This is a genomic window from Streptomyces sp. NPDC042364 (genome assembly GCF_056437585.1).
This window is the reverse complement of the sequence record NZ_JBWKAJ010000011.1, coordinates 127,710-184,525: the sequence shown is the minus strand read 5'-3', so window position 1 is coordinate 184,525 and position 56,816 is coordinate 127,710. Positions and strand designations below refer to the sequence as shown.

Annotated in this window: 52 protein-coding genes and 1 tRNA gene (1 of these 53 only partly in view); 27 read left to right on the top strand and 26 right to left on the bottom strand. The window is 72.1% G+C overall.

Features of this window, described 5'->3' with window-relative positions:
* Both AC067N_RS23215 and AC067N_RS23210 read right to left on the bottom strand, forming a co-directional pair.
* A protein-coding gene (locus AC067N_RS23215; RefSeq protein ID WP_478680780.1) for an ABC transporter permease crosses the window boundary here: on the bottom strand, positions 1–292 show its start. Its footprint begins 491 nt before the window's first position; 292 of the gene's 783 nt are visible here — the first part of the coding sequence; its start codon is at positions 290–292; its stop codon lies beyond the left edge, outside the window.
* Positions 289–1,257 (bottom strand): ATP-binding cassette domain-containing protein, encoded by a 969-nt coding sequence (locus AC067N_RS23210; RefSeq protein ID WP_478680779.1) that lies wholly within the window; start codon positions 1,255–1,257, stop codon positions 289–291. Before AC067N_RS23210 ends, AC067N_RS23215 begins: the two co-directional genes overlap by 4 nt.
* A gap of 63 nt (positions 1,258–1,320) precedes the next feature.
* On the opposite strand from AC067N_RS23210, the gene AC067N_RS23205 reads away from it, so the two are divergent.
* The gene (locus AC067N_RS23205; RefSeq protein WP_478680778.1) at positions 1,321–2,028 is read left to right on the top strand and encodes a TetR/AcrR family transcriptional regulator; all 708 of its coding nucleotides are present in this window, start codon (positions 1,321–1,323) and stop codon (positions 2,026–2,028) included.
* Positions 2,029–2,040: 12 nt separating this feature from the next.
* On the opposite strand, the gene AC067N_RS23200 is transcribed toward AC067N_RS23205, so the two are convergent.
* From AC067N_RS23200 to hmgA, 3 genes are read right to left on the bottom strand one after another with little or no spacing between them, the layout of a single operon-like run.
* Positions 2,041–3,234 carry a type ISP restriction/modification enzyme gene (locus AC067N_RS23200; protein ID WP_478680777.1) on the bottom strand — a complete coding sequence of 398 codons (1,194 nt, stop codon included), beginning with the start codon at positions 3,232–3,234 and terminating at the stop codon, positions 2,041–2,043.
* A gap of 21 nt (positions 3,235–3,255) precedes the next feature.
* Positions 3,256–4,005 (bottom strand): GntR family transcriptional regulator, encoded by a 750-nt coding sequence (locus AC067N_RS23195; protein WP_478680776.1) that lies wholly within the window; start codon positions 4,003–4,005, stop codon positions 3,256–3,258.
* A 28-nt stretch (positions 4,006–4,033) separates the two neighbouring features.
* Complete coding sequence (gene hmgA / locus AC067N_RS23190) at positions 4,034–5,350, bottom strand: homogentisate 1,2-dioxygenase (RefSeq protein ID WP_478680775.1); 1,317 nt, start codon at positions 5,348–5,350, stop codon at positions 4,034–4,036.
* Positions 5,351–5,663: 313 nt separating this feature from the next.
* Between hmgA and AC067N_RS23185 the strand changes: the two genes are divergently transcribed.
* From AC067N_RS23185 to AC067N_RS23165, 5 genes are all read left to right on the top strand, one after another.
* Positions 5,664–6,281, top strand: coding sequence for a TetR/AcrR family transcriptional regulator (locus tag AC067N_RS23185; RefSeq protein WP_478680774.1), 618 nt, complete (start codon positions 5,664–5,666; stop codon positions 6,279–6,281).
* Positions 6,282–6,412: 131 nt separating this feature from the next.
* The gene (locus tag AC067N_RS23180) at positions 6,413–8,668 is read left to right on the top strand and encodes a molybdopterin oxidoreductase family protein (RefSeq protein WP_478680773.1); all 2,256 of its coding nucleotides are present in this window, start codon (positions 6,413–6,415) and stop codon (positions 8,666–8,668) included.
* A gap of 121 nt (positions 8,669–8,789) precedes the next feature.
* The gene (locus AC067N_RS23175; protein ID WP_478680772.1) at positions 8,790–10,250 is read left to right on the top strand and encodes a CitMHS family transporter; all 1,461 of its coding nucleotides are present in this window, start codon (positions 8,790–8,792) and stop codon (positions 10,248–10,250) included.
* A gap of 55 nt (positions 10,251–10,305) precedes the next feature.
* Positions 10,306–11,559, top strand: coding sequence for an MFS transporter (locus tag AC067N_RS23170; protein WP_478680771.1), 1,254 nt, complete (start codon positions 10,306–10,308; stop codon positions 11,557–11,559).
* Positions 11,560–11,659: 100 nt separating this feature from the next.
* Positions 11,660–12,250, top strand: coding sequence for a hypothetical protein (locus tag AC067N_RS23165; protein ID WP_478680770.1), 591 nt, complete (start codon positions 11,660–11,662; stop codon positions 12,248–12,250).
* Between the two features lie 206 nt (positions 12,251–12,456).
* On the opposite strand, the gene AC067N_RS23160 is transcribed toward AC067N_RS23165, so the two are convergent.
* A complete protein-coding gene (locus tag AC067N_RS23160) occupies positions 12,457–12,753 on the bottom strand; it encodes a hypothetical protein (RefSeq protein ID WP_478680769.1) in 297 nt (98 codons plus the stop codon).
* On the opposite strand from AC067N_RS23160, the gene AC067N_RS23155 reads away from it, so the two are divergent.
* The 4 genes from AC067N_RS23155 (at position 12,677) to AC067N_RS23140 (ending at position 17,907) form a co-directional block, all read left to right on the top strand.
* Positions 12,677–13,198: a class F sortase gene (locus tag AC067N_RS23155; RefSeq protein WP_478680868.1), complete on the top strand. Its 522-nt coding sequence runs from the start codon at positions 12,677–12,679 to the stop codon at positions 13,196–13,198. The genes AC067N_RS23160 and AC067N_RS23155 overlap by 77 nt on opposite strands.
* A 433-nt stretch (positions 13,199–13,631) precedes the next feature.
* Complete coding sequence (locus AC067N_RS23150) at positions 13,632–15,020, top strand: aldehyde dehydrogenase family protein (RefSeq protein ID WP_478680768.1); 1,389 nt, start codon at positions 13,632–13,634, stop codon at positions 15,018–15,020.
* Positions 15,021–15,160: 140 nt separating this feature from the next.
* Complete coding sequence (locus AC067N_RS23145; RefSeq protein WP_478680767.1) at positions 15,161–16,246, top strand: Zn-dependent alcohol dehydrogenase; 1,086 nt, start codon at positions 15,161–15,163, stop codon at positions 16,244–16,246.
* A gap of 263 nt (positions 16,247–16,509) precedes the next feature.
* A complete protein-coding gene (locus tag AC067N_RS23140; protein ID WP_478680766.1) occupies positions 16,510–17,907 on the top strand; it encodes an MFS transporter in 1,398 nt (465 codons plus the stop codon).
* 42 nt (positions 17,908–17,949) lie between these two features.
* On the opposite strand, the gene AC067N_RS23135 is transcribed toward AC067N_RS23140, so the two are convergent.
* Together AC067N_RS23135 and AC067N_RS23130 are read right to left on the bottom strand one after the other, a co-directional pair.
* The gene (locus AC067N_RS23135; protein WP_478680765.1) at positions 17,950–18,969 is read right to left on the bottom strand and encodes a DMT family transporter; all 1,020 of its coding nucleotides are present in this window, start codon (positions 18,967–18,969) and stop codon (positions 17,950–17,952) included.
* 180 nt (positions 18,970–19,149) lie between these two features.
* Complete coding sequence (locus AC067N_RS23130; protein WP_478680764.1) at positions 19,150–19,794, bottom strand: TetR/AcrR family transcriptional regulator; 645 nt, start codon at positions 19,792–19,794, stop codon at positions 19,150–19,152.
* A gap of 62 nt (positions 19,795–19,856) precedes the next feature.
* Between AC067N_RS23130 and AC067N_RS23125 the strand changes: the two genes are divergently transcribed.
* The 5 genes from AC067N_RS23125 (at position 19,857) to AC067N_RS23105 (ending at position 23,890) form a co-directional block, all read left to right on the top strand.
* Positions 19,857–21,008 (top strand): acyl-CoA dehydrogenase family protein, encoded by a 1,152-nt coding sequence (locus AC067N_RS23125; protein WP_478680763.1) that lies wholly within the window; start codon positions 19,857–19,859, stop codon positions 21,006–21,008.
* Positions 21,009–21,080: 72 nt separating this feature from the next.
* The gene (locus tag AC067N_RS23120) at positions 21,081–21,368 is read left to right on the top strand and encodes a YiaA/YiaB family inner membrane protein (protein ID WP_478680762.1); all 288 of its coding nucleotides are present in this window, start codon (positions 21,081–21,083) and stop codon (positions 21,366–21,368) included.
* 160 nt (positions 21,369–21,528) lie between these two features.
* A complete protein-coding gene (locus AC067N_RS23115; protein ID WP_478680761.1) occupies positions 21,529–22,155 on the top strand; it encodes a TetR/AcrR family transcriptional regulator in 627 nt (208 codons plus the stop codon).
* Positions 22,156–22,472: 317 nt separating this feature from the next.
* Entirely contained in the window at positions 22,473–23,168 is a 696-nt protein-coding gene (locus AC067N_RS23110; RefSeq protein WP_478680760.1) for a glycoside hydrolase family 11 protein, read from the top strand.
* Positions 23,165–23,890 (top strand): polysaccharide deacetylase family protein, encoded by a 726-nt coding sequence (locus AC067N_RS23105; RefSeq protein WP_478680759.1) that lies wholly within the window; start codon positions 23,165–23,167, stop codon positions 23,888–23,890. Before AC067N_RS23110 ends, AC067N_RS23105 begins: the two co-directional genes overlap by 4 nt.
* Positions 23,891–24,013: 123 nt before the next feature.
* On the opposite strand, the gene AC067N_RS23100 is transcribed toward AC067N_RS23105, so the two are convergent.
* The gene (locus AC067N_RS23100; protein WP_478680758.1) at positions 24,014–24,475 is read right to left on the bottom strand and encodes a MaoC family dehydratase; all 462 of its coding nucleotides are present in this window, start codon (positions 24,473–24,475) and stop codon (positions 24,014–24,016) included.
* A gap of 139 nt (positions 24,476–24,614) precedes the next feature.
* Between AC067N_RS23100 and soxR the strand changes: the two genes are divergently transcribed.
* Positions 24,615–25,115 (top strand): redox-sensitive transcriptional activator SoxR, encoded by a 501-nt coding sequence (gene soxR, locus AC067N_RS23095; RefSeq protein WP_478680757.1) that lies wholly within the window; start codon positions 24,615–24,617, stop codon positions 25,113–25,115.
* A 133-nt stretch (positions 25,116–25,248) separates the two neighbouring features.
* On the opposite strand, the gene AC067N_RS23090 is transcribed toward soxR, so the two are convergent.
* Positions 25,249–26,325 carry an RNA ligase (ATP) gene (locus AC067N_RS23090; RefSeq protein ID WP_478680756.1) on the bottom strand — a complete coding sequence of 359 codons (1,077 nt, stop codon included), beginning with the start codon at positions 26,323–26,325 and terminating at the stop codon, positions 25,249–25,251.
* A 135-nt stretch (positions 26,326–26,460) separates the two neighbouring features.
* Between AC067N_RS23090 and AC067N_RS23085 the strand changes: the two genes are divergently transcribed.
* Complete coding sequence (locus AC067N_RS23085; protein ID WP_478680755.1) at positions 26,461–26,982, top strand: hypothetical protein; 522 nt, start codon at positions 26,461–26,463, stop codon at positions 26,980–26,982.
* Positions 26,983–27,095: 113 nt separating this feature from the next.
* Here the strand turns inward: AC067N_RS23085 and AC067N_RS23080 are convergent, their stop codons facing one another.
* The gene (locus AC067N_RS23080; RefSeq protein WP_478680754.1) at positions 27,096–27,698 is read right to left on the bottom strand and encodes a hypothetical protein; all 603 of its coding nucleotides are present in this window, start codon (positions 27,696–27,698) and stop codon (positions 27,096–27,098) included.
* Between the two features lie 347 nt (positions 27,699–28,045).
* On the opposite strand from AC067N_RS23080, the gene AC067N_RS23075 reads away from it, so the two are divergent.
* Positions 28,046–30,862 carry a penicillin acylase family protein gene (locus AC067N_RS23075; protein WP_478680753.1) on the top strand — a complete coding sequence of 939 codons (2,817 nt, stop codon included), beginning with the start codon at positions 28,046–28,048 and terminating at the stop codon, positions 30,860–30,862.
* A gap of 42 nt (positions 30,863–30,904) precedes the next feature.
* On the opposite strand, the gene AC067N_RS23070 is transcribed toward AC067N_RS23075, so the two are convergent.
* Both AC067N_RS23070 and AC067N_RS23065 read right to left on the bottom strand, forming a co-directional pair.
* Positions 30,905–32,248 (bottom strand): serine-threonine protein kinase, encoded by a 1,344-nt coding sequence (locus AC067N_RS23070; RefSeq protein WP_478680752.1) that lies wholly within the window; start codon positions 32,246–32,248, stop codon positions 30,905–30,907.
* A gap of 132 nt (positions 32,249–32,380) precedes the next feature.
* Positions 32,381–33,643 carry an exo-beta-N-acetylmuramidase NamZ family protein gene (locus AC067N_RS23065; protein WP_478680751.1) on the bottom strand — a complete coding sequence of 421 codons (1,263 nt, stop codon included), beginning with the start codon at positions 33,641–33,643 and terminating at the stop codon, positions 32,381–32,383.
* A 251-nt stretch (positions 33,644–33,894) separates the two neighbouring features.
* Between AC067N_RS23065 and AC067N_RS23060 the strand changes: the two genes are divergently transcribed.
* Together AC067N_RS23060 and AC067N_RS23055 are read left to right on the top strand one after the other, a co-directional pair.
* A complete protein-coding gene (locus tag AC067N_RS23060) occupies positions 33,895–34,647 on the top strand; it encodes an SDR family oxidoreductase (protein WP_478680867.1) in 753 nt (250 codons plus the stop codon).
* A gap of 162 nt (positions 34,648–34,809) precedes the next feature.
* Positions 34,810–35,403 (top strand): TetR/AcrR family transcriptional regulator, encoded by a 594-nt coding sequence (locus AC067N_RS23055; RefSeq protein WP_478680750.1) that lies wholly within the window; start codon positions 34,810–34,812, stop codon positions 35,401–35,403.
* A 78-nt stretch (positions 35,404–35,481) separates the two neighbouring features.
* Here the strand turns inward: AC067N_RS23055 and AC067N_RS23050 are convergent, their stop codons facing one another.
* From AC067N_RS23050 to AC067N_RS23020, 7 genes are all read right to left on the bottom strand, one after another.
* Entirely contained in the window at positions 35,482–36,696 is a 1,215-nt protein-coding gene (locus tag AC067N_RS23050; protein ID WP_478680749.1) for an acyl-CoA dehydrogenase family protein, read from the bottom strand.
* A gap of 6 nt (positions 36,697–36,702) precedes the next feature.
* Complete coding sequence (locus tag AC067N_RS23045; protein ID WP_478680866.1) at positions 36,703–37,749, bottom strand: phosphotransferase family protein; 1,047 nt, start codon at positions 37,747–37,749, stop codon at positions 36,703–36,705.
* A gap of 233 nt (positions 37,750–37,982) precedes the next feature.
* Positions 37,983–38,894 carry an MBL fold metallo-hydrolase gene (locus tag AC067N_RS23040; RefSeq protein WP_478680748.1) on the bottom strand — a complete coding sequence of 304 codons (912 nt, stop codon included), beginning with the start codon at positions 38,892–38,894 and terminating at the stop codon, positions 37,983–37,985.
* 132 nt (positions 38,895–39,026) lie between these two features.
* Entirely contained in the window at positions 39,027–39,350 is a 324-nt protein-coding gene (locus tag AC067N_RS23035) for a DUF202 domain-containing protein (protein ID WP_478680747.1), read from the bottom strand.
* The gene (locus tag AC067N_RS23030; RefSeq protein WP_478680746.1) at positions 39,347–39,739 is read right to left on the bottom strand and encodes a YidH family protein; all 393 of its coding nucleotides are present in this window, start codon (positions 39,737–39,739) and stop codon (positions 39,347–39,349) included. Before AC067N_RS23030 ends, AC067N_RS23035 begins: the two co-directional genes overlap by 4 nt.
* Positions 39,740–39,749: 10 nt before the next feature.
* A complete protein-coding gene (locus tag AC067N_RS23025) occupies positions 39,750–40,295 on the bottom strand; it encodes an NUDIX domain-containing protein (protein ID WP_478680745.1) in 546 nt (181 codons plus the stop codon).
* Positions 40,296–40,349: 54 nt separating this feature from the next.
* Positions 40,350–41,243, bottom strand: a complete 894-nt coding sequence (locus AC067N_RS23020) for a DMT family transporter (protein ID WP_478680744.1) — start codon at positions 41,241–41,243, stop codon at positions 40,350–40,352.
* A gap of 301 nt (positions 41,244–41,544) precedes the next feature.
* Between AC067N_RS23020 and AC067N_RS23015 the strand changes: the two genes are divergently transcribed.
* The 3 genes from AC067N_RS23015 (at position 41,545) to AC067N_RS23005 (ending at position 44,752) form a co-directional block, all read left to right on the top strand.
* On the top strand, positions 41,545–43,200 hold the full coding sequence (locus tag AC067N_RS23015) for an FAD-binding dehydrogenase (RefSeq protein ID WP_478680743.1): 1,656 nt from the start codon (positions 41,545–41,547) through the stop codon (positions 43,198–43,200).
* A 147-nt stretch (positions 43,201–43,347) separates the two neighbouring features.
* On the top strand, positions 43,348–44,133 hold the full coding sequence (locus AC067N_RS23010) for a molybdopterin-dependent oxidoreductase (protein ID WP_478680742.1): 786 nt from the start codon (positions 43,348–43,350) through the stop codon (positions 44,131–44,133).
* Positions 44,117–44,752, top strand: coding sequence for a cytochrome b/b6 domain-containing protein (locus tag AC067N_RS23005; protein WP_478680741.1), 636 nt, complete (start codon positions 44,117–44,119; stop codon positions 44,750–44,752). Before AC067N_RS23010 ends, AC067N_RS23005 begins: the two co-directional genes overlap by 17 nt.
* Before the next feature lie 73 nt (positions 44,753–44,825).
* Here AC067N_RS23005 and AC067N_RS23000 read toward each other — a convergent pair whose 3' ends face one another.
* Together AC067N_RS23000 and AC067N_RS22995 are read right to left on the bottom strand one after the other, a co-directional pair.
* Positions 44,826–46,223 carry a GntP family permease gene (locus AC067N_RS23000; protein ID WP_478680740.1) on the bottom strand — a complete coding sequence of 466 codons (1,398 nt, stop codon included), beginning with the start codon at positions 46,221–46,223 and terminating at the stop codon, positions 44,826–44,828.
* A gap of 180 nt (positions 46,224–46,403) precedes the next feature.
* A complete protein-coding gene (locus tag AC067N_RS22995) occupies positions 46,404–46,919 on the bottom strand; it encodes a gluconokinase (RefSeq protein ID WP_478680739.1) in 516 nt (171 codons plus the stop codon).
* Between the two features lie 141 nt (positions 46,920–47,060).
* On the opposite strand from AC067N_RS22995, the gene AC067N_RS22990 reads away from it, so the two are divergent.
* Positions 47,061–47,786, top strand: coding sequence for a FadR/GntR family transcriptional regulator (locus AC067N_RS22990; protein ID WP_478680738.1), 726 nt, complete (start codon positions 47,061–47,063; stop codon positions 47,784–47,786).
* A gap of 13 nt (positions 47,787–47,799) precedes the next feature.
* Here the strand turns inward: AC067N_RS22990 and AC067N_RS22985 are convergent, their stop codons facing one another.
* The 4 genes from AC067N_RS22985 to AC067N_RS22970 all read right to left on the bottom strand — a co-directional run bounded on the left by AC067N_RS22985 (position 47,800) and on the right by AC067N_RS22970 (position 53,972).
* The gene (locus AC067N_RS22985) at positions 47,800–48,261 is read right to left on the bottom strand and encodes a YchJ family protein (protein WP_478680737.1); all 462 of its coding nucleotides are present in this window, start codon (positions 48,259–48,261) and stop codon (positions 47,800–47,802) included.
* Positions 48,262–48,280: 19 nt separating this feature from the next.
* The gene (locus AC067N_RS22980; protein ID WP_478680736.1) at positions 48,281–49,669 is read right to left on the bottom strand and encodes a M1 family metallopeptidase; all 1,389 of its coding nucleotides are present in this window, start codon (positions 49,667–49,669) and stop codon (positions 48,281–48,283) included.
* A gap of 68 nt (positions 49,670–49,737) precedes the next feature.
* Positions 49,738–53,604, bottom strand: coding sequence for a Pls/PosA family non-ribosomal peptide synthetase (locus AC067N_RS22975; RefSeq protein ID WP_478680735.1), 3,867 nt, complete (start codon positions 53,602–53,604; stop codon positions 49,738–49,740).
* Between the two features lie 283 nt (positions 53,605–53,887).
* Positions 53,888–53,972, bottom strand: a tRNA-Leu gene (locus AC067N_RS22970).
* Between the two features lie 199 nt (positions 53,973–54,171).
* Here AC067N_RS22970 and AC067N_RS22965 point away from each other — a divergent pair.
* The 3 genes from AC067N_RS22965 to AC067N_RS22955 all read left to right on the top strand — a co-directional run.
* On the top strand, positions 54,172–55,497 hold the full coding sequence (locus AC067N_RS22965) for a M20/M25/M40 family metallo-hydrolase (RefSeq protein WP_478680734.1): 1,326 nt from the start codon (positions 54,172–54,174) through the stop codon (positions 55,495–55,497).
* Between the two features lie 208 nt (positions 55,498–55,705).
* Entirely contained in the window at positions 55,706–55,939 is a 234-nt protein-coding gene (gene chpH, locus AC067N_RS22960; RefSeq protein ID WP_478680733.1) for a chaplin ChpH, read from the top strand.
* A 129-nt stretch (positions 55,940–56,068) separates the two neighbouring features.
* Positions 56,069–56,816: chaplin (locus AC067N_RS22955; RefSeq protein ID WP_478680732.1), on the top strand; the 748-nt coding region annotated here is incomplete at its 3' end.

Below are 56,816 nucleotides of genomic sequence, written 5' to 3'. Positions count from 1 at the left end.
GGCTCATCGGCAGGGTGCGGAAGCGGTCCATGACGCCACGGTGGGTGTCCTGCGCGGCCTGGAACATACCGGTCATGATCCCGCCGGCCGCCGTCGCCACCAGCAGACCGGGCACCAGGAACCGCCGGTACTCCTCGCCCGGCACCGCGAGGGCGCTGCCGAAGACGTAACCGAAGAACAGCAGCATCGATATCGGCATCGTCTGGGTGAGGATCAGCAGCCCCGGGTTGTTCCGGGCCCGCTGCAGCTGACGGCCGAGCATCGCCGCGCCGTCGTACGCCAACGCGCTCATACGGCAAGCTCCTTGAGGTCCGTGAGGCCGGTCGCCGGCTCCCCGGTGAGGCGGAGGAACACATCGTCGAGGGTCGGCGGCCGCAGGCTCGCGTCGAGCAACGGCACGCCTGCCGCGTCGAGTTCGCGGACCAGCCGGGGCAGCGTCAGTGTCGGGTCGAGGGTGACCGCGCCGACCGCGAGCCGGTCGCGGTCGAACGACGGCTCCGCTCCGGTGAGTTGGTCGAGGACGCCCGCCGCCTCGGTCATCGCGTCGGCGTGTGCGACCACGACCTCCGCGTACCAGCCGATGAGCGCCTTGAGCTGGGGCGGCGAGCCGCTGTGCGCGATCCTGCCCCGGTCCATCAGCACGATACGGTCGGCGAGCCGGTCCGCCTCCTCCAGGTACTGCGTCGTCAACAGCACGGTCGTCCCCTCCGCTTTGAGCGCCCCCACGGCGTCCCGGATCGCGTTGCGGCTGACCGGGTCGAGTCCGGTGGTGGGCTCGTCGAGGAACAGCACCGCAGGGCGCCGTATCAGGCTCGCCGCCAGGTCGAGCCGGCGGCGCATCCCGCCGGAGTACGTGGAGACCGGCCGGTCGGCGGCCTCGGTCAGGCCGAAGCGGTCGAGGAGCTCGCCCGCGCGGGCCGTCGTGTCCCGGACGCGGTGCAGGCGTGCGAACAGTCGCAGGTTCTGCCGCCCGGTGAGGTCCCCGTCCACCGACGCGTACTGCCCGGTCACGCCGATCGCCCGCCGGACGGCGTCCGGCTCCCGTACGAGGTCGTGCCCCGCGATCCGCGCCGAGCCGGCGTCCGGCCGCAGCAGCGTCGTCAGCAGCCGTACGGCCGTGGTCTTGCCCGCCCCGTTCGGGCCGAGCATCCCGACCACCGAGCCCTCCGCCACGGCGAGATCGAGGCCCCGGACGGCGTGGACGTCCCCGAAACGCTTCTCCAGACCTTCACTAAGTACGGCGTACGTAGAAGTCATGGGGTGACCATAGCGCACTACGTACGCCGTACGTAACTAGGATGGTGGCCGAGGTGATGATCGATGGCTGGCCGACCGGCCGTACCCCAAGTGATCTGGGCGCGCCCCGAGCGCACCGGCCGCGGCCCGCGGCCCGCGTTCAGCCGTGCGGACATCGCGGCGGCGGCGGTGCGGCTGGCCGACGAGGGCGGGCTCGACGCCGTGTCGATGCGGCATGTCGCGGCCGAGCTGGGCTGCGGCACCATGTCGCTGTACAACTACGTGCCGCGCAAGGAGGACCTGCACGAGCTGATGGTCGACGCCGTCGGCGGCGAGCACGACCTGTGGGAGCCGAGCGGGGACTGGCGGGCCGACCTGCGGCGGGTGGCCCACCAGACGCGGGAGTTGATGCGCCGGCATCCGTGGCTGCCGCGGCTGATGTCACCGGTGTACGGGTTCAGCCCGAACGCCCTGCGGTTCCTGGAGCACTGTCTGCGCTGCATGGATCCGCTCGACGCGCCGTACGGCACGAAGCTGCAGCTCCTGGCGCTGCTCAACGGGTGTGTGACGACGTATGTCGCGAACGAGCTGGCGACGGCGGAGCGCACGCGGGCGCTGCCGTGGTCCGAGGAGCAGGAGAACCAGGCGCGGATCGCCTACCTGGGCGGTCAGATCGCTTCCGGCGCGTATCCGCGGATGGCGGCGGCCTTCACGGAGGACGCGGGGCCGATCGATCCGGAGGCCGTGTTCGATTGGATGCTGGACCGGGTGCTGGACTCGTTCGCGCCGTAGGGGCGAGGCCGCTCACAACAGGGTGAACTGGCCCTCCGGACCCTCCTCGTCGTGGTCCAGCACCGAGGCCGGCCTGCGTGCCGACTCCGCCACCGGGATGACTCCCGCCGTGCGCAGCTCCTCCGTCGTGAGGTGCTTGTTCACCGTCAAATCGGCCTGCATCGGGCGCAGTTCGGCGAGGAGCGCCAGAACCGTGATCAGCTCCAGGAGCTCCGACGTCCAGGTCTGGGGCCAGGTCGTGGGGCGTAGGGCCTCCAGGGTGCCCGGTACCGCGGGTTCCGTGCGGCGGGCGAACCACGCGTCGAGGACGCGGACACCGCCGGCGTGGAAGTCCCAGGCCCCGGCGGGCACCGGCGAGATGCGGCCCTCGCCGAGCAGGAGGGCTTCCTCGTCCGGGTCGTAGCGGAGTTCCACCGGACGCGCCGGGAGCGGGGCGCGGACGTAGGGGCGGCGGCCACCCGGGAGTCTGGGGCGGTCGCCGTCGCGGCGCATCAGCCAGAGGACGCGGCGGCCCAGCTCGACGCCGTGCGACCAGGTGCCGGGGTCCGGGGTGAGCGGGACCTCGATGCCTCGGGGGCCCGGACGCGCTGCCACCAGGATCCAGCCGAGGACGTCCAGCGGGTCGACGCCGTCGGCGCCGAGACGGTCGGCGAGATGCTCCACCAGACCGGGCGCCAGGTTCGGTTCCCGTCCGCCGGGTCGCCGGTACAGCGGGCGGACCCTGCCGACGCGCGGGCCGTGCGGCGGCGCCAGGGGCAGCACCGAGGTGGCGAGGAGCACCGGCCCGGCCGGTTCGGGCGCGGCCGGCTGCTCCACCACGAACACCTGGTGCCCGTCCGTGACCCGCCACAGCTCGGGGCGGGCCGCGTCGATGAGGCGGTGGTCGGGGATGAGCCACTGTTCGTCGAAGGGAGCGGCGAGGACCCGGACGGGCTCGGGGCAGGGGCCGGACTCGCGGATCAGCCGGCCGGTCCCGCTGTGCCGGCCCGGCAGCCGGGGGACCGCGGAGGTGAGGGTGCGGGACCGGGTGGGCCCGAACAGGGCCTCGCGGTCCGGGCCCTCCGCCTTCACCAGGGTGTCCCAGCGGGCCTTCAGGGAAGCCGCGTCGGGCGCCGCCGGCCACCCCCGGCCCAGCCGTGGCGGTGCGACGGACCACGGCATGAGGTCCGCGAGCGGCGGAGCGTCGTCGTGCGTCACGCGGGGCATCGTACGGCCTGGTCCTCCGGTTCAGTGGGCGTCGAGGGTGACCGTGAAGGAGAAGCGGTCGCCGCGGTAGTGGATGACCGCGACGTCCAGGACGCGGCCCGACTCGTCGTGGGTGACGCCCGTGTAGTGCAGGATCGGGCTGAGCAGGGGGATCTGGAGCAGGCGGGCCGTCTCCGGGTCCGCGAGGCGGGCCTCGACGGTGTCGGTGATCCGGCCGATGGCCACGCCGACGGCGTCCCGGAGCACCTTGGTCATCGGCCAGCGGAGCAGGTCCTCCCGGTCGATGCGTTCGGCCAGCTCGGGGCGGACGTAGTTGCGGGCGTGGTTGGTGGGCTCTCCCGTCCTCTCGTCGCCGCGCAACCGGTGGTAGGTGGCCACCTCCGTCAAGTCCGGGAAGTAATCGGCGAGTTCACCCGACAGGGCGGTGCTGCCCTGGTCCAGCAGCTGCGTCGTCATGCCCGACTGCTGGGCCACGATCGCGTCCACAGAGCCGAGCAGCCGCACCGGCGTACCCCGTTGCGCGCCCGGCTCGATGAACGTTCCGCGCCGCCGGTGCCGGCTGATCAGCCCCTCGTCCTCCAGCTCCTTGAGCGCCTGCCGCATGGTCAGCACGCTCACCCCGTAGTGCCCGGCCAACTGCTCCTCGGTGGGCAGCCGCAGCGGATCATGGGGCGACCGGCCCAGTATCGAGGCGCGCAGGGACTGCGACACCTGATACCAGAGGGGCAGCTTGCGGTTCAGGACGATCGAGTCCGGGGCGAAGGAGGTCACGACGCTATCCGTACCCGGCCCGGCGTGTTCAGCGCAACGGACCGAAGTGGCGCTGGAGGCCCGACCACACGTCGTCGTACCCCTGCTGGAGATGGTCCGCCCCGGCCGCCTGCGCGGTCGTCAGGATCGGCCACCGGGTCTCGAACATGAAGGCAAGCCCGTCGTCGACCTTCTGCGGCACCAGCTCGGCGGCGCTCGCCCGGTCGAAGGTCTCCCGGTCGGGGCCGTGCGCGGACATCATGTTGTGCAGCGAGCCGCCGCCGGGCACGAAGCCCTCCGCCTTGGCGTCGTACGCGCCCTCGATCAGGCCCATGTACTCGCTCATCACGTTCCGGTGGAAGTACGGCGGCCGGAACGTGTCCTCGCCCACCAGCCAGCGCGGCGCGAACACGACGAAGTCCACACCGGCCAGGCCCGGGGTGTCCGACGGCGAGGTCAGCACCGTGAAGATCGACGGGTCGGGGTGGTCGTACGAGATCGAGCCGATGACGTTGAACCGGCGCAGGTCGTAGACGTACGGCGTGTAGTTGCCGTGCCAGGCGACCACGTCGAGCGGCGAGTGGTCGTAGACGGCGGACCAGAGGTTCCCGCAGAACTTGTTCACCACCTCCACCGGACCCTCCGCCTCCTCGTACGCGGCCACCGGTGCCCGGAAGTCACGGGCGTTCGCCAGGCCGTTGGCACCGATCGGGCCGAGGTCGGGGAGGCGGAACGGGGCGCCGTAGTTCTCGCAGACGTAGCCCCGGGCCGTCGCGTCGAGGAGTTCGACGCGGAAGCGGACGCCGCGCGGGACCAGGGCGATCTCGCCGGGCTCCGCGTGGAGGAGGCCGAACTCGGTGCGCAGGAGAAGGCCGCCCCGCTCCGGGACGATCAGCAGCTCGCCGTCGGCGTCACTGAAGACCCGGTCCATGGAGGATGTGGCGTGGTACAGGTGCACGGCCATGCCGGAGCGCTGGGCCGCGTCGCCGTTGCCCCCGAGGGTCCACAGACCGGCGAGGAAGTCGGTGCCCGGCGGGGGCTCCGGGAGGGGGTTCCAGCGCAGGCGGTTGGGGTCGGGGACGGTCTCCGTGAAGGGGGCCGTGCGCAGCGTGCCGCTGTCCGCGCGGGTGAAGGCCGGGTGGGCTGCCGACGGACGGACACGGTAGAGCCAGGAACGGAGGTTGTGCGCCCTCGGCTCGGTGAAGGCGCTGCCGCTGAGCTGCTCGGCGTAGAGGCCGAGCGGGGCGCGCTGGGGGGAGTTGCGGCCCTGCGGCAGCGCCCCCGGCACCGCCTCCGAGGCGTGCTCGTTGCCGAAACCGGAGAGGTACTCCAGTCCCTCGGCCGTCTTCCTCGCGTCCCCGCTCATGATCGCTCCCTCGCGCTGATTCCTATGCATCACCGTAGGATTCGGCCGGGTCGGGCGCAAGAGGTCCGCCGGCCGGGCCGTGGCAGGCCGCGGCGCCGTGTGTCGCCCCCGTGTCGCCGCATCGGGTGCCATCGGGGTGCGGCGGAGAACCGGACCCGGGGCGGATCCGTCTTGTCAGTGCGGTGCTCTACGCTCCCGGCAGGCCCCGGACGTGCGGATGTTCGTCGTTCGCCGTGTTCGACCGCCGAGCGGGAGTGGCGGTACCGGCCGTACCTGTATCCGGAAGCTCATCGGACCTCGGCGGAAAGGCATCATGAAGCCCGTGTCCCAGGCGACCTCCTTGCGCCGCGCACCCGTGCAGCGGCGCAGTGCCGAACGACTGACCAGGATCCTCGACGCCTGCGCCGAACTCCTCGACGAGGTGGGGTACGACGCGCTGAGCACCCGTGCCGTGGCACTGCGCGCGGGGGTGCCCATCGGCTCCGTCTACCGCTTCTTCGGCAACAAGCGCGCGATGGCCGACGCGCTCGCCGAACGCAACCTCGACCGCTTCAGCGAGCGGGTCGGACGCCGTCTGGAGGACACCGGCGACCGGGACTGGCGCACCGCGATGGACGCCGTCCTCGACGAGTACCTCGACATGAAGCGCCACGCCCCCGGCTTCGCCCTCATCGACTTCGGCAACCAGATCCCCGTCGGCGGCAGTCGGCAGGAACCCAACACCCGCGTCGCCGACCGCCTGTCCGAGCTGCTCTCCGCCTATATCGGACGCACCCCCGACGAGGACCTGCGCCGCGTCTTCCTCGTCGCCGTCGAGACCGCCGACACGCTCGTCCACCTCTCCTTCCGGGTCTCCCCGGAGGGTGACCCGCGGATCATCGAGGAGATGCGGGAACTGCTGCGGGCCTATCTCGCACGCGTCCTGGACTGACCCGGGCCGCCCCGATACCGCTGGCCCCTCCCGCTGATGCATACCGGTCGGTATGCTCGGCTGCGGTGCCGCGCGGCCAGTGCGCGCGGCGCCCGTCCGAGCGCCATCGCCGTCGCCCTCCGGGAGGACCCGTGTCCACCACCACCGACTCCCGCACCGCCCTGCGGATCTGCCCCCTCTGCGAGGCCACCTGCGGGCTCACCCTCACCATCGAGGGCACCCGGGTCACCAAGGCCCGCGGCGACCGGGACGACGTGTTCAGCAAGGGGTTCATCTGCCCCAAGGGCGCCTCGTTCGGCGCGGCCGACGGCGACCCCGACCGGCTGCGCACCCCGCTGGTCCGCAAGGACGGGGAACTGCGGGAGGCCACCTGGGCGGAGGCCTTCGACGCCGTCGCCGCCGGACTGCGGCCGGTCGTCGAGGCACACGGCCCGCACGCCGTCGGCGTCGTCCTCGGCAACCCGAACGTGCACACCATGGCGGGCGCCCTCTACCCGCCCGTCCTCCTCGCCGGCCTCGGCACCCGCAGTCTGTTCACCGCCTCCACCGTCGACCAGATGCCCAAGCACGTCTCCAGCGGACTCCTCTACGGCGACGCGCACGCCATCCCCGTACCCGACCTCGACCGCACCGACCATCTGCTCCTCCTCGGCGCCAACCCGCTGGAGTCCAACGGCAGTCTGTGCACCGCGCCCGACTTCCCCGGCAAGCTCAAGGCCCTCAGGGCCCGCGGCGGCACCCTCACCGTCGTCGACCCGCGCCTGACCCGCACGGCCAAACTCGCCGACCGGCACGTCGCGATCCGCCCCGGCACCGACGCGCTGCTCCTCGCGGCCATGGCGCACGTGCTCTTCGAGGAGAACCTCGTCGACCTCGGCGACCTCGCCCCGCATGTCCTGGGCGTCGCAGAACTCACGGACGCCGTAAGGGAGTTCAGCCCCGAGTCCGTCGCGGAGGCATGCGACGTGGACGCCGGCACGATCCGGGCCATGGCCCGCGAACTGGCCGCCGCGCCCACCGCCGCCGTCTACGGCCGCATCGGCAGCTGCACCGTCCCGCACGGCACCCTCGCCAGCTGGCTGGTCGACGTCCTCAACATCCTCACCGGCAACCTCGACCGGCCCGGCGGCGCCCTGTTCCCCCTGGCCGCCACGGACAAGACGCCCCGGCCCGCCGGACCCGGCCGTGGCTTCGCCCTCGGCCGGTGGCACAGCCGGGTGAGCGGCCACCCCGAGGCCAAGGGCGAACTGCCGCTGTCCGCGCTCGCCGAGGAGATCGACACCGCCACACCCGAGGGCAGCCCCGTCCGCGCCCTGGTCGTCGTCGCCGCCAACCCCGTACTCTCCGCGCCCGACGGCGACCGCCTCGACAAGGCGCTCGACGCACTGGACTTCATGGTCAGTGTCGACCCCTACCTGAACGAGACCGCGCGCCACGCCGACGTCGTCCTGCCGCCGCCCCCGCCCTCCCAGGCCCCCCACTTCGACTTCGCGTTCAACGCGTTCGCCGTCCGCAACCAGGTCCGCTACAACCGTGCCGCCGTGCCCCTGGAGGACGGCAGGATGGCGGAGACCGAGATCCTGGCGCGCCTGACCCTCGCCGCCACGGGCATGCACGGCGCCGACCCCTCCGCCGTGGACGACCTGGTCATCGGCCAGACCCTCGGCAAGGCCGTCAAGGAGGCCCACTCGCCCGTCCACGGCCGGGACCCGAGGGAACTGGCCGCCCTGCTGACGGGCGAGAGCGGCCCGGAGCGGCGGCTCGACATGATGCTGCGCCTCGGCCCGTACGGCGACGGCTTCGGCGCCCGCCCGGACGGCCTGAACCTGGAGCGACTGCTCGCCCACCCGCACGGCATCGACCTCGGTCCCCTGAAGCCCCGGCTGCCCCAGCCGCTCAAGACGGTCAGCGGCAGGATCGAACTGCTGCCGGGCCCGATCGCCGGCGACCTGCCAAGGCTCCGCACGGCCCTCGGGGGGCGCCCGGACGGCCTCGTCCTCATCGGCCGCCGCCATCTGCGGTCCAACAACAGCTGGCTGCACAACGTCCCCGCCCTGACCGGCGGCACCAACCGCTGCACCCTGCACATCCACCCCGAGGACGCCGAGCGCCTCGGCATCGCCGACGGGGACGCCGTACGGATCAAGGGCGCCGGGGGAGAGGTCACCGCCCCCGCCGAGGTCACCGACGGCGTACGCCGTGGTGTCGTGAGCCTTCCGCACGGCTGGGGACACGACCGGCCGGGCACCCGGATGAGCCACGCCGCACTCGACCCCGGAGTCAACGTCAACCAGCTCCTCGACGGCTCGCTCCTTGATCCACTGTCGGGCAACGCGGTCCTCAACGGAGTGCCCGTGGAGCTCGCCCGAGCAGGCGCAACGCTGTGACCTGGAGTTTTGCTCTTATTGCTCGCATGTCAACGTCTTGTTAACGCTTGTGGAGCCGCCCTAACGTCGTCGCACCGCCGGTGCCCTGGTGGGAGTTCAAGGGCGAACGTTAGGTATCCACATGTTGACCATCCTCGGCTTCGCCATGATCGCGACCTTCCTGGTCCTGATCATGATGAAGAAGATGTCGCCGATCGCGGCGCTCGTGCTGATCCCCGCTCTCTTCTGCGTCTTCGTAGGGAAGGGCGCCAAGCTCGGCGACTACGTCATCGAGGGGGTGGGCAACCTCGCGCCCACCGCCGCGATGCTCATGTTCGCCATCGTCTACTTCGGCCTCATGATCGACGTCGGCCTCTTCGACCCGATCGTCCGAGGCATCCTGAAGTTCTGCAAGGCCGACCCGTTGCGCATCGTCATCGGCACGGCCCTGCTCGCCGCGATCGTCTCGCTCGACGGCGACGGCTCGACCACCTTCATGATCACCGTCTCGGCGATGTACCCGCTGTACAAGCGCCTGAAGATGAGCCTGGTCGTGATGACCGGTGTCGCCGCCACCGCCAACGGCGTGATGAACACGCTGCCCTGGGGCGGCCCGACCGCCCGCGCCGCCACCGCGCTCAAGCTCGACGCGGGCGACATCTTCGTCCCGATGATCCCGGCGCTCGCCGTGGGCCTCCTCTTCGTCTTCGTGCTCTCGTACTTCCTGGGTCTGCGCGAGCGCAAGCGCCTCGGCGTGCTGAGCCTCGACGAGGTCCTGGAGCAGGAGAAGATCGTCAAGGACGAGGAGAAGGACCAGCCCGAGGAGACCGTGCTCGTCGGCGCGGGCGCCTCCGCGGCCTCCGGCTCCGGTGACGACAAGGTCCGCACGGCGAAGACCACCGGCGGCGCCGGCTCCGGCACCGACGCCGACCCGGCCGACGACGACGTCGAGGACGTCCGCCTCCAGGGCCTGGACCCCAACCGCCCGACGCTGCGGCCCAAGCTGTACTGGTTCAACGCGCTGCTCACGGTCGCGCTGCTCACCGCCATGATCATGGAGTGGCTGCCGATCCCCGTGCTGTTCATCCTCGGCGCCGCGCTCGCGCTGACGGTCAACTTCCCGCGCATCCCCGACCAGAAGGCCCGGCTCGCCGCCCACGCCGACAACGTCCTCAACGTCTCCGGCATGGTCTTCGCCGCCGCCGTCTTCACCGGAGTCCTCCAGGGCACCGGCATGGTCGACTCCATGGCCAAGTGGATCGTCGACGCCGTCCCGGGGGGCATGGGCCCGCACATGGCCCTCGTCACCGGCTTCCTGAGCCTGCCGCTCACGTACTTCATGTCCAACGACGGCTTCTACTTCGGTGTCCTGCCGGTCCTCGCCGAGGCCGGTGCCGCCCACGGGGTCTCGCCCCTGGAGATCGCCCGCGCCTCCCTCGTCGGCCAGCCGCTGCACATGTCCAGCCCCCTCGTGCCCGCCGTGTACGTCCTCGTGGGCATGGCGAAGGTCGAGTTCGGCGACCACACCAGGTTCGTCGTGAAGTGGGCGGCGCTCACCTCGCTGGTGATCCTGGGCGCCGGAATCCTCATGGGCATCATCTGACGCATGCGCTTCATCTGACGCATGGGCATCAACTGAGCCAGGGAGAACCGTCATCATGAGGCCCGGCAGGAACCGCGGCTGGCTGCTCCGTCTCGTCATCGCCTTCACCTTCGCGCAGGGGGCGGTGTCGATGGCGCGGCCCGCCGTCTCCTACCGGGCCCTCGCGCTGGGTGCCGACGAGCGGGCGATCGGTGTACTCGCGGGGGTCTACGCCCTGCTCCCGCTGTTCGCCGCCGTCCCGCTCGGCCGCCGGACCGACCGGGGGCGGTGCGCCCCCCTGCTGCCCGTCGGCGTCGTCCTGATCGCCGGCGGCTGCGTCATGAGCGGTCTGGCGAACTCCCTGCCGGCGATGGCCGTGTGGAGCGGTGTGATGGGCCTCGGCCATCTCTCCTTCGTCATCGGCGCCCAGTCGCTGGTCGCCCGGCAGTCCGCGCCGCACGAACACGACCGCAACTTCGGCCACTTCACCATCGGCGCCTCCCTCGGACAGCTGATCGGCCCGATCGCCGCGGGCGCGCTCATCGGCGGCCCGGACATGGTGCGTACGAGTGCCCTGGCGCTGGTGGTCGCGGGCGCGGGCGCGGCGGTCGCCTTCACCTCGCTGTGGCGCATCGAGCGCCCCGTCGATCCCGCAGCCCGTGCGCAGCGGGCCGAGCGGGTCCCCGTGCACCGCATCCTGCGGACCAAGGGGGTGCCCGGCGGTATCTTCATCAGCCTCGCCGTGCTGTCGGCGACCGACATCCTCACCGCGTACCTCCCGGTCGTCGGTGAGGACCGGGGGATCGCGCCGTCCGTCATCGGCGCGCTGCTGAGTCTGCGTGCGGCGGCCACCATCGCGTGCCGTCTGGTGATGACGCCCATGCTGCGCCGGCTCGGCCGCACCGCGCTGCTCACCGTGACCTGTGTGCTCGGGGCCCTGCTCTGCGCCGGGATCGCGGTGCCGGTACCGGTGTGGGCGCTGGCCCTGATCCTCGGCGCGCTCGGTTTCTGCCTGGGGGTCGGACAGCCGCTGTCCATGACGACGGTCGTGCAGGCCGCTCCCGACGACGCCCGGTCCACCGCCCTCGCCCTGCGGCTGACGGGCAACCGGCTGGGACAGGTCGCGGCGCCCGCCGCGGCGGGGCTGGTCGCCGGGGTGGCGGGCGTGGCCGCGCCGTTCGTGATGCTCGGCGCGCTGCTGCTGCTCTCGTCGGGGATAGCCCTGCGCTCGCAGGCCGGGCCCGGGCGGGAAGCGGGCGGGCAGGGCGGCACCGCCGAGCAGGACGGCCCCGGCCCCGGGGCGGCCCTGGGCCGAAAGAGGGATATCTGACGAGGCGTGAGGCGCGGCGCCCCCCACCCTCCCGGGGATATGACAGAGAGTCAGGTCAAAGCGTGATTTATATGACAATCACCTGACTCGGAGGTCTCGCATGTCCACCCCGTCACGCCCCCGCCGCGCCCAGGCGCGCGCGAGTGCCGCCGTCCTCGCGACGCTCACCGCCATGGGAGCTTCCCTGATCATGGCACCGGCCGCCGCCGCGGCGCCGGGCGACCCCGACGTCAAGATCCACAAGGTGGGCTTTCCGTTCAGCAGCCAGCGCAACCAGCCGGTGGTCTGCGACTTCTACCTCGCCGCCTTCAACTTCCGCCCGACGCAGAGCATCGCCTGGTCGATCCAGCGGCTGCCCCTGGTCCCCAGTGCCGGTCCCGTCGCCGAGGGTGCCATCGTGCCGGACGCCGACGGCAGCGGACACACCCCGCCGGTGGTGCCCGACGGCGGGGTGCGGTTGCCGACGGGTGACTACCGGCTCACCTGGCGCGTCATCGGCGACCCGGCGGCGCCCCGGACCAGGGACTTCACCGTCAGCTGCCCGCTCGGCGGTCCACCGGCCGGCGGCGGCGGCCTCGCCATGACCCAGGACTTCTCGCCGGTCGCCGGGGCGGCGACCGTGGGCTTCTCCGCGGTCGGCGGGGCGGCCTATCTGCGGCTGCGCCGTCGCCGCGCCGATGGCGCCGCGTAGACGCGCCCCGAGGCCCTGGTACCGGACGCGCGCCTACCGCCTCACACGGACGATCGTGCTGACCGTCGTGCTGGTGGTGAGCGTCGCGAACTGGGCGACGGACGAGGAGCGGGCCGGCCCCACCCCGGCCGACCTCGCCGGGGCCCAGCGGGGGGGGGGGGGGGGGGGGGGGGGGGGGGCCCCCCCCCCCCCCCGGCGCCCCGGTACTACACACCTCCACGTTCCACGCCGTCGCCCGCGGCGCGCCCGAAGACGGCGACCACGCCCCGCACACCACCGCGCGCGACCGCCGCACCCGAGGCGCCTTCGCGTCCGGCGTCCGCGTCCGGCGGGCGTTCGCCCGGCTCGCCTTCGCCGGGGGCGGCCTCCGGGCCCGCCCGCCCCACCACCACGCGGCCGGCGGCCTCCGGGCCCGCCCGCCCCACCATCACGCGGCCGGCGAAGCCGGGTGGACCCGCCCGGCCCCGAACGCTCCCGTACTCGCCGGCGAAGACCCTCGCCATCCCCTACCTCGGTATCAAGGCCCCGGTCATGGGGCTCCGCCTCGACCGCGAGGGGCGGCTGCCCGCGCCACCGGACGACAAGCCGAAGCTGGTCGGCTGGTACTCGGCCGGCCCCGCGCCCGGCGGTCCCGGCACGGCGGTCGTGGTCGGCCATCGCGACACCCGTACGGGACCCGCCGTGTTCGCCGCGCTGGAGATGGTCGGACGCGGCCGGTCCGTCGAGGTCCGGCGCGCCGACGGCCGTACCGCCGTCTACACGGTGGACGCCGTGAAGACGTACGAGAAGGCCCGCTTCCCCAACGAGGTGGTCTACGGCACCCGTAACCGCCCCGAGCTGCGCCTGATCACCTGCGGCGGGGCGTACGACCGGAGGAAGGGCTACGCGAGCAACGTGGTCGTCTTCGCCCACCTCACCGAGGTCCGGGGTCCCGCGCGCAGGGGGTGAACCGGCGCGTGGGGGAGCGGCGGTCGGCTTCCCAGGCGGCTCCGGGGGCGTCCGGACCCACGCCAGGCTTGCGCCGGGGCGGCCGACGCCGCGGAGCCGGCGATCGGCAGGCGCGCCCTGGGGCACGCGGTCCCGCCGGTGGTGCCTCCCAGGCTCTTGGGCACCGGGGGAGGACGGCACCGGCCCCACACACACCGTCCGGGGCGTCCGGCTGAGCGACAGCCCTGGCGGCAGCCCACTGCCGCTCAGTCGCCGGGAACGGTGGACGGCCGCACACGGGCCGGCTTCCGTGGCGGGCGCCTTGCCTGAAAGGGAACTTCCGCGACGCGGGCCCCGGCGGGCGGGGCGGTCGTCACATCTGCTCGCTCTGGTGCCGGAAAACTATCAGAGCTAGTTTTTGGTGCGGACCATCGGCGCACCGGAAGGCACCACGATGAAGGCACACGACGGCATGTACATCGGCGGGGAGTGGCGGCCCGCCGTAGGCACCGGCACCATCGAGGTGGTGAACCCGGTCGACGAGCGGGTGATCGGCCGGGTCCCGGCCGGCACCGCCGAGGACGTCGACGCCGCCGTACGCGCCGCCCGGGCCGCCCTGCCGGGCTGGGCCGCGACACCGCCCGCGCAGCGCGGGGCGGTGATCGGCGCGCTGCGGGACGCGCTCGCCGCCCGCCGGGAGGAGATCGCCGAGACGGTCACGGCCGAGCTGGGCTCGCCGCCGTCGTTCTCCCGGAAGGTGCACGCGGATCTGCCGATCACGGTCGCGGGCTCGTACGCCGAACTGGCCGCGACGTACGCCTTCGAGGAGAAGGCCGGCAACTCGACCGTGCTGCACGAGCCCATCGGCGTCGTAGGCGCGATCACGCCCTGGAACTACCCGCTGCACCAGGTCGTCGCCAAGGTCGCCCCGGCGCTCGCGGCCGGCTGCACGGTCGTCCTGAAGCCCGCCGAGGACACCCCCCTCGTCGCCCGGCTGTTCGCGGAGGCCGTGCACGAGGCGGGGGTGCCCGCAGGGGTGTTCAACCTGGTCACCGGGCTCGGCACCGTCGCCGGGCAGGCCCTCGCCGCGCACGACGGCGTCGACATGGTGTCCTTCACCGGATCGACGGCGGTCGGCCGCGGCATCGGCGCCACCGCAGGCGGGGCGATCAAGAGGGTGGCCCTGGAACTCGGCGGCAAGTCGGCCAACGTCATCCTGCCGAGCGCCGACCTGGCCCAGGCGGTCAACGTCGGCGTCGCCAACGTCATGTCCAACTCCGGCCAGACGTGCAGCGCCTGGACGCGGATGCTGGTGCACACCTCCCAGTACGAGCAGGCGGTCGAGCTGGCCGCGGCCGCCGCCGCGAAGTACGGCGAACGCCTCGGCCCGCTGGTCAACGCCAAGCAGCGGGACCGCGTGCGCGGGTACATCGAGAAGGGCGTCGCCGAGGGCGCCCGGCTGGTCGCCGGCGGCCCCGGATCCCCGCGTGGGAAGGGCTACTTCGTCAGCCCCACCGTCCTCGCCGACGTGACACCCGAGATGACCGTCGCCCAGGAGGAGATCTTCGGTCCCGTGCTGTCCGTCCTCCGCTACGAGGACGAGGAGGACGCGCTGCGCATCGCCAACGGCACGGTGTACGGGCTCGCCGGCGCCGTCTGGGCGGCCGACGAGGCCGAGGCGGTCGCCTTCGCCCGCCGCATGGACACCGGCCAGGTCGACATCAACGGCGGCCGCTTCAACCCGCTGGCGCCGTTCGGCGGTTACAAGCAGTCGGGGGTGGGCCGCGAACTGGGCGCCCACGGCCTGGCCGAGTACCTCCAGACGAAGTCGCTCCAGTTCTAGAGCGCGGTCGCCTGGCGGGGCGGCGCCGGTTCCCGGCGCCCGCCGCTTCCGCCGAGCCGCTTCCCGGGCAAGATGTGCCGTTGCCGTTGCCGTTGCCGTTGCCGTTGCCGTTGCCGTAGCTGTAGGAGAGCCGTTCCGTCATGACTGTTCGAGCCGCCGTACTGCCCGCCGTCGGGGCACCGTTGGAGATCGCCGAGATCGAGCTGCCGGAGCCAGGGCCCGGCCAGGTCCGGGTGCGGCTCGCCGCCGCCGGGGTCTGCCACTCCGACCTGTCGCTGTCCGACGGGACGATGCGGGTGCCGGTGCCCGCCGTACTCGGGCATGAGGGGGCGGGGACGGTGCTGGCCGTCGGGGAGGGGGTCACCCATGTCTCGCCCGGTGCCGGGGTCGTCCTCAACTGGGCCCCTTCCTGCGGCGGTTGCCATGCCTGCTCGCTCGGGGAGGTGTGGCTGTGCGCGAACGCGCTGGCGGGCGTGGGGAACGTGTACGCCCGGCGCGCGTCCGACGGCACCGACCTCCACCCCGGCCTCAACGTGGCCGCGTTCGCGCAGGAGACGGTGGTGGCCGCCGGCTGCGTACTGCCTGCCCCGGACGGAGTTCCGCTCGCCGACGCGGCCCTCCTCGGCTGCGCCGTCCTGACCGGGTACGGGGCGGTCCACCACTCGACTCGGGTGCGGGCGGGTGAGACCGTCGCCGTGTTCGGGGTCGGCGGGGTGGGGCTCGCGGCGCTCCAGGCGGCGCGGATCGCGGAGGCGTCGCGCATCGTGGCGGTGGACGTCTCCCCGGCGAAGGAGGAGCTGGCGCGGGCGGCCGGGGCGACGGAGTTCGTCGTCGCCTCCGAGGACACCGCCCGTGAGATCCGTGCGCTGACCGGGAAGCAGGGGGTGGACGTCGCCGTGGAGTGCGTGGGGCGGGCGGTGACGATCCGTACGGCCTGGGAGTCCACGCGGCGGGGCGGCCGTACGACGGTCGTCGGGATCGGCGGCAAGGAGCAGCAGGTCACGTTCAACGCGCTGGAGATCTTCCACTGGGGGCGCACCCTGTCCGGCTGCGTCTACGGCAACTCGGACCCGGCGCGTGATCTGCCGGTGCTGGCCGACCATGTCAGGGCCGGCCGTCTCGACCTCGGTGCGCTGGTCACGGACCGCATCTCGTTGGACGACATCCCGGCGGCGTTCGACAACATGCGCGCGGGCAAGGGCGGCCGGGCGGTGGTGACGTTCTGACCTGAGGGGCTCCGCCCCGCCGCCCCCTCGTTCCCGCCGGTGGCCGAGGGGGCGGTTTCGGCTGCGTGCGGACGTGCGGGGTGGGTGGCGGCCGGCCGCGGGGAACCGCACGGGAAACCCCCACCCACCCGCATCCGCCGACGAACCGCGCACCCCCGAGTCGCCGGGCACCCGGAACCCGATCGTGCAGAACCGTTGACCCGCATACCGTCCGGTCAGTACGTTCCCCCGCAACGTCCCCGCACCCACCGGAGTGTGCACGCATGGACACCGCTCCTTCTCCCCGTCCCCAGCAGCCCGAGCCCGAGCCCGGCACCAGCCCCGCCCAGGCCGCCACCCCCGACCCCCGCCACCGCCGCAAGGTCGCCACGGCCGCGGCACTGGCCTCGGCCGTCGAGTGGTACGACTACTTCGTCTTCGGCATAGCCGCCGCCCTGGTCCTGGGCGACCTGTACTTCCCGGCCGGCAGTTCCTCCGCGGGAGTCCTCGCCGCGTTCGCCACCTTCGCCGTCGGCTTCCTCGCCCGTCCCCTCGGCGGAATCGTCGCCGGTCACCTCGGCGACAAGCGCGGCCGCAAGCCGATGCTGGTGCTGGCCCTCACCCTGATGGGCCTCGCCACCACCGGCATCGGGCTCCTCCCCACGTACGAGACGATCGGGATCGCCGCGCCGGTCCTGCTCGTCCTCCTCCGAGTCGCCCAGGGCGTCGCCGTCGGCGCCCAGTGGGGCGGCGCGATGCTGCTCGCCACCGAGTACGCCCCCGAGGGCAAGCGCGGGGTCTACGGCAGCTTCGTCCAGCTCGGCGTGCCGATCGGTGTGGTGAGCGCCAACACCGTGTTCCTCGTCGTGGGCGCCACCACCAGTGAGACCGCGTTCGCCGCGTGGGGCTGGCGCATCCCCTTCCTGATCGGCCTGTTCGTCCTCGGCCTCGCCTGGTACATCCACCGCCGGGTCGAGGAGACCCCCGAGTTCCGGGCGGCGGAACGGGCGCTGGCGGACAAGGAGAGGAGCGAGAAGAGCTCACCGCTCCGGACGATCCTCCGCGGGCACCTCGGCACCGTCCTCCTCGCCGGCGGCTCGTTCGCCGTGAACACCGCGACGTTCTACATCCTCATCACCGGCGTCCTCGACTACACCACCCGCGAACTCGACATGAGGCGCGGCGCCGTCCTCGCCGTCTCGCTCTGTGTCAGCCTCACCCAGCTGGTCCTGATCCCCGCCGCCGCGGCCCTCTCCGACCGGGTCGGCCGGATCCGGATCTACGCGTTCGGCGCGGCCGGCATCGCCCTGTGGGCCGTGCCCCTCTTCCTGCTCATCGACACCGGGTCGCTGGTGTGGCTGGCCGTCGGCACCTTCGTCGCCAGCTGCTTCCTCAGCATCATGTACGGGCCCCAGGCCGCCCTGTTCGCCGAGCTGTTCACACCCGAGATGCGTTACACGGGGGCCTCGCTCGGCTACCAGATCGCGGCGGTGTTCGGCGGCGGTCTCGCCCCGTTCCTGATGGTGCTGCTCCTGGAGGCCACGGGCACGTCCATGGCGGTGTCCGGATACATCATCGTGCTCTCGGTGGTGGCGCTGCTGTCGATCAGGGTCCTCGCCCGCCGGGCGGGTACGCGGCCGGAACCGGCGCCACGGACGGAGCCCGCGGAACAGGTCGGTTAGCCGCCGACACGTGTCAGCCAGGTCCCGCCCGCCCCTTGGCGCCTAGGAGGTCTGCCCACGCTGTGGCCGTGGCTCCGGAACCGTGTCCGGAGCCACGGCCACGGCCACATCCGTCCCCTCGGCCACTCCGGTCACCCCCGCGGCGTCGGTCGCACCCCGCGCCCCCGACCGCGGCCGGGAGCGCGACACCGCCACACCCGCCAGGCACAGCGCACCACCGGCCAGGGTGAGCGGCCCCGGTACCTCACCCAGGGCCAGCCATGACATCAGGACGACCAGCGCGGGCACGGCGTACGTGGTCGCGCCCATCCGGCTCGCGGTCGTACGGGCCAGGGCGTACGCCCAGGTCGTGAACGCCAGCGCGGTCGGGAAGACGCCCAGGTACACCATGTTGAGCGTCGCGGAGACCGGCGCGTGGGCCGCCTCCCGTACCAGCTGTCCGGCGAACGGCAGGCACAGCACCGCGCCGACGAGACAGCCGAAGGTGGTCACCTGGAGGGCGCTCGCGGAGCCCAGCGCCGGCTTCTGCGCCACCACGCCGCCCGCGTACGCCACCGCCGCGAGCACACACAGCACGACTCCCAGCACCGACGCCCCGCCCCCGCCGGACATCGAAAGACCCACCGCGGCGGCGCCCGCGAACGACACCGCCATCCCCGCGAGCAGCCGGGGTGGCATCGGGTCGCCCAGCAGTCGGGCGCCGAGCAGGGCGATGAGGAGGGGGCCGATGTTGACGACCAGCGCCGCCGTCCCCGCGTCGACCTGCTGCTCGCCCCAGTTCAGGGCGACCATGTAGACACCGAACCAGAGTGCCCCGGACACGGCGATCCCCCGCCACGCGGCCCGCGGCGGCCATCCCTCCCGCCGCACCGCCCAGATCAGCCCGAGCGCCACCGCCCCTGCCGCCAGCCGACCCAGTGCCAGCGCCCCTGGCGAGTACGCCTTCCCGGCACTGCGGATGGACACGAAGGCCGACGCCCACAACACGACGGTCACCAGGGCGGCCGCGCCGGCGAGCAACTCGGCCCGGCGGGCGCGACGGGCCCGGGAGTTCTCTGTCATGCCCCCAAGCTAGGCGGCCGGCCGCGGGAGGGCTCGCGGATTTCGGACGCCCAGCTGGGAGGGCCGGCCCGCCGGGGCACGGGCGCAGGACCCTGCTGCGCCCGTACCGACCTCCGTCCGCCTGAGGGTTGTCCCGTAATTCCCGGCGTCGGGCGCCCGCCGGGGATTGCGGGACAACCCTCAGGAACCCTGCCGCACCACCCGCTCGTACTGCGCCGCGAGCCCCTCCAGCAACGCGTTCAAGCCCGCTTCGAACGCCCGCTCGTCGACCTTCTGCTGCTGTTCGGCCAGCAGATGCGCCTGACCGAGATGCGGGTAGTCCGCAGGGTCGTACGCGCTCTCGTCGTCCACGAACCCCCCGGCGAACGACCCGAGGGCCGACCCCATGATGAAGTACCGCATCAGCGCACCGATGGACGTGGCCTGCGCCGCGGGCCACCCCGCGTCGACCATGGCGCCGAAGACCGCGTCCGCCACGCGCAGCCCGGCGGGGCGCCGTCCGGGCCCCCGCGCGAGGACGGGCACGATGTTCGGGTGGTCGCGCAGGGCGCTCCGGTAGGAGAGCGCCCAGTCGTGCAGCGCGGTGCGCCAGTCGCGACCGTCCTCGAACATCGACAGATCGACCTGGGCGCTCACCGAGTCGGCGACCGCTTCCAGGATCTGGTCCTTGGTGCGGAAGTGGTTGTAGAGGGAAGGCCCGCTCACCCCCAGCTCGGCGGCGAGCCGCCGGGTGGAGAGGGCCGCCAGCCCCTCCGCGTCGACCAGTTGACGTGCCGTCTCCACGATGCGGTCGGTGCTCAGCAGGGGCTTGCGCGGTCGGGCCATGGCGCACATAGTAGGGGTGCGCCATTAAACTAGCACTGGTAATTAAGAAGGGGTGGGCCGTCGTGAACCTGGAGCTCAGCGAGGAGCAGACCGCCGCCCGCCGACTCGCCCGGGACTTCGTGGAGCGCGAGATCGCCCCGCATGTCGTGGAGTGGGACCGCGCCGAGAGCGTCGACCGGTCGATCGTGAAGAAGCTCGGCGACGTCGGCTTCCTGGGTCTCACCGTCGACGAGGAGTACGGCGGCTCCGGCGGCGACCACCTCGCGTACTGCCTGGTCACCGAGGAACTCGGCCGCGGTGACTCCTCCGTGCGCGGCATCGTCTCCGTCTCCCTCGGCCTGGTCGCCAAGACGATCGCGGCCTGGGGGAGCGAGGAGCAGAAGAGGCGCTGGCTGCCGGGGCTGACGGCGGGGGAGTACGTCGGCTGCTTCGGCCTCACCGAGCCCGGCACCGGCTCCGACGCCGGCAACCTCGCCACCCGCGCGGTCCGCGACGGCGACGACTACGTCCTCGACGGCACCAAGATGTTCATCACCAACGGCACCTGGGCCGATGTCGTCCTCCTCTTCGCCCGCTCCACCGACGCCCCCGGCCACAAGGGCGTCACCGCGTTCCTCGTCCCCACCGACACCCCCGGCCTGACCCGCCGCACCGTCCACGGCAAGCTGGGCCTGCGCGGCCAGGCCACCGCCGAGCTGGTCCTGGAGGGTGTCCGCGTCCCCGCCTCCGCGATGCTCGGCCCCGAGGGCAAGGGCTTCGGTGTCGCCATGTCGGCGCTCGCCAAGGGCCGGATGTCGGTCGCCGCGGGCTGCGTCGGCATCGCCCAGGCCGCACTGGACGCGGCGGTCCGGTACGCCGGCGAACGCGAGCAGTTCGGCAGGCCGATCGCCCACCACCAGCTCGTCCAGGAACTCCTCAGCGACATCGCGGTCGACGTCGACGCCGCCCGGCTGCTGACCTGGCGCGTCGCCGACCTCGTCGACCGGGGCCTGCCATTCGCCACCGAGGCGAGCAAGGCCAAGCTGTTCGCCTCCGAGGCCGCCGTCCGCGCCGCGAACAACGCCCTCCAGGTCTTCGGCGGCTACGGCTACATCGACGAGTACCCGGTCGGCAAACTCCTGCGCGACGCCCGCGTGATGACCCTGTACGAGGGCACCAGTCAGATCCAGAAGCTCCTCATCGGGCGGGCGCTGACCGGTGTGTCGGCGTTCTGAGTACCCGGGGCGGTCCGGGACTGAGTATCCGGACGGATGTGGCATGCCCCACATCCGTCGATCCTGGTCCCCATGAGTGAGACACCGGTCAAGCAGCAGAACACGGCCGCCTTCTACGGGCAGGCCGTCGCGTCGTTCGCCGTCGCCATGGCGGCCACCGGCATCGGCATCTACAACCTGGACGCCGACACCTGGGTGCGCGCGTTTCTGGCCATCGCGGTCCTGTACCTCGTGACCTCGGCCTTCACCCTGTCCAAGGTGATCCGCGACCGGCAGGAGGCCGGGCAGATCGTCAGCCGGGTCGACCAGGCCAGGCTGGAGAAGCTCCTCGCCGAGCACGACCCCTTCGAGAAGCTCTGACGGCCCTCCCCGCCGTCCGCGAGACGTGCCCGGCCCACCGCCGCCGTACGGCGGCGCACTCCGTCTGCCCCTCCCGCCCACCCCGCTGAGCGGGCACTCTAAGCGCTCGCTCACCCTCGGCGGTATGGTGGTGCCCAGCCAGGGAAGGGGCGAACGATCGATGAATACGGCGGAGGAGACGGCCGGCGGCGAGCCGCAGCCGTGGGGCGAGGTCAGCCCGGACGCGGCCCGGCGGCTGCTGGTGGCCGCCGTGGAGGCCTTCGCCGAGCGCGGCTACCACGCCACGACGACCCGTGACATCGCGGGCCGCGCGGGCATGAGCCCGGCCGCGCTCTACATCCATTACAAGACGAAGGAAGAGCTGCTCCACCGGATCAGCCGCATCGGCCACGAGAAGGCCCTCGACGTCCTGCGCACCGCGGCCGACTCCGAGGGCACCCCGGCCGACCGCCTCGCCGAGGCCGTACGCTCCTTCGTCCGCTGGCACGCCGGTCAGCACACCGTCGCCCGTGTCGTCCAGTACGAGCTCGACGCGCTGGGCCCCGACGCCCGCGCCGAGATCGTCGCCCTGCGCCGCCAGAACGACGCGGCCGTCCGCGGCATCATCGAGGACGGCGTCGCCGCCGGCGACTTCGACGTCCCCGACGTCAGGGGCACCACCGTGGCGGTCCTCTCCCTCTGCATCGACGTCGCCCGCTGGTTCAACGTCAACGGCCCGCGCACGCCCGACGAGGTGGGCGCGCTCTACGCCGACCTGGTCCTGCGCATGGTGGGCGCCACGAAGTAGGGGCGCCTGCCCCCTGGCAGTCCTCGCATCAGCCGCCCGGCTCGTCTCCATGACGCCGGGCGGTTTCGGCATGGTTCGGTCCGGCCTTCGAAACATTCGAAGTCACGCTCACTCCTTTGGATCTTCGATTCCCCGGCAGTGGTGAATGAAATTTCCAGGGTTCGGTGATCAAGGCTTCTGCACAGGTAAAACGGCTTTCCGGTACTCCATGAGGTAGGGCGAATGTTTCGGGATCATTGCCGAAACCATTGACAGTTGACAGGGGCAGTTCAACACTCCCGGTGACAGGGCTCCACGAGAGGGAGGAAGCACGCCACATGAACGACGCACCCGCACCCGCGCCCGGCAACCCCAGCCGCAGGCTGTTCCTCGGCGGCGTCGGCGCCACCGCGCTGGCCGCCGCGACCACGCTCACTCTGCCCGGCACCGCCCACGCCGACACGGTCGTCACCAGCAACCAGACCGGCACGAACAACGGTTTCTACTACTCGTTCTGGACCGACGCCCCGGGAACCGTCTCCATGACCCTGGCCGGCGGCGGCGCCTACCGGACCTCCTGGCGCAACACCGGCAACTTCGTCTGCGGAAAGGGCTGGAGCAACGGCTCCCGCAGGACGGTGACCTACTCGGGCAGCTTCAGCCCGTCGGGCAACGCGTACCTGTGCCTCTACGGCTGGACCTCGAACCCGCTCGTCGAGTACTACATCGTCGACAACTGGGGCACCTTCCGGCCCACGGGGACCTACCGCGGCACGGTCAACAGCGACGGCGGCACGTACGACATCTACCGGACGACGCGGTACAACGCGCCGTCCGTCGAGGGCACCCGCACCTTCGACCAGTACTGGAGCGTCCGTCAGTCGAGGCGGACCGGCGGCAGCATCACCACCGGCAACCACTTCGACGCCTGGGGCCGGGCCGGAATGCCCCTGGGCAACTTCCGCTACTACATGATCATGGCGACCGAGGGCTACCAGAGCAGCGGCAGCTCCAGCATCACGGTCGGCGGATGACGATGGCCGTTCCGTTCCCGCCACGTTCGTCGGCACGTCCGTCCCGGCGCCGGTCCGTACGTTCACTGGTGGCGCTCCCGGCCGCCGTCGTGATGGCCGCCGTGGGCCTCCTCGGCGCCGGCACCGCCGCGCCCGCAGAGGCCGCCGCCTGCAACGGGTACGTCGGGCTCACCTTCGACGACGGCCCGACCGGCAACACCCCGGCCCTGCTCAACGCGCTGCGGCAGAACGGGCTGCGGGCCACGATGTTCAACACGGGCCAGAACGCGGCGGCCAACCCGGCCCAGGTCCGCGCCCAGGTCTCCGCCGGGATGTGGGTGGCCAACCACAGCTACACGCACCCGTATCTGACCCGGCTCTCCACGGCGCAGATCGACTCGGAGCTCGCCCGCACCCAGCAGGCCGTCGCGAACGCGGGCGGCGGCACTCCGCAGTTGTTCCGGCCGCCGTACGGGGACACCAACGCGACGGTGAAGTCCGTCGCGGCCGGGCGCGGCCTGACCGAGATCCTGTGGAACGTCGACTCGCAGGACTGGAACAACGCGAGCGCGGACGCGATCGTGCAGTCCGTCGGCCGGCTCACCAACGGGCAGGTCATCCTCATGCACGACGGGCCCGCGAACACGCGTGCGGCGATCCCGCGCATCGCGCAGACGCTGGCCGCTCGCGGTCTGTGCGCCGGGCGGATCTCGCCGCAGACCGGACGCGCCGTGGCCCCCTGAGCCCGGTGACGGCGGCCCGCCCCGGCGGGCGACGCCCGACCGGGGCGAGCAGCGGCCCCGTGGCGCGGCGGTCACCTCCGCCGCGCCACGGGGCCGGCTCGGAAGCCGCGCCACATCACCGGCTCAGAAGTAGTAGCGCGACACGGACTCCGCCACGCACACCGGCTTGTCGCCGCCCTCGCGCTCCACGACCACCGCGGCGGTCACCTGCACACCGTCGCCGACCTCCGTGACGTCCTGGAGGGTCGCCGTGGCCCGCAGCCGTGAGCCCACGGGGACGGGCGCTGGGAACCGCACCTTGTTGGTGCCGTAGTTGACGCCCATCCTCACGTTGTCGACCTTCAGTACCTGGGGCACGAACAGCGGAAGCAGCGACAGGGTCAGATAGCCGTGGGCGATGGTCGTGCCGAAGGGCCCTGCGGCCGCCTTCTCCGGGTCGACATGGATCCACTGGTGGTCGCCGGTGGCCTCCGCGAAGAGGTCGATCCGCTTCTGGTCGACCTCCAGCCAGTCGCTGTACCCCAGCTGCTCGCCCACCGCCGCCTTCAGCTCCTCGGCGGACGTGAAGATCCTCGGCTCTGCCATGTCCCGGCCTCCCGCATCCCGGATGCCACCGCATCCGCGTCAACCCTGTCCCATATGCCTAAGCAACTGCTTAGCATGGTCGGGTGGACGACTCCTGTCAACGGACGCGGTGCCGCCCGGTGTCGGTAGGCTCGGAGGGGTGCCCCAGATTCCAGAGAAGATCCACGAGTTGACCGTCGGCCAGCTGTCCGCCCGTAGCGGTGCCGCCGTCTCGGCCCTGCACTTCTACGAGTCCAAGGGGCTGATCAGCAGCCGCCGCACCGCGGGAAACCAGCGCCGCTACACCCGTGACACCCTGCGCCGCGTCGCCTTCGTGCGGGCCGCGCAGCGCGTCGGCATCCCGCTCGCCACGATCCGGGAGGCGCTCGCCGAGCTGCCCGAGGAGCGCACGCCCACCCGGGAGGACTGGGCGCGTCTGTCCGAGGCATGGCGCTCCGAGCTCGACGAGCGGATCAAGCAGCTCAACCGGCTCCGCGACCACCTCACCGACTGCATCGGCTGCGGCTGTCTGTCCCTGGCCACCTGTGTGCTGTCCAACCCCGACGACGTCTTCGGCGAACGGCAGTCCGGGTCCCGGCTCATGGTCGAGCGCCGGACCGGCACGGCGGCCGAGCCCCACACCGGTACGACCGCCGAGTAGCGGGCCCGAGCGGACGGGGAACGGCGAGCGCCCGGGCGCGGCGAGCACCCGGGCACGACCGGCGAGCGGCCGTTCCCGGGCCTATGGCCGAGGGGTCCCCCGAAGTCCCCCGAAGATCCCGTGGGGGGCCTCATCACTCGTACTCGGTGCCGCCCTTGCGGGTCAGATACGCCGGGCTGACCGCCTTGGCGATGGCCCGCCCGCCCGTCACCGGGCTGTACCGCTCGACGGCCGGCCGGATCACCACGCCCTCGCGCAGATGCAGCTCCCGCCCGGAGACCGTCTCCCGGCCCGTCGCGACCTCCAGCACCCGGTCGATGGCGTACGGACCTTCGTACAGCCGCGGTACGAGGGGCAGTTCGCCGTCGAGCAGATCGGCCAGCTCGGCGGTGTCCAGCCAGCGCACCCGGCCGTCGATCTCCGCGGAGACGTCGAACACGGCGTAACCGAGGGTGTCCCGCCGACCGTCGGCGCCGTACGTCAGGTCCTGCACCCCCGCGCCGTACACCTCGCCGAAGACGCCGACCCGGCGTGCGCCGAGCCGCCGCGCGAGCCGGGCGGCGACCTCCGGGACCCCGTGGCCGTGGACCGCGCGCCAGTACAGGTTGCGCGCATCCTCCTTCAACGCCAGGGACTTGGAGCCGAAGCCCTTCGAGGAGACCTGGACGCGGCCGTCCTCGGCGAGATACGTCACCAGGCAGGCCGAGCCGTGCAGCTTCTCCGTGAGGACCACCGGCTCGCCGGGCGTGAAGATGTCCGGGTAGCGCTGGATGTTCTCGATGTCGACCCAGGGCAGCAGTTCCGGCGCCGACTCGACCTCGCCGCTCATCGTGGGCGGGATCGGCGGCACCCACTTCACGATGCCGAGCCGCTCCGCGAAGTCGGTGCCCTCGGCGACCGCCGCCGTCAGGTCCACGTCGGCCAGCGCCTTCGGCCGGCACACGATGCCCTGCGAGAGCTCGCCCCGCAGCCGTACCGCCTTCACCCGGTCCGACCTGGAGCCGGCGAGCCGCCCGGTGAGCCCCAGCTCCTCGATCAGCCCGGCCGGGAGCACCGACTGCTCGGGGATGTAGACGGCGGTGTCACCGGTGCGGTACGCGCCCTTCGCCACGACGGCGCGGTACAGGCCCACTTGGGCCAGCTCCAGCGCGTCGGCGTTCGGGTGTTCATGGATCGTCAGCACTTCGGCGGTGACGCGCAGCGTCGACATCGGGCACTCCTCGTGTGCTCAGCTCGGTTTCATCGCCCCCAACTGTCCGTATGGGAAAGGGGTGGAGCGACAGAATTTGCGGCTGGTAGGGTCGCGCGCCCCGGAGCGCCGGCCCCGGCACGAAGAGGAACGTCGATGAGCGTCGTCATTTGTTCGCTGAAGTGGGAGAGCGCGCGCTCGGGGGCCCAGCGGGTCAGTTACGACGCGGACGGCTACCACCTGGTGCGCTTCCCGTACGGGCTGACGGAGGAGTCGTACGACCCGTGGAACATGCACGACCCGGCGAACGGCGGTGACACCCCGTCGGAGTTCCCCGACCCGCGCTCGGGACTGATCTGGCCCAGCCACGACGGCTGGGGTGTGCTCTCCGCGATGGTGTTCTGGGACGCGGACCCGCGGGCACGGGAGTACCGGGCCCGCTTCGTGCGCGACCCGCTGAACATGACCGAGCAGAGGTACGACTCGACGGGCACCACCGACAGCGCGCTCACCGGGGGCGGGCAGTTCCGTACGTACCTGTGGCAGATGTTCGTGCGCAGGGGCATGCCGCTCGGGCTGAAGGTGACGGCGCGTGGGCTGGGGGACACCACACGGACCACGCCGCTCACCCTCGCCGAGTTCAAGCTCGCCATCCACACGGACGTCGAGGAGCCGTAGCCGACGGCACCGGGGCCGAAGAGGCCGAAAGCCCCCGGCGGGACCCCCGGAGACGGCGGTTGCCACGCCGTGCCTGCACGGGGGTGCGGCATCCCCGGCGCACCCCCGGCGTGCTACGCCGACACCAGCATCCGTACGCGCCTGGTTCCGGCCAGGGCCTCGGGTGTCAGTACCGGTCGAGGCACCACGATTCCGCACTCCGTGCAGACCGGGCCCGCGGACGGTTCATGGGCCAGGTCGTACTTCCAGACGAGGCGCTCGCCGTCGCACACCGGGCAGGTCGAGCCCGGTTCGCGCTCCAGCGCGGCGATGAGCCGGCGCAGCACCTCCGCGAGGGGTTCGTCGGGATGGACCTTCGGGTCGTCGCACCAGGCGACCCCGAAGCCGCCCCAGGTCAGCCGGTGCCAGTCGTCGACACTGCCCGGCCTGCGCAGCCCGTCGTGCTTCTCCCTCTTGCGGCGCCGCGCGAACTGCACCTCGTAGTCGAGCCAGACGGAGCGGGCCTCCTCCAACTCGTCCAGTGCGGCCACGAGCCGCGCTGGATCGGGGTTGCGGTCCTCGGGGCCGAACCCGGCCCGGGAGCACAAGTGGTCCCAGGTCGCCCGATGCCCATAAGGGGCGAACCTTTCCAGGCACTTGCGCAGCGAATAGCGCCGCAGTGCCAGATCACACCGCGGATCGCGCACCTGTCTTGCCAGACTCCGGAAACCGGCCATCGCCCTGCACCTCCGTCACACCTGCACTTGTACTTCGGTCACTTCGGCGTCGTGCTCGGAACGTCGCGCGACATCGCCGAATAGACGTATCGACATGCGATTCGGCTCCATCCGATTTCCGATGACCCCCATAAGTCGTCTACTGAGCCGTTCATGGACCGTTCCTGCCTACATCCGACTGTTGTTGACTTCTTCTTCCTGCTTACGACTCCTTCCGAGGACCTGTTCACGTTGTCAGTCACCTGTACCGGGTCGCGGGGATCCCAAAAACGTGACGCATGTTCACTTTCGAAGCTGGGGATACCGGCGGTAACATCCGGCCCCACCCCCCCTCGGGAGGAGCTGCCATGCCCTGGCGTACCCCACGCACCTCACGCATCGCGGACGGAGTGAGAACTCCCCGTGGATTCCCGGAGTTCCTCAAGGCCGCCTCCGTATGCGCACTCGTCGCCGGTCTTCTGTCCCCTCTTTCCCCGGCTGCCCAGGCGGCGGCCGACGACACCAAGGCCGCGGCGGCCGCGGCGGCCGCCGCGAACGACCACTGCGGCGGCCAGTGCTCGGACATCCTGCCGCCGGGCCAGAACGGCAACGCCACCCTCGCCCAGATCCTGCTCAACCAGGCCTTCGGCAGCATGCCGGAGAACGCGAGCAACCAGCTCGGGCCCTACAACAACCTCGCCAAGGGGTACACCGGGCTCACCAACGCCACGATCAACACCTTCTTCAACGACGCCTCCTTCGGCGTCGCCGCCGACCAGGTCGCCTCCACCGTGAAGCCCGCCGGACGCACCGACGTCACGATCGTCCGCGACAAGAAGACCGGTGTGCCGCACATCACGGGCACCACCCGCTACGGCACCGAGTTCGGCGCCGGTTACGCCGCCGCCCAGGACCGGCTGTGGCTGATGGACGTCTTCCGGCACGTAGGCCGTGGCAAGCTCACCCCGTTCGCCGGCGGCGCCCCCTCCAACCAGGGCCTTGAACAGGAGTTCTGGCGGCACGCTCCCTACACAGAGGCCGATCTGCAGGCCCAGATAGACAAGGCCGTCGCCGCCAACGGCGACCGCGGCCGCCAGGCCCTCGCCGACGTCAACGCCTACCTCGACGGCATCAACGCCTACATCGACGCCTCCGACAGCGGCCGCTACTTCCCCGGCGAGTACGTCCTGACCGGCCACAAGGACTCCATCACCAACGCCGGCACCATCGAGAAGTTCAAGCCCACCGACCTGGTCGCCCTGGCCTCCGTCATCGGCGCCCTCTTCGGCTCGGGCGGCGGCGGCGAGGTCAACAACGCCCTGTCCCTGCTCGCCGCCCAGGAGAAGTACGGCGTCACCGAGGGCACCAAGGTCTGGGAGTCCTTCCGCGAGCGCAACGACCCCGAGGCGGCCCTGACCGTCCACGACGGCAGCTTCCCCTACGCCACCAGGCCCGCCGACCCGCAGGGCATGGCCCTGCCCGACGACGGCGCCGTCACCGAGGAACCCCTGGTGTACGACCGCACCGGCAGCGCGGCCGGCACCGCCTCCAAGGGCGTCTCGTCCAAGGCCACCGACAGCGCCCTCAGCTCCGCCCGGCGCGGGATGTCCAACGCGCTCGTCGTCGGCGGCAAGCACACCGCGAGCGGCCACCCCATCGCCGTCTTCGGCCCCCAGACCGGCTACTTCGCCCCGCAGCTGCTGATGCTCCAGGAGATCCAGGGCCCCGGCCTCAGCGCCCGCGGCGCCTCCTTCGCCGGACTGAGCATGTACGTCGAACTCGGCCGCGGCCAGGACTACGCCTGGAGCGCCACCACCTCCGGCCAGGACATCATCGACGCGTACGCCGTCGAGCTGTGCCAGGACGACGTCCACTACCTGTACCACGGCACCTGCACCCCGATGGAGAAGGTCGAGCAGACCAACGCCTGGAAGCCCACCACCGCCGACTCCACCCCGGCCGGCTCGTACCGCATGCAGGTCTGGCGCACCAAGTACGGCCCCGTCACCCACCGCGCCACGGTCGGCGGCAAGAAGGTCGCCTACACCACCCTGCGCTCCTCGTACATGAACGAGGCCGAGTCGATCATCGGCTTCCAGATGCTGAACGACCCGGACTACGTGAAGGGCCCCGAGACCTTCCAGAAGGCCGTCCAGAACATCAACTACACCTTCAACTGGTTCTACGCCGACTCCCAGCACACCGCGTACTACAACAGCGGCGACAACCCGGTGCGCGCCACGGGCGTCGACGCCGAGTTCCCCGCGTGGGCGCGGGCTCCGTACGAGTGGCGCGACTGGAACCCGGCCACGAACGTCGCCGACTACACCCCGCCCTCCGAGCACCCCAACTCCGTCGACCAGGACTACTACATCTCCTGGAACAACAAGCAGGCCAAGGACTACCCCTCCGCCCCCTGGGGCAACGGCTCGGTCCACCGCGGCAATCTGCTCGACGACCGGGTGAAGCGGCTCGTCGCGGCCGGCGGGGTCACCCGGGCATCCCTGACCAAGGCCATGGCCGAGGCGGCCCTCGTCGACCTGCGCGCCGAGGACGTCGTCCCCGACCTGCTGAAGGTCGTCAACAGCAGCCCCGTCACCGACTCCGCCGCCGCGGCCGCCGTCAGCAAGCTTCAGACGTGGGTCACCTCGGGCTCGAAACGCACGGAGACCTCGGCCGGTTCGAAGACATACGCCGACGCCGAGGCGATCCGCATCCTGGACGCCTGGTGGCCGCTGCTGGTGAAGGCCGAGTTCGAACCCGGCCTCGGCACGGAGCTGTACACCGCCATGACCGCCAACCTCCCGATCGACGAGTCCCCGTCGGCCGCGCACGGCCCGACCGGCTCGCACGCCGGCAGTTCCTTCCAGTACGGCTGGTGGAGCTACGTCGACAAGGACATCCGCGCGGTCCTCGGTGAGTCCGTGCAGGGCCCGCTCGCCCGGAAGTACTGCGGCGACGGCACCCTCGGCGCCTGCCGCACCCTCCTGATCAACACCCTGAAGGAGGCCGCCGGCAAGACCGCCGCCCAGGTCTACCCCGGCGACGAGTCCTGCTCGGCGGGCGACCAGTGGTGCGCCGACGCGATCATCCACCGGACCCTGGGAGGCATCAAGCACGGCAGGATCAGCTGGCAGAACCGGCCGACCTACCAGCAGGTCGTGGAGTTCACCTCGCACCGGTGACGACCGGCCGCGCAGGGTGACTCCCGTGCGGCGGCGGGCCGTTCAGACGACACGGCCCGCCGCCAGCACGATCCGTGCCAGCTCCCGGTGACAGATGTCGCTGTGCGCGCCGGACGGCGCGCCGCCGCGCCGGACGACCGCCGACGCGTCGACGTTCACGCAACCGGACGCGGGGAGCCGTCCCTCGAGGGCGTCGGAGAGCTGGAACGAGCGGGTGCCCTTCACCGCCCGGATCCCGCCGTAACCGAGCGCGCCCCACTTGGCGCCCAGCAGGCTGTTCACGCTCAGGCCCCGCACCGCCCGCGCGTCGCCCGCCATCCGTGAGGCCAGCGGATAGATCGTGCCGAGCGCCGAGTCGTGCCGGGAGTGGCAGCACACCAACGGGCCGTCGATCCGCTTGTGCAGGCCGTTCAGCACCCCGCTCGCCCGCGGGTCGTGGGGCAGCCGCGCCGCGAACGCGTAGTGGGAGAACGCCGCCTGGAGAAGCGTCACCGACTTCACCGCGCGCACACCGCGCGGCAGCCCCCGCAGCGCGAACGACACCAGACGCGCCCCGAAGCTGTGCCCCACGAGATGGACCCGTACGTCCGGTGCCCCGACCGCCATCTGCCCGAGCAGCCGCCCGAGCCCACGCTCCCCGACCGTCCCGGCCCGCCGCTTCATCGCGTAGTACGTCGCCTGACGCAGCAGTTCATGGGCTCCGTCCCAGGCCTGAGGTGCCCGTACGGCGACATCGGTCGGCACGGCCGAGGGGTCGTTGGCGGACGCTCCTGCTCCCTCGACCTCCGCCAGCGCCGCCGCGAACTCCGCGCACACCCGCGCCGTGTCCCCGCACAGCATCCCGGGCGTGCCCTCCGGCATCCCCTCGGCCAGCGTGTCCGCGGTGAACGCGCCCTGCGGCCCCTGCGGCGGCACCTCCACCAGCAGCCGCACCAGCCTGCCGAACTCCTCCAGCGAGTCTCCCTCGTCCGGACGTCGCTCCAGCAGCCGCGCGAGCCGCTCCACGAGCACGGCCCGCCCCGGGAACACCTCCAGCAGTGCGTGCCGGGTGGGCTTGTCGAGCGCGGGACGGGTGGGCGCCAGGGCCACCGCCGGCCTGAAGTCCGGGATCGGCTCGTCGGAGAACCGCATCGAGGGCCACAGCACCCCGACGTACCCGAGCCGCGCCCGCGGGGCGAGCGCCGGGAACGGGGCGAAGAACCTGCTGTACATACCGGTGGCCCCGGACCGGTCGCTGTTCCAGCCGTGGGCGAAGACGACCAGGTCCGTCACCCCGCGCCGCAGCACCCCGCCGAGCAGCCGGTCCCGTTGGCCGGTGTCCACGTCACCGTCCGCGTCGAAGGTCACTTCCCAGTAAGGCGTCACGCTCATGTCCGCAACCGCCATGACGAGCCCCCTTCGGCCCCGTTGGTGCGCTCAGGCGCATGGTCCTGCCAACGGCGAAGGATGGCCATACGTCACGTACGGTCCGATTGCGGTTGCCGGCGGACCGGGTGCCGCCCGGCACGCGGGGCCCGGTCACCGGTAGAGCAGATACTCCTCGCGCACCTTCCGGAACGCCGCGAGCTCCTCCCGCCAGCCCGCCACGACCTCGTCGGTGTCCGCCCCGGCGTCGATCATCGTGCGCACCCGCGTCGACCCGGTCAGCTTGTCGATCCAGTTGTCCGGACGCCAGGCGAAGCCGCTCCACACCTTCTTCGCGGTCACGAGCAGACCGATCCCGGTGCGCACGGGGTCGTACGCCGTCCGGTCGTGGACATGGATCTGTACGCCGCCGACGGTCCTCCCCTGGAACTTGGAGAACGTGGGCGTGAAGTACGCCTCCCTGAAGTGGGCGCCCGGCAGGCCCAGTTCGTTCGCGGCGGCGGCCCACCGCCGGTCGATGCCCTCCGCGCCCAGCAGCTCGAACGGCCGGGTGGTGCCCCGCCCCTCCGACAGGTTCGTCCCCTCGAAGAGGCCCGTCCCCGCGTACACGAGCGCCGTGTCCGGTGTCGGCATGTTCGGGCTCGGCGGCACCCAGGGCAGCCCCGTGGAGTCGTAGAACCGCGATCGCCTCCACCCGGCCATCAGCACCGTCTCCAGCGGTACGGGCTCCTCCAGGAACTCCCCGTTGAACAGCCGCGCCAGTTCCGCCACGGTCATCCCGTGCGCCTGCGAGACCGGCTGCCGCCCGACGAACGTCGCGAACTCCCTGTGCAGGACGGGCCCCTGCGCCGACCGCCCCGTCACGGGATTCGGCCGGTCGAGCACGACGAAACGCCTCCCCGCGAGCCGGGCCGCCTCCATGCAGTCGTACAGCGTCCAGATGTACGTGTAGAAGCGGGCGCCCACGTCCTGGATGTCGAAGACGACGGTGTCCACACCGGAGGCGGTGAAGATGTCCGCGAGCGGGCGGCCGCTCTTCTGATACGTGTCGTACACCGGCAGCCCGGTGGCCGGGTCGTCGTGGCGGCCCTCGGAACCGCCGGCCTGGGCCGTGCCGCGAAATCCGTGCTCCGGGCCGAAGACGGCTCTCAGGTCCACGCGCTCGTCGGCGTGCATGACGTCGACGATGTGGCGGGCGTCCCTGGTGACGCCGGTGGGGTTGGTGACGATGCCGACCTTCTGGCCGCCCAGCGTCTGGTAGCCCCCGGCCGCCAGGCGCTCGAACCCGGTGCGCAGCTGCCGTCCCCGCCGGTCGGTGCCGGCCGGCGGGGCGGTGGCCAGACGGCCCGCGGTGGCGGCCGAGGAGGCGGTGGCCGCCGTCGAGGCTGCGAGGAAGGTGCGGCGGGAGAGGCGCATGGGGTGACCTCCGGGGTCGCGGTCGCGGGAAGCGGCGTCCCTGCAAGCTAAGCGCTTCCGCGGAGGGTTTGTCAGGCCGCGGGACCGTGGTGGCCGGTAGCGGTGTCCCCAGCCCCTCGGGCGGCGGATTCGACGGGACGTCGCTGCCGATGCCCCTTCTCTGTCACATACCGACCGGTTAGTCTGGCGGCTGAAGATGAGCCGTTCGTGGTGGGTAGTGGGCCTCGGGTAAGGAGTCCGGTGTGGGTGTCATGCAGGGTGCGGGAGTGGTGGTCACGGGGGCCGGGGGCGGGATCGGGGCCGCGCTGGCCCGGCGGTTCGCGACGGAAGGCGCCCGGGTCGTCGTGAACGATCTCGACGGGGACCGGGCGAAGGCCGTGGCCGACGAGATCGGGGGGATCGCCGTGCCCGGCGACGCGTCGGCGATCGTCGGCCCGGCGCGGGAGGCGCTCGGCGGCACGGTCGACGTGTACTGCGCCAACGCGGGACTCGCCTCCGGCGGGACGGAAGCGGCCGACGAGAAGGTCTGGGCGCTCGCCTGGGACGTGAACGTGATGGCGCACGTCCGGGCGGCCCACGAACTGCTCCCGGAGTGGCTGGAGCGCGGCAGCGGCCGCTTCGTCTCGACCGTCTCGGCGGCCGGGCTGCTCACGATGATCGGGGCGGCGCCCTACAGCGTCACCAAGCACGGGGCGTACGCCTTCGCCGAGTGGCTGTCCCTCACCTACCGGCACCGGGGGCTCAAGGTGCACGCGATCTGCCCCCAGGGGGTGCGCACCGACATGCTGACGGCGTCCGGCAGTGCGGGCGACCTCGTCCTCGCGCCGACCGCGATCGAGCCGGGGGACGTCGCCGACGCGCTGTTCGAGGGCATCGAGAAGGACCGCTTCCTGATCCTGCCGCATCCCGAGGTGGCGGACTTCTACCAGGCGCGGGCGACCGACCCGGAGCGCTGGCTGACGAACATGAACCACATCCAGCAGAAGTGGGAGACCACGGGCTGACCCACCTGCCCGGCGGGCCGGCGGCCGGGAGTGGGATGATCCTGCGACGGGATCGCCCGTTCCGGCCGGTCGGGAACCGGTCGACGGCCCGGCCGGGAACCGTTCGACGGCCGTGGGGCGACCAGTAGGCGACGACAGAACTCCGAAAGGCAGGTGGCGGAAGTGCCCAGGACGACGGACGGAGACGGTACCCCCGTCCCGCAGCGGCTGCTGGCCGCCGCCACCCGGCTCTTCGCCGAGCAGGGCTACGACCGCACGTCCGTACAGGAGATCGTCGAGGCGGCGGGCGTCACCAAGGGCGCGCTGTACCACTACTTCGGTTCCAAGGACGACCTGCTGCACGAGGTGTACGCGCGCGTCCTGCGGATCCAGCAGGAGCGGCTCGACGCGTTCGCGGGGGCCGACGCGCCGGTGGAGGAGCGGCTGCGGGGCGCCGCCGCCGACGTCGTCGTCACCACCATCGACAACCTCGACGACGCGATGATCTTCTTCCGCTCGATGCACCACCTGAGCCCCGAGAAGAACAAGCAGGTCCGTGCCGAGCGCCGCCGCTACCACGAGCGCTTCCGCGCGCTCGTCGAGGAGGGCCAGGAGTCGGGCGTCTTCTCCAAGGCCACCCCCGCGGACCTGGTCGTCGACTACCACTTCGGTTCCGTGCACCACCTGTCCACGTGGTACCGGCCCGACGGCCCGATGGGCCCGCAGGAGGTGGCCGACCACCTGGCCGACCTCCTGCTGCGCGCGCTGCGTCCGTAGTACCGGGCGCCTTGGGGCTCGGGGGCGCGCGGTTCGTCGGCGAACCCCGCACCCCCGGGTCATGCGGCGCCCCAGAGATCACACGTAGCGCTTCAGCTCCCGCCGCGCCAGCGACCGCTGGTGCACCTCGTCCGGCCCGTCCGCGATCATCAGCGTCCGCGCCCCCGCGTACAGCTCGGCCAGCGGGAAGTCCTGGCTGACACCGCCCGCCCCGTGCAGCTGGATCGCCCGGTCGATGATGTCGACGACGGTCCGCGGGGTCGCGATCTTGATCGCCTGGATCTCGGTGTGGGCCCCCCGGTTCCCGGCCGTGTCCATCATCCACGCGGTCTTCAGCACGAGCAGCCGCAGCTGCTCGACCGCCACCCGCGCGTCCGCGATCCAGTTGTGCACCACGCCCTGCTGGGCCAGCGCCTTGCCGAACGCCTCGCGGGCCACCGCCCGCCGGCACATCAGCTCGATCGCCCGCTCGGCCATCCCGATGAGCCGCATGCAGTGGTGGATGCGGCCGGGGCCGAGCCGGGCCTGCGCGATGGCGAAGCCGCCGCCCTCCTCGCCGATCAGGTTCGACGCGGGCACCCGCGCACCCTCGAAGATCACCTCGGCGTGGCCGCCGTGGTAGTGGTCCTCGTACCCGAAGACCTGCATGGCCCGCTTCACCGTGACACCCGGGGTGTCACGCGGCACCAGCACCATCGACTGCTGGCGCCGGATGTCGGTACCCTCCGGGTCCGTCTTGCCCATCACGATGAAGATCTTGCAGTCGGGGTTCATCGCCCCGGAGATGTACCACTTGCGCCCGGTGATGACGTAGTCGTCGCCGTCCCGCTCGATCAGCGTGGTGATGTTGGTGGCGTCCGAGGAGGCCACCTCGGGCTCGGTCATCGCGAAGGCCGACCGGATCTCACCGGCGAGCAGCGGCTCCAGCCACTGCTTCCTCTGCGTGTCGTCGCCGAACTGCGCCAGCACCTCCATGTTGCCCGTGTCCGGCGCCGCGCAGTTCAGCGCGGTCGGCGCCAGCTGCGGCGAACGCCCGGTGATCTCGGCGAGCGGGGCGTACTGGAGGTTGGTGAGCCCGGCCCCGTACTCGGCGTCGGGCAGGAAGAGGTTCCACAGGCCCTGCCTGCGGGCCTCCGCCTTCAGCTCCTCCACCACGGCCGGTGTGTCCCACGGCGAGGCCAGCTCGGCCCGCTGCTCCTCGGCCACGGCTTCCGCCGGGTACACGTACTCGTCCATGAAGGCGAGGAGCTTGGCGCGCAGCTCCTCCGTACGGGCGTCGAATGCGAAGTCCATGCTGGATCAGCCTTCCTGGGAGCCGGAACCGGAGCCGGTACGAAGAGTCGTCAGGCCGTGTTCGATGAAGACGGGGACCAGATCGCCGATGCGGTCGAAGCCGCGGCCGACCGTCTGGCCGAGGGTGTACCGGTAGTGGATGCCCTCCAGGATCACGGCGAGCTTGAACCACGCGAAGGCCGTGTACCAGGCGACGGCCGACACGTCACGGCCCGAGCGCTCGGCGTAGCGGGCCACGATCTCGGCCGGATCCGGGTGCCCGCCGGCCGTCGCGGTCGTCGAGACGGGGGAGTCGGGCAGCCCGAGCGGCACGCTGTACATCACCAGCAGACCCAGATCGGTCAGCGGATCGCCGAGTGTGGACATCTCCCAGTCGAGGATCGCCCTGATCCGGTCGTCCTCGCCCAGCAGTACGTTGTCCAGCCGGTAGTCGCCGTGGACGATCGCCGGGGCGGGGGAGTCGGGGAGCTGCCGGCCGAGGGCCGCGTGGAGTTCGTCGATGCCGGCCAGCTCGCGGTTGCGGGACGCGTCCAGCTGCTTGCCCCAGCGCCGCAGCTGCCGGTCCAGGAAGCCCTCCGGGCGGCCGAAGTCGGCGAGGCCCACCTCGGCGGGGTCCACCGCGTGCAGCTCCACCAGGGTGTCGACCAGGCTCAGCACGGCGGCGCGGGTGCGTTCGGGGCCGAGCGGCGCGAGCTGCTCGGCGGTGCGGTACGGGGTGCCCTCGACGAAGTCCATGACGTAGAAGGGCGCGCCGAGCACCTCCTCGTCCTCACACAGCAGCACGGGACGCGGCACGGGGACGTCCGTCGCGTGCAGCGCGCTGATCACCCGGTGCTCACGCCTCATGTCGTGCGCGGTCGCCAGGACGTGGCCGAGCGGGGGGCGCCGGACGACCCACTTGGTGACCCCGTCCGTGACCTCGTACGTCAGGTTCGACCGCCCGCCCTCGATCAGCCGGCCGGTGAGCGGACCGGCCACCAGTCCGGGCCGCTCGGCGTCGAGCAGGGCACGGAGCCGGTCGGGGTCGAGACCTGGCGGGTGGTCTGGGCGCATCATTGCTCCTACACACGGGGAGAACGGAACCAGACTCATGATGCCGACCGGTCGGTATGTCGTCCAGTGGGCGGGCCGAAAGTGATCGGAGTCTCGACGGGATCCGGCCGCGCGGGCCGGATACCGAGCCGTCACCGGGGCGTCCGGTCGCCGTCGCCGTCACCGGGGCGTCCGGTCGCCGATGCCGTCACCGGGGTGTCCGGTCGCCAGGGGGCCACCGGGCCGTCCGGGCGTCACGCGTGGCAGGTCATCATCTCCCCGCCGTTGACGGTCGCCATGTCCATGAACCCGGCGAACGGGTCCACGCCCTCGCCCTCGGGCAGTCCGTCCAGCTCGGCGTAGGCCCGGTGCAGATTGGCCACCAGCCGCTCGCTCTCGGGGAGCGCGGCGTACTCGCCGAGATCCGTGGATGTCGCCGCCTCCAGCGGAGTGAGTCCCGCCGCGCGGGACTTCTCGGCGACCTGCGCCACGAACCGCGTGTACCGCTCGGCCCGGTCGAGGGCCGACGGGTCCGTCACCGGCCCGTGCCCCGGGACGACGGTCTCGGCGCCCAGCTCCCGCATCAGCGCGAGGGCCCGCAGCGAGCCGCTCAGCGACCCCATCAGGAAGAACGGCGTACCGCCCTCGAACACCAGGTCCCCCGCGAACAGGATCTTCCGGTGCGGCAGCCAGACGAGCGAGTCGCCGACCGTGTGGGCGATGCCGGGGTGGATGACCTGGGCCTCGATGTCCCCGACATGCACGGTCATCCGGTCGTCGTACGTCAGGTCAGCGCCCTCGATGCCGATGTCGCCGAAGTCGGTCTGCGGCCACAGCAGATGCAGATGCCGCCCGCCGGCCAGGGCCTCCCGCCGGCAGGCCGAGTGCGAGACGAGCGTGGCGGCCGGTGTGAAGAAGCCGTTGCCGTAGGTGTGGTCGCCGTGGTGGTGGGTGTTGACCAGGAAGCGCGGAGCGGGGACGCCGGTCGCGTCGAGCGCGGCGCCCAGTGCGCGGGTCCGGCGCTCCGTCGCGGCGGTGTCCACCAGCAGGGTGGTCTTCCCGTCGCTCACGAACCCGGAGTTGTTGAGACACCATCCGCCGTCCGGCTGCACATACGCGTACACGTCGCTCGCCAGCTCGACGGTGTACGGCTCTCCTGCGGTCATGGTGATCCCTTTCATCAGCCCGAACCGTCGCCAACCGGTGCTCAGAGCCTGCCGGCCGGCGACGACCCACCGAAAGGCGATCCACCGAGATCCGGGTGCGGGAAAGGCTCCGCCTGCCGGTGCGTCCGCCGGTCAGAACACCAGGGCCGCACCGCACACCGCGAGGGCGACCGTGCACAGCGCGGCCGCGACGGCGGCGCGTGGCGCGAGAGCAGCGGGTCGGAGCCCCGCCAGGGCGCCGATTCGGCGGTGGGCGAGCCCCAGGAGCCCCAGCCACAGCGCCGCGCACAGGGCGGCCGCCACCACACCGGGCGCCGTCGCGCCGCCGTGCAGCGCGGACTTGACGGCGAGCACGGCGATCACGGCGCCGGTCAGGGTCGTGCGCCGCCAGGCCAGCCGGGTGCGCTCCGGCTGGAGCCCGGGATCCCGCTCGGCGGCCTCCCGGAGCGGGCTCACCCCTCCCACCCGAGCAGGACGACGGCCACCATGGCGATCGCGACGACGGCGACCACGACGCCCAGCGCGGCCGGGAAACGCGACACCGGCAGATCCTCGCCGCGCCGCATCGCCCGTTCGCAGCGCACCCAGTGGTTCACCGCGCGGAGCGCGCACAGCACCCCGGCGCCGAGCAGGGCGAGCGCGAGTCCCACGCGCCACCCCCACCGCAGGTCCGGCAGGAACTGGTCCACCGCGAAGCCACCGCCGATGAGGGCCAGCGCGGTGCGCAGCCACGCCAGGAACGTCCGCTCGTTCGCCAGCGAGAACCGGTAGTCCGGCGTCCCGCCCTCATGCCGGATCTCCTCCGGCGCGAACCAGAGCCGGACGTTCCGCATGAACTCGATCACTCCAGGGACCCTACCCGTCGCCCCCGTAGCCCCCGGTCCCCGCCCCTGCGGCCCCCCGTGCCCGCAGCCGCTCCCACGCGGCCAGCCCGTCCGGCACCCACTCCCACTCGCCCAGCCGCCGCTCGACCTCGGCCTCCGTCAGAAAGCCGTACCAGTCGACCTCCTCTGCCTGCGGGTTCACCGGCAGTGTGCAGCGCACCTCGTACACGGCCGACCACCAGGTCCCGCCGTCCCCGTCGTCGTACAGGAACTTGAACAGCGGTACCGGCCGGGGCAGCCCGGAGACCCCCAGCTCCTCCTCCGCCTCGCGCAGGGCGGCCTCGTCGTAGGACTCGCCCGCGCCGACCACCCCGCCCACGAACATGTCGTACAGGGAGGGGAAGACCAGCTTGGTGGCCGTCCGGCGATGGACGAAGATCCGTCCCTCGGCGTCCCGGGCCCGCACGAACACCGCCCGGTGCCGCATCCCGCGCGCGTACACCTCCCCGCGCGGGGCCTGTCCGATGACCTGGTCGTTCTCGTCCACGATGTCGAGGATCTCGTCGGCGGCACTCATGCCCTCATCCAACCAGGCGGGCCCCCGCCCCCGGGCAGGGGCGGCCCCGCGCGGTCAGCTCCGCTGGAGCTCGGGCACCCGTGCGCCGCCGGAGTGGTTGCACGGCATCGCCGGATGCATCCCGAGCAGCACGACGCCGACGACGATGCCGACGAGCCCGGCCGCCTCCCAGGCGAGCGCCCCCGCGTCGGCGCGCAGCCGGTCCCCGAGGAAGCCCACCCCGCACGCGATCCCCGCGAGCGGCTGCGCGGCGGTCAGCGCGGGCAGCGACATCCGCAGCGGCGCCGCCTCGAAGGCGCTCTGCACCAGCAGCAGCCCGGTCACCCCGAGCAGCAGCACCCCGTACGGCTCCCAGGTGGTGAGCAGCCCGCTCCAGCCGTGCTCGGCGAACACCTGGCCGCTGACCCGGGTGAGCGCGTCCTGGACGCCGTACAGGAGCCCGGCGGCCACGCCGAGCAGGACCGGTGCGGCACTGAGCCGGGACCGCTTCGCGTACCCCGTCAGGAGCAGCGCGGTCCCCACCATGACGCCGATGATCAGCCACTGTCGCAGGGCCCCGCCGGGGGCCGCGCCGCCCTGCGGCTGCCCCGCCACGATGAACGCCGTCACCCCGCCCGCGAGCAGCGCGAGCCCCGCCCAGCCCTGGCGGCCCAGCGGCTGCCGGTTCCGGCGGCGGGAGAGGGCGAGCGCGAAGAGCAGATTGGTCGCGAGGAGGGGTTCCACCAGCGTGAGCTCTCCCTGACCGAGCGCGACGGCGCCCAGCGCCATACCGCAGACCATCAGCCCGATCCCGCCGAGCCAGCGGGGCACGCGGACCAGGTCGAGGAGCAGTCGGGGGGAGAGGAAGTCGCCGATCGGCGCGTGCGCGGCGGCCTGCTGCTGGAGCACGAAGCCGAAGCCCAGACAGCAGGCGGCGCAGATGGAGAGGAGGAGAACGAGAACCGACACGCGGAATACCTAGGGTCGTCGGACGGGCCGCCGCGGCCGTCCCACCGGATGAGCCGCTCGGATTCCCGCGGAGGGTGGTTTGTACCTCTACGGGTGGCCCGATACGTATTGTGACGACTTTAGCCTCCGCGCCGTGGGCTGTCCGTAAGGGGAGACACATCCGGGCAGTTGACTAGGTCACGTCTTCTGCCGAAGGATCAGTCCCCAGAGCTGCTGACCGGCCAGTAACAAGCGCCGGCCCGCGGCCGGCCCGGCACGCCCGCCTCCGCTTGAGCGCCCCGTTCCCGAGAGGACGTCCTCCATGTCGTACGACGCAGATGTGATCGTGATCGGGGCGGGCCTCGCCGGGCTCGCGGCGACCGCGGAGCTCGTCGACGCGGGTCGCAAGGTGATCCTCCTCGACCAGGAGCCGGAGCAGTCGATCGGCGGGCAGGCCCACTGGTCCTTCGGCGGTCTCTTCCTCGTCGACTCGCCCGAGCAGCGCCGTCTGCGGATCAGGGACAGTCACGCCCTGGCCCTCCAGGACTGGATGGGCACGGCCGGCTTCGACCGCGAGGAGGACCACTGGCCACGCAGGTGGGCGGAGGCGTACGTCGACTTCGCGGCCGGCGAGAAGCGCGCCTGGCTCCACCGGCAGGGCGTCCGCTTCTTCCCCGTGGTCGGCTGGGCCGAGCGCGGCGGCTACGACGCGAACGGACACGGCAACTCCGTCCCCCGCTTCCACATCACCTGGGGGACCGGCCCCGGCCTCGTGGCGCCCTTCGAGCGGCGGGTCCGGGAGGGCGTGGCGCGGGGGCTGGTGCAGCTGAGGTTCCGGCACCGCGTCACCGGCCTCGCGCGCAGCGCGGGCGCCGTGGACACCGTCAGCGGCGAGATCCTCGAACCGTCCGCGATCGAGCGCGGGCAGCCCAGCAACCGGACCGTCACCGGTGCCTTCGAGTTCAGGGCCCAGGCCGTGATCGTCACCTCCGGCGGCATCGGCGGCAACCACGACCTCGTCCGCGCCAACTGGCCCAAGCGCCTCGGCAACCCCCCGGAGAAGATGATCTCCGGTGTGCCCGCGCACGTCGACGGCAGAATGCTGGGCATCGCCGAGGAGGCGGGCGCCCGCCTGATCAACCGCGACCGCATGTGGCACTACACCGAGGGCATCCAGAACTGGAACCCCATCTGGGACAACCACGGCATCCGCGTCCTGCCCGGCCCTTCGTCACTGTGGCTGGACGCACGCGGCAAGCGCCTGCCGGTGCCGCTGTTCCCCGGCTTCGACACCCTCGGCACGCTCGAGCACATCATGAAGACCGGGTACGACTACACCTGGTTCGTGCTCGACCAGAAGATCATCGGCAAGGAGTTCGCGCTCTCCGGCTCCGAGCAGAACCCCGACCTCACCGGCAAGTCGATCAAGGACGTCTTCGTCCGGGCCCGCGCGGACGTGCCCGGCCCGGTCAAGGCATTCATGGACAACGGCGTCGACTTCGTCGTGGAGAAGGACCTCGGCTCCCTGGTCCGCGGCATGAACGCACTCACCAAGGACCCCCTGATCGACGAGGCGGAGCTGCGCCGCGAGATCGTGGCCCGCGACCGCGAGATCGCCAACCCGTTCACCAAGGACCTCCAGGTCATGGCGATCCGCGGCGCCCGCAACTATCTGGGCGACAAGCTGATCCGCACCGCGACCCCGCACCGCATCCTCGACCCCAAGGCGGGCCCCCTCATCGCCGTCCGCCTCAACATCCTCACCCGCAAGACCCTCGGCGGCCTGGAGACGGACCTGTCGTCCCGCGTCCTCACCGAGGGCGGCGACCCCCTGGAGGGCGTGTACGCGGCGGGCGAGGCCGCCGGCTTCGGCGGCGGCGGCGTCCACGGCTACCGCTCCCTGGAGGGAACCTTCCTCGGCGGCTGCCTCTTCTCGGGCCGCACCGCGGGCCGGGCGGCGGCGAAGGCGACGGCCTGAGGCCCCGACGGGGGTATTCCGGAGGTCCCGCACGGCACCCGCACACCGCGCCGGCCTCGCGGGAGGCCGCCCGGCGGAAGTGACGGAATTCTGACGAACATCCGCCGTCCCTGGCACGACCGGGCCGGCGGATGGTCGAATCAAAGGGTGAACCCTGAACATCCCGAGGCGCGGGAAGCGCCGACGGAGCACCCCGAAGAGCGCGAGGGCCACGACGGCCGGGACCCGGACCAGGGCAAGCCCATCGGCCGCCGTATCGTCCTCGGCACCCTCGGCCTGGGCGCCCTGGGCGTGGTCTCCGCGCCCGTCCTCCAGCGCGGCCTGGAGGCGTTCCTCGGCGAGGCGGCCCGGAAGGACCCCACCGGCCTGACCGGTCTGCTCCCCAACGGCGGAGGCTTCCGCTACTACTCGGTGACGGCGTCCGTCCCGCGCAAGAACGCGAAGGACTATCGCCTCACCGTCGACGGCCTGGTCGACCGGCCCGCCACCTACACCCTCGCCGATCTGCGGGCGCTCCCGCAGACCCGGATGGTGAAGGACGTCCAGTGCGTGACCGGCTGGCGGGTCCCGGACACCCCCTTCGAAGGCGTACGGCTCTCCGAGCTGCTGGACGCGGCCGGGGTGCGCTCCTCGGCCGGCGCGGTCCGCTTCACCTGCTTCGACGGGGCGTACAGCGAGAGCCTCACCCTGGAGCAGGCCCGCCGCGCGGACGTCCTCGTGGCCCTGCGCATGCAGGACGAGGACATCAGCCACAACCACGGCGGCCCCGTGCGCCTCTACGTCGCCCCGATGTACTTCTACAAGTCCGCCAAGTGGCTCTCCGGCATCGAGGTCACCGAGGACGTCGAGCCCGGCTACTGGGAGAAGCGGGGCTACGACATCGACGCGTGGGTGGGCCGGTCGAACGGGCGGGACGATGAACCGACGACTTGAGACACCGCCCGCCGAGGCCGAGGCCGAGGCGCCCGCGCGCGTCCGGCGCTTCACCCCCGCCGAGCGCTGGATCCACCGCACCACGGCCGCGCTGATGGGGCTCTGTGTGGCGACGGCGGCCTGCCTCTACCTGCCCGCCCTCGCCGAACTGGTGGGCCGCCGGGCCCTGGTGGTGACCGTGCACCAGTGGGCGGGCCTGCTCCTGCCCCTCCCGGTTCTCGCGGGTCTGGCCTCCCGCGCGTTCCGCGCCGACCTGGGCCGGCTGAACCGCTGGGGGCCGCACGACCGCGTCTGGCTGCGCGCCGTGCGCCGCCGTGTCCCCGGCCCCCGCCCCGCCGCCAAGTTCAACGCCGGGCAGAAGGTCTACGCCGCCTGGATCGCCGGCGCCACGCTCGTCATGCTCGCCACCGGTCTGATCATGTGGTTCACCCATCTCACCCCCCTGGCGTGGCGCACCGGCGCGACCTTCGTCCACGACTGGCTGGCCCTCACCATCGGCATCGTCCTCGCCGGCCACATCGGCATGGCCCTGGGCGACCCGGAGGCCCGCCGGGGTCTCCGCACGGGCCTGGTCACCAAGGAGTGGGCGGACCGGGAGCACCCGCTGTGGCGGCCGTAGGGCCGCCCCCTGGCCGGGCGCCGGCCTCCGGACGGGCGCCGGCCCACAGCCGGACGCCCCCCGGACAGCCCGCCTAGATCACCAGCGACAGCAGCAGCACGATCGCCCCCGCCACCACCGAGATGATCGTCTCCATGACCGACCAGCTCTTGATGGTCTGGCCGACGGTCATGCCGAAGTACTCCTTGACCATCCAGAAGCCGGCGTCGTTGACATGGCTGAAGAACAGGGAGCCGGCACCGATGGCGAGGACGAGCAGCGCGGTGTGCGTCGTCGACATGTCGGCGGCCAGCGGTGCCACGAGTCCTGCCGCGGAGATGGTGGCGACGGTCGCCGAGCCCGTCGCGAGCCGGATGCACACCGCGATGAGCCAGGCCAGGACGAGCGCGGGGATGGACCAGTCCTCGGAGATCTCCAGGACCATCTGCCCGACTCCGGAGTCGATCAGCGTCTGCTTGAAGCCGCCGCCGGCCCCGACGATCAGCAGGATGCCCGCGATCGGCGCGAGGGACGTCTCCACGGTCGACGACAGCCGCTCCTTGGTGAACCCGGCCGCCCGCCCCAGCGTGAACATGCCCACGATCACCGACGCGAGCAGCGCGATCAGCGGCGAGCCGACGACGTCGAAGACCCGCTGCACCATCCGCTCGGGGTCGTCGACCACGATGTCCACCAGCGCCTTGGCCAGCATGAGCACCACGGGCAGCAGCATCGTCGCGACGGTCGCACCGAACCCGGGCCGCTTCTCCAGCTCCTCGGACGCCCGCGCGGGGATCATGCGCTCGGGCACCGGGACGTCCACCCAACGCGCCGCGTACCTCGAGAACAGCGGCCCGGCGACGATCACGGTCGGCACGGCGACGAGCAGTCCCAGCGCCAGCGTGACCCCCAGGTCGGCCTTCACCGCGTCGATCGCCACCAGCGGCCCGGGGTGCGGCGGGATCAGCCCGTGCATGACGGACAGACCGGCGAGGGCCGGGATGCCGATCCGCATCAGCGAGTAGTTGCCCCGCTTGGCGACCATCAGCACCACCGGGATCAGCAGCACGATCCCGACCTCGAAGAACAGCGGCAGCCCGATCACGGAGGCGATCAGCACCATCGCCCACGGCATCGCCCGCCCGCCGGCCTTCGCGAGGATCGTGTCGACGATCTGGTCGGCGCCCCCGGAGTCGGCGAGCAGCTTGCCGAGGATCGCGCCCAGCGCGATGAGCACCCCCACCCCGGCCACGGTCGTCCCGAGTCCGGTGGTGAAGCTGACGATCGCCCTGTCCAGCGGTGCCCCGGCGAACGCGCCGAGCGCGAGCGAACCGATGGTCAGGGCCAGGAAGGCGTGCACCTTGAACCTGGTGATGAGCAGGACGATGACGGCGATGCCTGTCAGGACGGCGATGCCGAGCTGAGCGTGGCCCGCCGAGGTGATCGGCTGGATGGGGTCCGCTGCCAGCATCTCGACGCTGAGTCCGGTCACGGTGATTCCTTGAAGGGAGGGGAAGGGGGAGCGGACAGGGGAGGAGGAGGGGAAGGGGGAAAGGGAAAGCGAAGAGGGGAGGGGGAGGGGAAGGGGGAAAGGGGAAGCGAAGAGGGCAGGGGGAGGGGGAGGGGGAGACGAAAGGCAGAGGGGCAGAGGGAGGTGGAGGCCGGGGAAGGGCTACGACACCCGGCCGAGCCCCTCCAGCGCGGCGACCGCCCGCTCGCTGATCTCCTCGGGGCCGCCCGAGACATCGACCTCGACCCCCGCCTCGTCCGCCCCCAGCGGCTGCAGCGTGGCGAACTGCGAATCGAGCAGCGCGGTCGGCATGAAGTGCCCCCGCCGGTGCGCCATACGGTCCTCGATCAGCGCCCGGTCACCCGCGAGGTGCACGAAGACCAGTCCGGGCGCGGCGGACCGCAGCCGGTCCCGGTAGGCGCGCTTCAGCGCCGAGCAGCTGACCACACCGCCGAGCCCGGCCCGGCCGCGCGCCCAGCGGCCGATGGCGTCCAGCCACGGCCACCGGTCCGCGTCCTCCAGCGGTGTCCCGGCCGACATTTTCGCGATGTTGGCCTCGGGGTGGAAGTCGTCGCCCTCGGCGTACGGAACGCCGAGCCGGTTCGCGAGCAGGGGACCGATAGTCGTCTTGCCGGTCCCCGCCACGCCCATCACCACGACGACGGGAGCGGTACGCATCGCAACCTCGCTGTCCTCGTCGACTTCTGGGACGCCATTCGACGTCGACGACACTGAAGCCCATTAGGTATGACTAATTCAAGACCTCGTCAAAATAAACCTGACTTTTCTCGGTCCCGCACTCCTCGTACCCTGATCCCCATGACCACACCGGGCCGGGGACTGCACGGCCGAGTACTGGACACGCTCGGCCCGGCGATCACGGCGGGCGAGTACCCGCCCGGCAGCGTCCTGCGCACGGACGAACTCGCCCAGCGGTTCGAGGTGTCGCGGTCCGTGATGCGCGAGGCGGTGCGCGTGCTGGAGTCGATGCACCTGGTCGAGTCCCGCCGCCGCGTGGGCGTCATCGTCCGCCCGTCCGCCGCGTGGAACGTCTACGACCCGCAGGTCATCCGCTGGCGCCTCGCGGGCGCAGACCGCCCCCGCCAGCTGCGCTCGCTGACCGTCCTGCGCTCGGCGGTCGAACCGGTCGCGGCGGGGCTGGCCGCCACCCACGCCACCGCCGAGCAGTGCGCCGCGCTCACCGAGTGCGCGATCGGCATGGTCGCCAACTCACGCGGCCACAGACTGGAGGGCTACCTCTACCACGACGTCGCCTTCCACCGGCTGATCCTCAACGCCTCCGGCAACGAGATGTTCGCCCGCCTCGGCGATGTCGTCGAGGAGGTCCTCGCGGGCCGCACCCATCACGAGGTCATGTTCCACGACCCGGACCCGGCCGCCGTCACCCTCCACGTCCACGTCGCCGAGGCCATCCGGGAGGGCGACGCCACCCGCGCCGAACGACTCACGCGGGAGATCACCGAGGGCGCCCTGAAGGAACTCGACATCCTGGCCCCCAACGGCCGCCCCGCGGACTCCGGTTGACCCAGGGTCGGTTCTAATCCAGGAACTCCCCGTCCACGTACACCCACGCCCCCTCCACCCGCTCGAAGCGGCTGCGTTCATGGAGGGAGCCGCCCCGGTACGAGGCGCGGAAGGTGACCGTGCCGGTGGTGTGGAAGGCCGAACCGTCACTCGTGCCGAGGATCTCCAGGCCCGTCCAGCGCATGCCCGGGTCGAAGCCGACGTGTGCCGGACGCGTGCGCGGGTGCCAGGTCCGCAGGAGGTACGCCTCGTCCCGGACGACGAACGCGCTGTACCGGGACCGCATCAGGGCCTCGGCGGTCGGCGCCCCGGCGGGCCCGGCGTGGAAACGGCCGCAGCAGCCCTCGTACGTCCCCGGAAGCCCGCACGGGCAGGGGCGAGCGGCGTTCGACGACACCCCGCCTGCCGGCCGGGGACTGCCGGCCGACCGGGACGAGGTCTTCGAACGGGCCTTGGAGCTGCGACGCGACGACATGACCGCCATTGTGCCGGGCCTACGCGGAGCCCGCGTTCGTCGGCGGGTACGGCGGCCGCGCCGGCACCGCGCCACCCGCCGGCGCCGCCTGCGGCAGCGGCGGCAGCGCCGGCTCGTACAGCCACGCCGAGAACAGATCGTCCAGCGGCCCCTCCGCGTACCGGCCGGCGTGCGCGGTGAACGACGCCGTCGTCACCGCACCGCCCCGGTGCACGGCCGCCCAGCCCCGCAGCATCCGGAAGAACGCCGCGTCACCGAGGGCGCAGCGCACCGCGTGCACGGTCAGACCGCCGCGTTCGTAGAGCCGGTCGTCGAACATCAGCTTGCGGCCCGGGTCCGCCAGCCGCAGATCCTGGGGGAGCGCCGCCAGCTTCCGGTGCGCGACGGCCGCCAGCTGCCCCGCCGTACGCCCGCCGGAGCGCTCCGACCACAGCCACTCCGCGTACTTGGCGAACCCCTCGTTCAGCCAGATGTGCCGCCAGTCCGCGATGGACACGCTGTTGCCGAACCACTGGTGGGCCAGCTCGTGCGCCACCAGCCGCTCCGAACCCCGCGCCCCGTCCACATGGTTGGCGCCGAACAGCGACAACCCCTGCGCCTCCACCGGGACATCGAGCTCCTCCTCGGTCACCACCACCGCGTACTCACCGAACGGATACGGCCCGAAGAGCTCCTCGAACAGCTCCATCATGGCGGGCTGCCGCGCGAAGTCCCGCGAGAATCCGGTGAGCATGTGCGCCGGGATGTGCCCGTGCTGCGGCACCCCGCCCGGCCCCGGATCACCCAGCAGCACCGTCTGGTACTTCCCGATCGACAGACCGACGAGATAGCTCGACGTCGGCGCCGACTGCTCGTACACCCACGTCGTCGTGGACGCCTTCGTCGTCCGCGTCAGCAGCCGCCCACCCGCGACCACCTGGTACGCCGAGGGCGTGGTGATCGAGATCTGGTACGACGCCTTGTCCGCCGGCCGGTCGTTGCACGGGTACCACGACGGCGCCCCCACCGGCTGGCTCGCCACCAGCGCCCCGTCCGCCAGCTCCTCCCAACCGAGCCCGCCCCACGGGCTGTTCACCGGCTTCGGATTCCCCGACCACTGCACCTCGACCGTGAACGCGGCCCCCGCCCGGATCGGCTTGGCGGGCCGGATACGCAGCCTGCCGCCCCGGTGCGTGTAGTGCGGAGCCTTCCCGTCGACCCGGACCCGGCCGATCTTGAAGTCGGCCAGGTTCAGCTGGAACTCGGTGAGCGCCGCACGGCCCGCTATGGCGTTCAGACGGGCGGTCCCGGACAGCCGGTTCGGCCCGGGACGGTAGTCCACACCCAGCTCGTACCGGTGCACCCGGTAGCGGGCGTCACCGTTCGCCGGGAAGTACGGGTCCGGACCCATCGCCTGCTGAACCGCCACTGCCGCTTCTGCTCCCCGCTCCGCTGTCGTACGACGTCCATCGTCCCCCGGCGTCGCGGACGCGGCACTCAGGGCCGCCACACCTCGATCGGGTTGCCCAGCCACCGGGTGTCGTCCGGGACGGACTCCGCGGCCATGACCAGCGACGCCGGACCCAGCGTGGTGCGGGCCCCGACCACACTGCCGGGCAGGACGATCCCGCCCGGGCCCAGGGTGGCGCCCTCACGGAGTTCCACAGTATCCGTCCGCAAGATCCGGTCGTGGAAGAGGTGGGTCTGCAGCACGCATCCCCGGTTCACCGTGGCACCGTCGCCGAGCGTCACCAGATCGGCCTCGGGCAGCCAGTAGCTCTCCACCCACACCCCCCGGCCGATCCGCGCCCCGAGCCCCCGCAGCCACACGTTCATCAGCGGCGTACCGGGCACCGACCCCGCCAGCCAGGGCACGGCCACCACCTCCACGAAGGTGTCCGCCAGCTCGTTGCGCCACACGAACCCGCTCCACAGCGGATGCTCACCGCCGCGGTGCCGCCCCACGAGCAGCCACTTCGCCACGACCGACAGCACACACCCCACCGCGCCCGCAGCCAGCAGCACCGGCCCGCCGAGCAGCCACGCCCAGCCGCCCAGCGCGCTCAGCACGGCCACGGTCAGCAACGCCAGCCCCGCCGAGCAGAACACCGGCACGATCCGGCACAGCTCCACCAGGGCCCGCGCCCACAGCAGCCGCGCCGGCGGCTCGTACGTCCGGCTCCGGTCACCGCCGGCCGCCGCCCTCGGCAGCCTCATCGGCGGCAGCCCCAGGTACGAGCCGCCCTTCTTGGCCTTCTTCGGCGTCGCCGACAGCACCCCGACCAGCCCGCCGTCCGGCACGGAACGCCCCGGCGCGGTCATCCCGGAGTTCCCGAGGAACGCCCGCCGCCCGATCTCCGCCCGCCCGATCCGCATCCAGCCGCCGCCCAGCTCGTACGGCGCGGTCAGCGTGTCGTCCGCGAGGAACGCCCCGTCCCCGACCGTCGTCAGACTCGGCAGCGCGAGGACCGTGGACACCTCGGCGCCCTTGCCGATCCGCATCCCGAGCAGCCGCAGCCACACCGGGGTCACCAGCCCCGCGTACAGCGGGAACAGCGTCTCCCGCGACCGGTCCATCAGCTGCGTCACCGTCCACGCCTGCCAGCCGACCCGGCTGTGCGTCGGATGCGTGCCCTCCCGCAGCCGCAGGCTCAGCAGCCGCACGGCCACGAGCAGCAGCAGCGCGTACGCCGCCCCGAACGCCAGCGTCGCGGGCACCAGGCCCACCGCGGCGCCCCGCACCGCGGAACCCAGCCCGGCACCCGGCGCCACGAACAGCGCCAGCACGGCCAGCGCGGCGACACCGGCGAGCAGCGGCAACGCGGTCAGCCCGACACCGGTCGCCCCGTACGCGGCCCGCCAGAACAGGCCCCGCTGCGGCCGCTCCTTGGGCCAGTTCCGCTTCGCCTTGCCCAGCTTGACCGCCGGAGCCCCGGCCCAGCGCTGCCCGGTGGGGATCTGCCCGACCACCGCCGACCCCGGAGCCACCTCGGCCCGCTTGCCGACCCGTGCTCCCGGCAGCAGCATGCTCCGCGTCCCGACCACCGCGCCGGCGCCCACCTTCACGGCCCCGATCTCCAGCCGGTCCCCGTCCAGCCAGTACCCGGAGAGGTCCACCTCCGACTCCACGGCCGCACCCCGCCCGAGCTTCAGCAGTCCGGTCACCGGCGGCAGCGTGTGCAGATCGACATCGGCCCCGACCCTGGCGCCCAGCGCCCGCGCGTACCGTTCCAGCCACACCCCGGTCAGCGACGTCGCCCCGCTGAACTCGGCCAGCCGCTCGGCGGCCCAGAGCCGCAGATGCACGCTCCCGCCGCGCGCGTACCGCCCCGGCCGGACCCCGCGCAGCAGCAGGCGAGCCCCGCCCGCCGCCACCGCGAGCCGCCCCGGCGGAGTGAAGAACACCAGCACCCCCACCACCACGGCCCACCAGGGCGCCGTCGGCAGCCAGGCGTACGCCCCGAGCAGATTCCCCAGCGCGGCCAGCGGAACGACCCACCGCAGTCCGAGCAGCGTGAACAGCGGCACGAGCAGCAGCAGCTGCACGGCCCGCGCCCGCACCGGCACCGCCACCACGGCCCGCCCCGCACCGTCCTCCTGCGCCGACTCCTCCAGACACCGGGCCAGTTTCCGCAGCGTCGGCCGCTGATAGACATCCAGCACGGCCACGCTCGGATACCTGCTCCGCAGCCGCGTCGTCAGCTGCGCGGCGGCCAGGCTGCCGCCGCCGATCGCGAAGAAGTCGTCGTCGGCGCCGCCCACCGGCACACCCAGCACCGCGGCCCACTGCTCGGCGAGCCACGCCTCGGTTCCGTACAGCCGCTCGGCCGGCCCGCCGGTCTCCACCCCCGGCAGCGGCCACGGCAGCGCGTCCCGGTCGACCTTCCCCGACGTCCGCGTGGGCAGCTCGTCGACCGGCGCCAGCAGCGGCACCAGCGCGGCGGGCAGCTCCGCCCGCAGCCGCTCCACGGCCGCCGCCCGGTCCCACCCGTCCTGGGTGACCACATACCCGACCAGCAGCTGGTTCCCGCTCCGCGCGGTCCGTACGGCGGCCGCGGCGCCCGCTACACCGGGCAGCCCCTGCAACGCGGCATCCACCTCACCCAGCTCGATCCGCCGCCCGCCGAGCTTGATCTGCTCGTCCGCCCGCCCGAGGAAGACCAGCCCCTCCGGCTCGGCCCGCACCAGGTCACCGCTGCGGTAGGCCCGCTCCCAGCCGAGCGACTCCAGCGGCGCGTACTTCTCCGCGTCCTTCCCGGCGTCCAGATACCGCGCGAGCCCCACCCCGCCGATCACCAGCTGGCCGCTGCCGCCCATCGGCACCGGCTCCCCGGCCTCGTCGACCACGGCCAGCTCCCAGCCGTCCAGCGGCAGCCCGATCCGGACCGGCTCCGCACCACTCATCAGCGAGGCACACGCCACGACGGTCGCCTCGGTCGGCCCGTAGGTGTTCCAGACCTCGCGCCCCTCCGTCACCAGCCGCTGCGCCAGCTCCGGCGGACAGGCCTCACCGCCGAAGATCAGCAGCCGTACGTCGTTGAGCGTCTCCGGCTCCCACAGCGCCGCGAGCGTCGGCACCGTCGACACCACGGTGATCTCCTGCTCGACCAGCCACGGCCCCAGATCGGCACCACTCCTGACCTGCGCACGCGGCACCGGCACCAGACAGGCCCCGTACCGCCAGGCCAGCCACATCTCCTCGCACGACGCGTCGAAGGCCACGGAGAGCCCGGCCATCACCCGGTCCCCGGGCCCGATGGGCTCCTCGGCGAGGAACAACTCCGCCTCGGCGTCCACGAAGGCGGCGGCGCTGCGATGGCTCACCGCCACGCCCTTGGGCTTCCCGGTCGACCCCGAGGTGAAGATGATCCACGCGTCATGCCCGGCCCCGGGCCGCGCGGCGGGGGAGTCGGACACCCCGTGGACGGTCAGCTCGTGCCCGGCCCCGATGACGGCCCGCACCCCGGCCTCCCCGAACACCAGCTCGGCCCGTTCCTCGGGATCCTCGGCGTCCACCGGGACGTAGGCGGCCCCAGCCGCCAGCACCGCGAGAATCGCCACGTACAGGTCGTTGGTGCCCGACGGCACCCGCACCCCGACCCGATCCCCGAGCCCGACCCCCGCCGCGCCCAGCCTCCGCCTCAGCCGCTCCACCTCGATCGCCAGCTCGCGGTAGGTGAGCCGGCGCCTGCCGTCGTCCAGCGCGGGCTCCTCCGGACACGACCGCACGGACGCCTCGAAGATGTCGACGAGTGTGCGGGGAGAGGCGGCGGGCCCCGCGGAGAAGACGGCCGGCCCGTCGAGTCCCTCAGCCGGTTTCCCCTCCAGCAGGGTCAGCCCGGGACTCTCGTACACGGCGGCCATCGGATCCTCGCCTCTCGCACCCGGACGATCCGGGGGCACCGGCGGGCCCGCAGGTCTGCCTGGGGATGTTTCCGTCCCGGCGCCGAACAAGCCCCATACTGTAGTGCTCAAGTGACTACGGCCTGTCGTATCGACCAAGAGGGCGCATCCGCAGAGCAACCCGGAAGCACCGGGCCCTCCGCCCTGAGCTGGGGTTTTCCGGGCGGGACGAGACCTCTCCCACATTTCGCCGCACAGCACGCACAAAGGCCGCGACCTGATGGTCGCGGCCTTCGCCACTGTGTGTCCGAGGGGGGACTTGAACCCCCACGCCCGATAAAGGGCACTAGCACCTCAAGCTAGCGCGTCTGCCATTCCGCCACCCGGACAAGGTGTCTGTCGTGCGGGGTGTCCCCCGCGGCGACAGAGGAAACATTACCAGGCTTTCGGAGGCCCTCGATCACACCCCGTTCCCCGGGCGGCCGGGCGTGAACGGCCCTGTGACGGGCCGGTCCCGGTCTTGGGGCGGGAGCCCCGCAGGAGGAGGATGAGGAGGAACCACCAGCAGCGACAGCGGGAGGAAGCAGCGTGAGCGAGACGGACACGGCCAGGCGCGTGACCGGCGAGGACGAGGTCGTGGACCTCTGCCGCGAGCTGATCCAGATCGACACCAGCAACTTCGGCGACCACTCGGGCCCGGGTGAGCGCAAGGCCGCCGAGTACGTCGCGGAGAAGCTCGCCGAGGTGGGTCTCGAACCGCAGATCTTCGAGTCGCACCCGGGTCGTGCCTCGACGGTGGCCCGCATCGAGGGCGAGGACCCGTCCCGGCCCGCCCTGCTCATCCACGGCCACACCGACGTCGTGCCGGCCAACGCGGCCGACTGGACCCACCACCCCTTCTCGGGCGAGGTCGCGGACGGGTGCGTGTGGGGCCGGGGCGCGGTCGACATGAAGGACATGGACGCGATGACCCTCGCGGTCGTACGGGACCGGCTGCGCAGCGGCCGCAAACCCCCGCGCGACATCGTCCTCGCCTTCCTCGCCGACGAGGAGGCCGGCGGCACCTACGGCGCCAAGCATTTGGTCAAGAACCACCCCGACCTCTTCGAAGGCGTCACCGAGGCGATCAGCGAGGTCGGCGGTTTCTCCTTCACCGTCAACGAGCAGCGGCGGCTCTATCTGATCCAGACGGCCGAGAAGGGCATGCACTGGATGAAGCTGACCGTGGCCGGCACGGCCGGGCACGGCTCGATGATCCACCGCGACAACGCCATCACCGAGCTGTCCGAGGCCGTGGCCCGCCTCGGCCGCCACACGTTCCCGGTACGGGTCACCAAGACCACCCGCGCCTTCCTCGACGAACTCGGCGACGCGCTGGGCACCGAACTCGACCCGGAGAACATGGAGGGCACCCTCGCCAGGCTCGGCGGCATCGCCAAGCTCATCGGCGCCACCCTCAGCAACACCGCCAACCCCACCCAGCTCGGCGCCGGCTACAAGGTCAACGTCATTCCCGGCGAGGCCACCGCGCATGTCGACGGACGGTTCCTGCCCGGCTTCGAGGAGGAGTTCCTCGCCGACCTCGACAAGATCCTCGGACCCAGGGTCCGGCGTGAGGACGTCCACTCCGACAAGGCCCTGGAGACCACCTTCGACGGGGCGCTCGTGGACGCCATGCAGTCCGCGCTGCTCGCCGAGGACCCGGCCGCGAAGGCGGTCCCCTACATGCTCTCCGGCGGTACCGACGCCAAGTCCTTCGACGACCTCGGCATCCGCGGCTTCGGCTTCGCGCCGCTGAAGCTGCCGCCGGAGCTGGACTTCGCGGGAATGTTCCACGGCGTCGACGAACGGGTGCCGGTGGAGGGTCTGAAGTTCGGTGTGCGCGTGCTCGACCGTTTCATCGACGCGTCCTGAACCCCGTGCCGGCCGCTGACAGGACCTGAACGGGCCTTTTTTCGCACGAATTACGCGCTGAATACGACGCTTGCTTTTATTCGTCAGCGCGTACGAAGAACGACCGGGACGGGTGAATCGGACCATACGCTCGTAGCCCCGAACATCCCTCCTCGTTACAGGTGGTGCGACTCGCTAGTCGGGGTCGCTTTGCCAACAAGGAGGAACAATGATCAAGAAGGTCGTCGCTGCTGCGGCTGCCACCGGTGGTCTGGTGCTCGCGGGTGCGGGTATGGCTGTCGCCGACGCCGGTGCCCAGGGTCAGGCCTTGAACTCCCCGGGTGTCGCGTCCGGCAACGTCGTCCAGGCGCCCGTCCACGTTCCGGTGAATGTGTGCGGCAACACGATCAGCGTGATCGGGCTGCTGAACCCTGCCTTCGGCAACTCCTGCATCAACCAGTGACGTTGTGCCTCACCCGGTGAGGGTCCGATAAACGTCGGCCCCGGAGTGCGCACCATGCACTCCGGGGTCGATAAGTCTCTGGACATGCTGAGAAAATCAGAACTTAAGGCTAAGGCAGGTAAATCAGCAATGCGACAGGTCACCCGCAAGCGCCTGATGACGATTGCGGCCGCGTCCGGCGTCCTCGCCGCGGCCAGTGGTTACGCGCACGCCGACTCCGGCGCCCAGGGCTCCGCGACCAACTCGCCCGGCGTCCTCTCCGGCAACAACGTCCAGGCGCCCGTCGAGGCAGAGGTCGACGCCTGCGGCAACACCGTCAGCGTCGTCGGACTGCTCAACTCCGCGTCCGGCAACGATTGCTCCAACGCCGGCGGCGGTGCTGGCGCGGCCCAGGCCGGGGGTTCCGAGGCGCAGGGTCAGGCCGGTGGCTCGCCTGGCGTGCTGTCCGGCAACAACGTGCAGGCTCCGGTGCATGTCCCGGTGGACGTGTGCGGCAACAGCGTCAGCGTGGTCGGTGTCGGCAACGGGGGCACGGACAACGACTGTTCCAACGCCGGCGGCGGTGGTGGCGCGGCCCAGGCGGGGGGTTCCGAGGCGCAGGGTCAGGCCGGTGGCTCGCCTGGCGTGCTGTCCGGCAACAACGTGCAGGCTCCGGTGCATGTCCCGGTGGACGTGTGCGGCAACAGCGTCAGCGTGGTCGGTGTCGGCAACGGGGGCACGGACAACGACTGTTCCAACGCCGGTGGCGGTGGTGGCGCGGCCCAGGCGGGGGGTTCCGAGGCGCAGGGTCAGGCCGGTGGCTCGCCTGGCGTGCTGTCCGGCAACAACGTGCAGGCTCCGGTGCATGTCCCGGTGGACGTGTGCGGCAACAGCGTCA

Coding starts and splice junctions, on each gene's coding strand:
- AC067N_RS23210 (WP_478680779.1), bottom strand. CDS start 1,257: ATGACTTCTACGTACGCCGTACTTAGTGAAGGTCTGGAGAAGCGTTTC.
- AC067N_RS23205 (WP_478680778.1), top strand. CDS start 1,321: ATGGCTGGCCGACCGGCCGTACCCCAAGTGATCTGGGCGCGCCCCGAG.
- AC067N_RS23200 (WP_478680777.1), bottom strand. CDS start 3,234: ATGCCCCGCGTGACGCACGACGACGCTCCGCCGCTCGCGGACCTCATG.
- hmgA (WP_478680775.1), bottom strand. CDS start 5,350: ATGAGCGGGGACGCGAGGAAGACGGCCGAGGGACTGGAGTACCTCTCC.
- AC067N_RS23185 (WP_478680774.1), top strand. CDS start 5,664: ATGAAGCCCGTGTCCCAGGCGACCTCCTTGCGCCGCGCACCCGTGCAG.
- AC067N_RS23175 (WP_478680772.1), top strand. CDS start 8,790: ATGTTGACCATCCTCGGCTTCGCCATGATCGCGACCTTCCTGGTCCTG.
- AC067N_RS23170 (WP_478680771.1), top strand. CDS start 10,306: ATGAGGCCCGGCAGGAACCGCGGCTGGCTGCTCCGTCTCGTCATCGCC.
- AC067N_RS23165 (WP_478680770.1), top strand. CDS start 11,660: ATGTCCACCCCGTCACGCCCCCGCCGCGCCCAGGCGCGCGCGAGTGCC.
- AC067N_RS23160 (WP_478680769.1), bottom strand. CDS start 12,753: ATGGCGAGGGTCTTCGCCGGCGAGTACGGGAGCGTTCGGGGCCGGGCG.
- AC067N_RS23150 (WP_478680768.1), top strand. CDS start 13,632: ATGAAGGCACACGACGGCATGTACATCGGCGGGGAGTGGCGGCCCGCC.
- AC067N_RS23145 (WP_478680767.1), top strand. CDS start 15,161: ATGACTGTTCGAGCCGCCGTACTGCCCGCCGTCGGGGCACCGTTGGAG.
- AC067N_RS23140 (WP_478680766.1), top strand. CDS start 16,510: ATGGACACCGCTCCTTCTCCCCGTCCCCAGCAGCCCGAGCCCGAGCCC.
- AC067N_RS23135 (WP_478680765.1), bottom strand. CDS start 18,969: ATGACAGAGAACTCCCGGGCCCGTCGCGCCCGCCGGGCCGAGTTGCTC.
- AC067N_RS23130 (WP_478680764.1), bottom strand. CDS start 19,794: ATGGCCCGACCGCGCAAGCCCCTGCTGAGCACCGACCGCATCGTGGAG.
- AC067N_RS23120 (WP_478680762.1), top strand. CDS start 21,081: ATGAGTGAGACACCGGTCAAGCAGCAGAACACGGCCGCCTTCTACGGG.
- AC067N_RS23115 (WP_478680761.1), top strand. CDS start 21,529: ATGAATACGGCGGAGGAGACGGCCGGCGGCGAGCCGCAGCCGTGGGGC.
- AC067N_RS23110 (WP_478680760.1), top strand. CDS start 22,473: ATGAACGACGCACCCGCACCCGCGCCCGGCAACCCCAGCCGCAGGCTG.
- AC067N_RS23105 (WP_478680759.1), top strand. CDS start 23,165: ATGACGATGGCCGTTCCGTTCCCGCCACGTTCGTCGGCACGTCCGTCC.
- AC067N_RS23100 (WP_478680758.1), bottom strand. CDS start 24,475: ATGGCAGAGCCGAGGATCTTCACGTCCGCCGAGGAGCTGAAGGCGGCG.
- AC067N_RS23090 (WP_478680756.1), bottom strand. CDS start 26,325: ATGTCGACGCTGCGCGTCACCGCCGAAGTGCTGACGATCCATGAACAC.
- AC067N_RS23085 (WP_478680755.1), top strand. CDS start 26,461: ATGAGCGTCGTCATTTGTTCGCTGAAGTGGGAGAGCGCGCGCTCGGGG.
- AC067N_RS23080 (WP_478680754.1), bottom strand. CDS start 27,698: ATGGCCGGTTTCCGGAGTCTGGCAAGACAGGTGCGCGATCCGCGGTGT.
- AC067N_RS23075 (WP_478680753.1), top strand. CDS start 28,046: ATGCCCTGGCGTACCCCACGCACCTCACGCATCGCGGACGGAGTGAGA.
- AC067N_RS23070 (WP_478680752.1), bottom strand. CDS start 32,248: ATGGCGGTTGCGGACATGAGCGTGACGCCTTACTGGGAAGTGACCTTC.
- AC067N_RS23065 (WP_478680751.1), bottom strand. CDS start 33,643: ATGCGCCTCTCCCGCCGCACCTTCCTCGCAGCCTCGACGGCGGCCACC.
- AC067N_RS23060 (WP_478680867.1), top strand. CDS start 33,895: ATGCAGGGTGCGGGAGTGGTGGTCACGGGGGCCGGGGGCGGGATCGGG.
- AC067N_RS23050 (WP_478680749.1), bottom strand. CDS start 36,696: ATGGACTTCGCATTCGACGCCCGTACGGAGGAGCTGCGCGCCAAGCTC.
- AC067N_RS23045 (WP_478680866.1), bottom strand. CDS start 37,749: ATGCGCCCAGACCACCCGCCAGGTCTCGACCCCGACCGGCTCCGTGCC.
- AC067N_RS23040 (WP_478680748.1), bottom strand. CDS start 38,894: ATGACCGCAGGAGAGCCGTACACCGTCGAGCTGGCGAGCGACGTGTAC.
- AC067N_RS23025 (WP_478680745.1), bottom strand. CDS start 40,295: ATGAGTGCCGCCGACGAGATCCTCGACATCGTGGACGAGAACGACCAG.
- AC067N_RS23015 (WP_478680743.1), top strand. CDS start 41,545: ATGTCGTACGACGCAGATGTGATCGTGATCGGGGCGGGCCTCGCCGGG.
- AC067N_RS23005 (WP_478680741.1), top strand. CDS start 44,117: ATGAACCGACGACTTGAGACACCGCCCGCCGAGGCCGAGGCCGAGGCG.
- AC067N_RS22995 (WP_478680739.1), bottom strand. CDS start 46,919: ATGCGTACCGCTCCCGTCGTCGTGGTGATGGGCGTGGCGGGGACCGGC.
- AC067N_RS22990 (WP_478680738.1), top strand. CDS start 47,061: ATGACCACACCGGGCCGGGGACTGCACGGCCGAGTACTGGACACGCTC.
- AC067N_RS22985 (WP_478680737.1), bottom strand. CDS start 48,261: ATGTCGTCGCGTCGCAGCTCCAAGGCCCGTTCGAAGACCTCGTCCCGG.
- AC067N_RS22975 (WP_478680735.1), bottom strand. CDS start 53,604: ATGGCCGCCGTGTACGAGAGTCCCGGGCTGACCCTGCTGGAGGGGAAA.
- chpH (WP_478680733.1), top strand. CDS start 55,706: ATGATCAAGAAGGTCGTCGCTGCTGCGGCTGCCACCGGTGGTCTGGTG.